The 56,931-nt window shown below is 61.4% G+C and carries 51 protein-coding genes (1 of these 51 only partly in view); 27 read left to right on the forward strand and 24 right to left on the reverse strand.

The window, feature by feature from the left end:
- Nucleotides 1-515 precede the first annotated feature (515 nt).
- Nucleotides 516-2,009: a CoA-acylating methylmalonate-semialdehyde dehydrogenase gene (locus tag JFT44_RS05385; RefSeq protein ID WP_057958254.1), complete on the reverse strand. Its 1,494-nt coding sequence runs from the start codon at nt 2,007-2,009 to the stop codon at nt 516-518.
- Between the two features lie 74 nt (nt 2,010-2,083).
- Nucleotides 2,084-3,433, reverse strand: a complete 1,350-nt coding sequence (locus JFT44_RS05390) for an aspartate aminotransferase family protein (RefSeq protein WP_057958253.1) — start codon at nt 3,431-3,433, stop codon at nt 2,084-2,086.
- Between the two features lie 125 nt (nt 3,434-3,558).
- Here JFT44_RS05390 and JFT44_RS05395 point away from each other — a divergent pair, with 125 nt between their 5' ends.
- The 6 genes from JFT44_RS05395 to JFT44_RS05420 all read left to right on the forward strand — a co-directional run bounded on the left by JFT44_RS05395 (nt 3,559) and on the right by JFT44_RS05420 (nt 9,534).
- A complete protein-coding gene (locus JFT44_RS05395) occupies nt 3,559-4,479 on the forward strand; it encodes a LysR family transcriptional regulator (RefSeq protein WP_057437664.1) in 921 nt (306 codons plus the stop codon).
- An 86-nt stretch (nt 4,480-4,565) separates the two neighbouring features.
- Nucleotides 4,566-5,960 carry a uracil-xanthine permease family protein gene (locus JFT44_RS05400; RefSeq protein WP_057958251.1) on the forward strand — a complete coding sequence of 465 codons (1,395 nt, stop codon included), beginning with the start codon at nt 4,566-4,568 and terminating at the stop codon, nt 5,958-5,960.
- A gap of 87 nt (nt 5,961-6,047) precedes the next feature.
- A complete protein-coding gene (locus tag JFT44_RS05405; RefSeq protein ID WP_057437660.1) occupies nt 6,048-6,707 on the forward strand; it encodes a TetR/AcrR family transcriptional regulator in 660 nt (219 codons plus the stop codon).
- A gap of 13 nt (nt 6,708-6,720) precedes the next feature.
- Nucleotides 6,721-7,302 carry a YigZ family protein gene (locus JFT44_RS05410; RefSeq protein ID WP_057437658.1) on the forward strand — a complete coding sequence of 194 codons (582 nt, stop codon included), beginning with the start codon at nt 6,721-6,723 and terminating at the stop codon, nt 7,300-7,302.
- A 46-nt stretch (nt 7,303-7,348) separates the two neighbouring features.
- Entirely contained in the window at nt 7,349-8,035 is a 687-nt protein-coding gene (locus tag JFT44_RS05415; RefSeq protein ID WP_128593779.1) for an SDR family oxidoreductase, read from the forward strand.
- 140 nt (nt 8,036-8,175) lie between these two features.
- Complete coding sequence (locus JFT44_RS05420; RefSeq protein ID WP_057958250.1) at nt 8,176-9,534, forward strand: 8-oxoguanine deaminase; 1,359 nt, start codon at nt 8,176-8,178, stop codon at nt 9,532-9,534.
- Nucleotides 9,535-9,619: 85 nt separating this feature from the next.
- Here the strand turns inward: JFT44_RS05420 and JFT44_RS05425 are convergent, their stop codons facing one another.
- Nucleotides 9,620-10,945, reverse strand: coding sequence for an MFS transporter (locus JFT44_RS05425; RefSeq protein WP_057958249.1), 1,326 nt, complete (start codon nt 10,943-10,945; stop codon nt 9,620-9,622).
- A gap of 59 nt (nt 10,946-11,004) precedes the next feature.
- The gene (locus JFT44_RS05430; RefSeq protein ID WP_057958248.1) at nt 11,005-11,967 is read right to left on the reverse strand and encodes an alpha/beta fold hydrolase; all 963 of its coding nucleotides are present in this window, start codon (nt 11,965-11,967) and stop codon (nt 11,005-11,007) included.
- A gap of 132 nt (nt 11,968-12,099) precedes the next feature.
- Between JFT44_RS05430 and JFT44_RS05435 the strand changes: the two genes are divergently transcribed.
- Nucleotides 12,100-13,035 carry a LysR family transcriptional regulator gene (locus JFT44_RS05435; RefSeq protein WP_128593777.1) on the forward strand — a complete coding sequence of 312 codons (936 nt, stop codon included), beginning with the start codon at nt 12,100-12,102 and terminating at the stop codon, nt 13,033-13,035.
- Nucleotides 13,036-13,041: 6 nt separating this feature from the next.
- Here JFT44_RS05435 and JFT44_RS05440 read toward each other — a convergent pair whose 3' ends face one another.
- Nucleotides 13,042-14,130, reverse strand: a complete 1,089-nt coding sequence (locus JFT44_RS05440; RefSeq protein WP_115127318.1) for a calcium:proton antiporter — start codon at nt 14,128-14,130, stop codon at nt 13,042-13,044.
- Nucleotides 14,131-14,324: 194 nt separating this feature from the next.
- Here JFT44_RS05440 and JFT44_RS05445 point away from each other — a divergent pair, with 194 nt between their 5' ends.
- Nucleotides 14,325-15,278 carry an adenosine deaminase gene (locus tag JFT44_RS05445; protein ID WP_032859755.1) on the forward strand — a complete coding sequence of 318 codons (954 nt, stop codon included), beginning with the start codon at nt 14,325-14,327 and terminating at the stop codon, nt 15,276-15,278.
- Between the two features lie 31 nt (nt 15,279-15,309).
- Here JFT44_RS05445 and JFT44_RS05450 read toward each other — a convergent pair whose 3' ends face one another.
- Together JFT44_RS05450 and JFT44_RS05455 are read right to left on the reverse strand one after the other, a co-directional pair.
- Nucleotides 15,310-16,008 (reverse strand): helix-turn-helix transcriptional regulator, encoded by a 699-nt coding sequence (locus tag JFT44_RS05450; protein WP_057958245.1) that lies wholly within the window; start codon nt 16,006-16,008, stop codon nt 15,310-15,312.
- 137 nt (nt 16,009-16,145) lie between these two features.
- Complete coding sequence (locus tag JFT44_RS05455; RefSeq protein ID WP_169959856.1) at nt 16,146-17,072, reverse strand: LysR family transcriptional regulator; 927 nt, start codon at nt 17,070-17,072, stop codon at nt 16,146-16,148.
- Nucleotides 17,073-17,194: 122 nt separating this feature from the next.
- Here JFT44_RS05455 and JFT44_RS05460 point away from each other — a divergent pair, with 122 nt between their 5' ends.
- Complete coding sequence (locus JFT44_RS05460) at nt 17,195-18,208, forward strand: zinc-binding alcohol dehydrogenase family protein (protein WP_198830415.1); 1,014 nt, start codon at nt 17,195-17,197, stop codon at nt 18,206-18,208.
- A 149-nt stretch (nt 18,209-18,357) separates the two neighbouring features.
- Entirely contained in the window at nt 18,358-18,537 is a 180-nt protein-coding gene (locus tag JFT44_RS05465) for a hypothetical protein (RefSeq protein WP_057437642.1), read from the forward strand.
- Between the two features lie 8 nt (nt 18,538-18,545).
- Here the strand turns inward: JFT44_RS05465 and JFT44_RS05470 are convergent, their stop codons facing one another.
- Together JFT44_RS05470 and JFT44_RS05475 are read right to left on the reverse strand one after the other, a co-directional pair.
- The gene (locus JFT44_RS05470; RefSeq protein WP_057958242.1) at nt 18,546-19,739 is read right to left on the reverse strand and encodes a multidrug effflux MFS transporter; all 1,194 of its coding nucleotides are present in this window, start codon (nt 19,737-19,739) and stop codon (nt 18,546-18,548) included.
- A gap of 86 nt (nt 19,740-19,825) precedes the next feature.
- Nucleotides 19,826-20,023: a heavy-metal-associated domain-containing protein gene (locus JFT44_RS05475; RefSeq protein ID WP_057958241.1), complete on the reverse strand. Its 198-nt coding sequence runs from the start codon at nt 20,021-20,023 to the stop codon at nt 19,826-19,828.
- 147 nt (nt 20,024-20,170) lie between these two features.
- On the opposite strand from JFT44_RS05475, the gene JFT44_RS05480 reads away from it, so the two are divergent.
- Entirely contained in the window at nt 20,171-20,551 is a 381-nt protein-coding gene (locus tag JFT44_RS05480) for a hypothetical protein (RefSeq protein WP_057437637.1), read from the forward strand.
- A gap of 259 nt (nt 20,552-20,810) precedes the next feature.
- Nucleotides 20,811-21,212 (forward strand): Cu(I)-responsive transcriptional regulator, encoded by a 402-nt coding sequence (gene cueR / locus JFT44_RS05485; protein WP_057437636.1) that lies wholly within the window; start codon nt 20,811-20,813, stop codon nt 21,210-21,212.
- Nucleotides 21,213-21,287: 75 nt separating this feature from the next.
- Here the strand turns inward: cueR and JFT44_RS05490 are convergent, their stop codons facing one another.
- A complete protein-coding gene (locus JFT44_RS05490; protein ID WP_029297573.1) occupies nt 21,288-22,184 on the reverse strand; it encodes a PA4780 family RIO1-like protein kinase in 897 nt (298 codons plus the stop codon).
- Between the two features lie 174 nt (nt 22,185-22,358).
- Nucleotides 22,359-23,636, reverse strand: a complete 1,278-nt coding sequence (locus JFT44_RS05495; protein WP_115127314.1) for an acetyl-CoA C-acetyltransferase — start codon at nt 23,634-23,636, stop codon at nt 22,359-22,361.
- Between the two features lie 105 nt (nt 23,637-23,741).
- On the opposite strand from JFT44_RS05495, the gene JFT44_RS05500 reads away from it, so the two are divergent.
- The 4 genes from JFT44_RS05500 (at nt 23,742) to JFT44_RS05515 (ending at nt 29,799) form a co-directional block, all read left to right on the forward strand.
- Entirely contained in the window at nt 23,742-25,094 is a 1,353-nt protein-coding gene (locus tag JFT44_RS05500) for a 3-oxoacyl-ACP reductase (protein WP_057437632.1), read from the forward strand.
- 2 nt (nt 25,095-25,096) lie between these two features.
- Nucleotides 25,097-25,945, forward strand: a complete 849-nt coding sequence (locus JFT44_RS05505; protein ID WP_120731480.1) for a MaoC family dehydratase — start codon at nt 25,097-25,099, stop codon at nt 25,943-25,945.
- Between the two features lie 312 nt (nt 25,946-26,257).
- The gene (locus tag JFT44_RS05510) at nt 26,258-27,949 is read left to right on the forward strand and encodes a collagen-like triple helix repeat-containing protein (protein ID WP_198791907.1); all 1,692 of its coding nucleotides are present in this window, start codon (nt 26,258-26,260) and stop codon (nt 27,947-27,949) included.
- 167 nt (nt 27,950-28,116) lie between these two features.
- Nucleotides 28,117-29,799, forward strand: a complete 1,683-nt coding sequence (locus JFT44_RS05515; RefSeq protein ID WP_057958237.1) for a ShlB/FhaC/HecB family hemolysin secretion/activation protein — start codon at nt 28,117-28,119, stop codon at nt 29,797-29,799.
- A 418-nt stretch (nt 29,800-30,217) separates the two neighbouring features.
- On the opposite strand, the gene JFT44_RS05520 is transcribed toward JFT44_RS05515, so the two are convergent.
- The 3 genes from JFT44_RS05520 to JFT44_RS05530 are packed head-to-tail and all read right to left on the reverse strand — an operon-like array spanning nt 30,218 to nt 31,087.
- A complete protein-coding gene (locus JFT44_RS05520) occupies nt 30,218-30,406 on the reverse strand; it encodes a Flp family type IVb pilin (RefSeq protein ID WP_198830416.1) in 189 nt (62 codons plus the stop codon).
- 44 nt (nt 30,407-30,450) lie between these two features.
- Complete coding sequence (locus JFT44_RS05525; protein WP_198830417.1) at nt 30,451-30,843, reverse strand: response regulator; 393 nt, start codon at nt 30,841-30,843, stop codon at nt 30,451-30,453.
- Between the two features lie 55 nt (nt 30,844-30,898).
- Nucleotides 30,899-31,087, reverse strand: coding sequence for a Flp family type IVb pilin (locus JFT44_RS05530; RefSeq protein WP_198830418.1), 189 nt, complete (start codon nt 31,085-31,087; stop codon nt 30,899-30,901).
- A 333-nt stretch (nt 31,088-31,420) separates the two neighbouring features.
- On the opposite strand from JFT44_RS05530, the gene cpaB reads away from it, so the two are divergent.
- The 8 genes from cpaB to JFT44_RS05570 are packed head-to-tail and all read left to right on the forward strand — an operon-like array spanning nt 31,421 to nt 38,848.
- Nucleotides 31,421-32,368 carry a Flp pilus assembly protein CpaB gene (gene cpaB, locus JFT44_RS05535; RefSeq protein ID WP_198830419.1) on the forward strand — a complete coding sequence of 316 codons (948 nt, stop codon included), beginning with the start codon at nt 31,421-31,423 and terminating at the stop codon, nt 32,366-32,368.
- A gap of 19 nt (nt 32,369-32,387) precedes the next feature.
- Nucleotides 32,388-33,590: a type II and III secretion system protein family protein gene (locus tag JFT44_RS05540; protein WP_198830420.1), complete on the forward strand. Its 1,203-nt coding sequence runs from the start codon at nt 32,388-32,390 to the stop codon at nt 33,588-33,590.
- Complete coding sequence (locus JFT44_RS05545) at nt 33,587-34,780, forward strand: pilus assembly protein (protein WP_198830421.1); 1,194 nt, start codon at nt 33,587-33,589, stop codon at nt 34,778-34,780. The genes JFT44_RS05540 and JFT44_RS05545 overlap by 4 nt, the downstream gene beginning before the upstream one ends.
- Nucleotides 34,777-36,048: a CpaF family protein gene (locus tag JFT44_RS05550; protein WP_198830422.1), complete on the forward strand. Its 1,272-nt coding sequence runs from the start codon at nt 34,777-34,779 to the stop codon at nt 36,046-36,048. Before JFT44_RS05545 ends, JFT44_RS05550 begins: the two co-directional genes overlap by 4 nt.
- A 10-nt stretch (nt 36,049-36,058) precedes the next feature.
- The gene (locus JFT44_RS05555) at nt 36,059-36,940 is read left to right on the forward strand and encodes a type II secretion system F family protein (protein ID WP_057958229.1); all 882 of its coding nucleotides are present in this window, start codon (nt 36,059-36,061) and stop codon (nt 36,938-36,940) included.
- Between the two features lies 1 nt (nt 36,941).
- Nucleotides 36,942-37,829, forward strand: coding sequence for a type II secretion system F family protein (locus tag JFT44_RS05560; protein ID WP_198830423.1), 888 nt, complete (start codon nt 36,942-36,944; stop codon nt 37,827-37,829).
- A 10-nt stretch (nt 37,830-37,839) separates the two neighbouring features.
- Entirely contained in the window at nt 37,840-38,556 is a 717-nt protein-coding gene (locus JFT44_RS05565; protein ID WP_057958227.1) for a tetratricopeptide repeat protein, read from the forward strand.
- Nucleotides 38,557-38,575: 19 nt separating this feature from the next.
- Nucleotides 38,576-38,848, forward strand: a complete 273-nt coding sequence (locus JFT44_RS05570) for a DUF3613 domain-containing protein (protein ID WP_198830424.1) — start codon at nt 38,576-38,578, stop codon at nt 38,846-38,848.
- Between the two features lie 125 nt (nt 38,849-38,973).
- On the opposite strand, the gene JFT44_RS05575 is transcribed toward JFT44_RS05570, so the two are convergent.
- Together JFT44_RS05575 and JFT44_RS05580 are read right to left on the reverse strand one after the other, a co-directional pair.
- Nucleotides 38,974-39,750 carry a response regulator transcription factor gene (locus JFT44_RS05575; protein ID WP_170044503.1) on the reverse strand — a complete coding sequence of 259 codons (777 nt, stop codon included), beginning with the start codon at nt 39,748-39,750 and terminating at the stop codon, nt 38,974-38,976.
- A gap of 126 nt (nt 39,751-39,876) precedes the next feature.
- Nucleotides 39,877-40,350, reverse strand: coding sequence for a prepilin peptidase (locus JFT44_RS05580; RefSeq protein WP_115127305.1), 474 nt, complete (start codon nt 40,348-40,350; stop codon nt 39,877-39,879).
- A 72-nt stretch (nt 40,351-40,422) separates the two neighbouring features.
- Here JFT44_RS05580 and JFT44_RS05585 point away from each other — a divergent pair, with 72 nt between their 5' ends.
- Nucleotides 40,423-40,860, forward strand: a complete 438-nt coding sequence (locus JFT44_RS05585; RefSeq protein WP_057437602.1) for a TadE/TadG family type IV pilus assembly protein — start codon at nt 40,423-40,425, stop codon at nt 40,858-40,860.
- Nucleotides 40,857-43,610, forward strand: coding sequence for an ATP-binding protein (locus JFT44_RS05590; protein ID WP_198830425.1), 2,754 nt, complete (start codon nt 40,857-40,859; stop codon nt 43,608-43,610). The genes JFT44_RS05585 and JFT44_RS05590 overlap by 4 nt, the downstream gene beginning before the upstream one ends.
- On the opposite strand, the gene JFT44_RS05595 is transcribed toward JFT44_RS05590, so the two are convergent.
- The 6 genes from JFT44_RS05595 to pbpC form a co-directional block, all read right to left on the reverse strand.
- Nucleotides 43,599-45,536 (reverse strand): pilus assembly protein TadG-related protein, encoded by a 1,938-nt coding sequence (locus JFT44_RS05595; RefSeq protein WP_198830426.1) that lies wholly within the window; start codon nt 45,534-45,536, stop codon nt 43,599-43,601. The genes JFT44_RS05590 and JFT44_RS05595 overlap by 12 nt on opposite strands.
- Nucleotides 45,537-45,929: 393 nt before the next feature.
- Nucleotides 45,930-46,487, reverse strand: coding sequence for a DUF4136 domain-containing protein (locus JFT44_RS05600; RefSeq protein WP_057437600.1), 558 nt, complete (start codon nt 46,485-46,487; stop codon nt 45,930-45,932).
- A 45-nt stretch (nt 46,488-46,532) separates the two neighbouring features.
- On the reverse strand, nt 46,533-47,135 hold the full coding sequence (locus JFT44_RS05605; RefSeq protein ID WP_057437597.1) for a DUF4136 domain-containing protein: 603 nt from the start codon (nt 47,133-47,135) through the stop codon (nt 46,533-46,535).
- A 24-nt stretch (nt 47,136-47,159) separates the two neighbouring features.
- Nucleotides 47,160-47,909 carry a methyltransferase gene (locus JFT44_RS05610; protein ID WP_057437591.1) on the reverse strand — a complete coding sequence of 250 codons (750 nt, stop codon included), beginning with the start codon at nt 47,907-47,909 and terminating at the stop codon, nt 47,160-47,162.
- Nucleotides 47,902-48,210: a MazG-like family protein gene (locus tag JFT44_RS05615; protein ID WP_057437589.1), complete on the reverse strand. Its 309-nt coding sequence runs from the start codon at nt 48,208-48,210 to the stop codon at nt 47,902-47,904. The genes JFT44_RS05610 and JFT44_RS05615 overlap by 8 nt, the downstream gene beginning before the upstream one ends.
- A gap of 157 nt (nt 48,211-48,367) precedes the next feature.
- Nucleotides 48,368-50,698, reverse strand: coding sequence for a peptidoglycan glycosyltransferase PbpC (gene pbpC / locus JFT44_RS05620; RefSeq protein WP_198830427.1), 2,331 nt, complete (start codon nt 50,696-50,698; stop codon nt 48,368-48,370).
- A 99-nt stretch (nt 50,699-50,797) separates the two neighbouring features.
- Here pbpC and JFT44_RS05625 point away from each other — a divergent pair, with 99 nt between their 5' ends.
- Nucleotides 50,798-51,091 carry a hypothetical protein gene (locus JFT44_RS05625; protein ID WP_057437585.1) on the forward strand — a complete coding sequence of 98 codons (294 nt, stop codon included), beginning with the start codon at nt 50,798-50,800 and terminating at the stop codon, nt 51,089-51,091.
- A gap of 128 nt (nt 51,092-51,219) precedes the next feature.
- On the opposite strand, the gene JFT44_RS05630 is transcribed toward JFT44_RS05625, so the two are convergent.
- Entirely contained in the window at nt 51,220-56,115 is a 4,896-nt protein-coding gene (locus JFT44_RS05630; RefSeq protein WP_198830428.1) for an alpha-2-macroglobulin, read from the reverse strand.
- A 130-nt stretch (nt 56,116-56,245) separates the two neighbouring features.
- On the reverse strand, nt 56,246-56,931 hold the 3' portion of the coding sequence (locus JFT44_RS05635) for a LysR substrate-binding domain-containing protein (protein ID WP_198830429.1). Its footprint extends 268 nt past the window's final position; 686 of the gene's 954 nt are visible here — the last part of the coding sequence; the start codon falls outside the window, past its right edge; its stop codon occupies nt 56,246-56,248.

Raw genomic sequence — 56,931 nt, forward strand, 5'->3', positions numbered from 1 at the left:
CTCCACAAGCACCCACACGAATTGCTTGATTCAGTTGTTAAAGAGCGGTTGGTTAAGATCTTTCGTCTCAACCGAGGCGCGCATTCTACAGCAGCCTCATTTGCTGTCAAGTGATTATTTTCAGAAGTTTTCGAGGTTTTCCTCAACAACTTCAACCACTTGCGCTTCCGATCTCTCGTTAGCGGGAGGCGAATTCTACAGCGTTACACGCTGCTGTCAACACCTCTTTTTCTCCGCTTTCGACCGAGAGGATCGAAACGTTAATAGAGCCAAACAACACTGCTCTACCAACTCCTTCTGGGCTTCGATGAACTGAAGCAACTCGCTGTCGAATTCTGCGTAACTCTTTGTTTACCAAGGAGTTTTCCGTTTCGACTGCGCCGGAAGTGGGGCGAATTATAGACTTCCAGAATCTGCCGTCAACCCCTATTTTCACAATTCTGTCATATCGGTCAAAAAAGCCCCGAAAACGCGAAAGCCGGCCCCCCAAGGGCCGGCTTTCTATTCATGCAACCTTACAAACTAGGGAACGCGAACTGCGACGCTTCATGGCTGGCACGCTGCGGCCAACGCTGAGTGATCGCCTTGCGACGGGTATAGAACCGCACCCCATCCGGCCCGTAGGCGTGCAAGTCGCCAAACAGCGAACGCTTCCAGCCACCAAAGCTGTGATACGCCACCGGCACCGGCAATGGAACGTTGACCCCCACCATGCCCACTTCAATCTCGTCACAGAACAACCGCGCCGCTTCACCGTCACGGGTAAAGATGCAGGTGCCGTTGCCATATTCATGGTCATTGATCAGTTGCATCGCCGCTTCCAGGCTATTCACCCGGACGATGCACAGCACTGGGCCAAAGATCTCTTCTTTATAGATGCGCATTTCAGGCGTCACGCGATCAAACAGGCAGCCACCGAGGAAGAAACCGTCCTCATGACCACTGACGCTCAGGCCACGCCCATCGACCACCAGCTCAGCACCCGACGACACACCGTCTTCTATATAGCCACTGACCTTGTCCCGCGCCTGCGCAGAAACCAGCGGCCCCATGTCCAGGCCACAGGAAGTACCCGCACCAATTTTCAGCGCCTTGACCTGCGGCACCAGCTTGGCGATCAGAGCATCCGCCACCTGGTCACCCACACACACTGCCACCGAGATCGCCATGCAACGCTCGCCGCAGGAACCGTAGGCTGCGCCCATCAAGGCACTGACCGCGTTATCCAGATCCGCATCCGGCATCAGCACCGCGTGGTTCTTCGCCCCGCCCAGCGCCTGTACACGCTTGCCGCGCTTAGTCGCTTCGGAATAGATGTACTCGGCAATCGGCGTCGAACCGACAAAACTCAAGGCCTTGACCTCAGGCGCCTCGATCAGCGCATCCACCGCACCCTTATCACCATGCACCACGCTCAGTACGCCTTTGGGCAAACCGGCTTCCTGCAGCAACTGGGCGATCAGCAGCGTCGAGCTTGGGTCGCGCTCTGATGGCTTGAGGATGAAGCAGTTACCGCAGACGATGGCCAGCGGATACATCCACAGCGGCACCATGGCCGGGAAGTTGAACGGCGTAATACCTGCCACCACGCCCAACGGCTGGAAATCGGACCAGGCATCAATGTTCGGGCCGACGTTGCGGCTGTATTCGCCCTTGAGGATTTCCGGTGCCGAGCACGCGTACTCGACGTTCTCAATCCCGCGCTTCAGCTCGCCGGCAGCGTCTTCCAGGGTCTTGCCATGCTCTTCGCTGATCAACTGGGAGATGCGTGCTTCGTTCTGCTCCAGCAATTGCTTGAAACGAAACATCACCTGGGCACGCTTGGCCGGTGGTGTGTTGCGCCAGGCCGGGAACGCCGCCTTGGCCGAGTCGATGGCTTGTTGAATGGTTTCACGGCTGGCCAATGGCACCTGGTGAATCACCTGGCCGGTGGACGGGTTGTACACATCGGCACTACGACCGCTGTCGTTGACCAATTCGCCGTTGATCAAATGCTGGATAAGGCTCATGCAAGGCTCCTGAAAAGTTGTCCACAGGCGCGACACGTGTCGCGCCCGACAGTTGTTCTATATAGAAGAAGAAATCAGTCGATCTTGTTCAGCACTTCGCCGACCGCATCGAACAAGCGATCCAGGTCCTGCGGCTTGCTGTTGAAGGTTGGGCCGAACTGCAGGGTGTCGCCGCCAAAGCGCACATAGAACCCAGCCTTCCACAACGCCATGCCCGCCTCGAATGGACGCACGATGGCATCCCCATCACGCGGTGCAATCTGGATCGCACCGGCCAGGCCGTAGTTACGGATGTCGATTACGTTCTTGCTGCCCTTGAGGCCATGCAGCGCATTCTCAAAGTGCGGCGCGACTTCGGCCACGCTCTGCACCAGGTTTTCCTTCTGCAACAGATCCAATGCCGCCAGCCCCGCCGCGCACGCTACCGGGTGCGCCGAGTAGGTATAGCCGTGTGGGAATTCCACCGCATACTCAGGCGTCGCCTGGTTCATGAAGGTCTGATAAATCTCGCTGCTGGCAATCACTGCCCCCATCGGGATCGCACCGTTGGTGACTTGCTTGGCGATGCACATCAGGTCTGGGGTCACGCCGAAGCTGTCTGCGCCGAACATCGAGCCGGTACGACCAAAGCCGGTAATCACTTCGTCGAACACCAGCAGGATATTGTGCTGATCACAAATTTCACGCAGGCGCTTGAGATAACCCTGCGGCGGCACGAGCACGCCAGCGGAGCCCGCCATCGGCTCAACGAACACCGCAGCGATATTCGACGCATCATGCAACTCGACCAGCTTGAGCAACTCGTCAGCCAAGGCAATACCGCCCTGCTCCGGCATACCGCGGGAGAAGGCATTACTCGCCAGCAGGGTGTGCGGCAGGTGATCGACATCCATCATCGCCTGGCCAAAAATCTTGCGGTTACCGTTGACGCCGCCCAGGCTGGTGCCGGCGATGTTTACCCCGTGATACCCACGGGCACGACCAATCATCTTGGTCTTGGTCGCCTGGCCCTTTAGGCGCCAGTACGCACGCACCATCTTCACCGCCGTATCGGCGCACTCGGAGCCGGAGTCGGTAAAGAACACGTGATTCAGGTTACCTGGGGTCAGGTCGGTAATCTTTTCTGCCAACTGGAAGGACAAAGGATGACCGTATTGGAAGCCCGGCGAGTAGTCCAGGGTGCCCAATTGCTTGGCGACCGCTTCCTGGATTTCCTTGCGCGTGTGCCCTGCGCCGCAGGTCCACAGGCCCGATAACGAATCATAGACCCGGCGCCCCTTGTCATCGATCAACCAACTGCCTTCGGCCCCCACGATCAGGCGCGGGTCGCGCTGGAAGTTACGGTTGGCGGTGTAAGGCATCCAGTGGGCATCCAGTTTCAATTGGCTGGCCAGGGTGGATGGGGCGTTTTCGGGCATGTTCATCAGCAAAACCTCGCAGGGCAAAAGGCAGCGTCGGGATTGAAAAGCGTTGTTGCAGCTAAATTGCCACGGAGATAAAGTCTAAGAAATGCAACTCTTCTAACCTTCAGTCAGGCCTTTACTAAACTATGAGCAGCCGCCGACCCGATCCACTGGCACAAGTCAGCGACTTCGATATCCGTTTGCTGCGCATCTTCCGCAGCGTGGTGGAGTGCGGCGGCTTCTCGGCGGCAGAAACCGTGCTGGGCATCGGCCGTTCCGCCATCAGCCAGCAAATGAGCGACCTGGAACAACGCCTGGGCCTGCGCCTGTGCCAACGCGGGCGCGCCGGCTTCTCCCTGACGGAAGAAGGCCGCGAGGTCTACCAATCGGCACTGCAACTATTAAGCGCGCTGGAAAGTTTCCGCACCGAGGTCAACGGCCTGCACCAACACCTGCGCGGCGAACTGACCATCGGCCTGACCGATAACCTGGTGACCCTGCCCCATATGCGCATCACCCATGCATTGGCGCAGTTGAAAGAGCGCGGTCCCGACGTGCAGATCCAGATCCGCATGATCGCCCCCAACGAAGTGGAACAAGGCGTGCTCGACGGGCGCCTGCATGTCGGCGTGGTGCCCCAGGCCAGCGCGCTGTCGGGCCTGGAATACCAACCGCTGTATAGCGAGCGCTCGCTGCTCTACTGCGCGGTGGGTCATCCGCTGTTCTACGCCGAAAACAAACAACTGGACGACCTGCGCATCAATAGCCAGGACGCCATCGCGCCGACCTTCCGCCTGCCCGCCGATATCCAGGCCCACTATCAAGCGCTCAACTGCACCGCCAGCGCTTCCGACCGCGAAGGCATGGCCTTCCTGATCCTCACCGGGCGCTTCATCGGCTACCTGCCCGACCACTACGCCAGCCTATGGGTGCAACAAGGCCGACTACGCGCGCTGAAACCGGCTACACGCTTTTACGATTTAAGCCTGGCTTCGGTCACGCGCAAAGGCCGTCGCCCTCATTTGGTGCTGGAAAGCTTCCTCGAAAGCCTGGCAGCGACCCGCTGATACGGGCCCCATACAAAACCTGAGCAAGTGGACAGCTTTTTGCAAGGCACAGGGACCATGAACCGTCAGCCCTGAGTCCACATGCCATGCCACCAGAATCCTCCAGCGCCAGCGACCTGATCTACGGCCTCAACGACCGCCCCAAACCATTGCCCGCCCTGCTTGCCGCCCTGCAACATGTACTCGCCAGCTTCGTCGGCATCATCACCCCGCCGCTGATCATCGGTTCGACCCTGGGCCTGGCCGCCCACTTGCCCTACTTGATCAGCATGGCGCTGATGGTTTCCGGTGTCGGTACCTTCATCCAGGCCCGTAGGCCATTTGGGATTGGCGCAGGGATGATCTGCCTGCAAGGCACCAGCTTTGCCTTTCTCGGCGCGGTGTTGTCGGCGGGCTTCCTGGTCAAGCAGCGTGGCGGCAGCCCGGAAGACATTCTGGCAATGATCTTCGGCGTGTGTTTTTTCGGCGCGTTGGTGCAGGTCGTGTTGAGCCGGTTTATCGGCCAGTTACGCCGGGTCATCACGCCGCTGGTAACCGGGATTGTCATTACCCTGATTGGCATCAGCCTGATCAAGGTAGGTATCACCGACCTGGGCGGCGGCTTCAATGCGCCGGACTTTGGCGCGCCGACCAACCTGGCCCTGGGCCTGTTCGTGGTGCTGACGATTATCCTGCTCAACCGCTCGAACACGCCGTGGGTACGCCTGAGCGCGATCATCATCGGCCTGCTGCTGGGCAGCGTCGCCGCCTGGTTCAGCGGCAAGCTGGTGCCCCAGCCCCTGCCCGACCTGCCCTTGATCAGCCTGCCGACGCCATTCCATTTTGGTTTCAGTTTCGATTGGAGTGCCTTCCTACCGGTAGCGCTGATTTATCTGATCAGCAGTATCGAAACCGTAGGCGACCTCACTGCCAACTGCATGATCGCCCGCCAGCCCATCAGCGGCCCTTCCTATATAAGCCGGCTCAAGGGCGGCGTGCTCGGAGATGGCGTCAGTTGCATGATCGCTGCCACCTTCAGTGCCTTCCCCAACACCACCTTTGCCCAGAACAACGGGGTGATCCAGTTGACCGGCGTTGCCAGCCGCTATGTGGGCCTGTACATCGGCGTGGTGCTGTTCTGTCTCGGGTTGTTTCCACTGATTGGCGCTGTCTTGCAGCAAATCCCCAAACCCGTGCTGGGCGGCGCGACCCTGGTAATGTTCGGCAGTGTTGCCGCCGCCGGCGTGCGCATCCTGGCCCAGGCCCCGCTGGATCGGCGCAGCATGCTGATCATCGCCACCTCGTTCGGGGTCGGCCTGGGCATCGCGGCGCAACCGAACCTGTTGCACCTGATGCCAACCCTGGTGCAGAACCTGTTCGATTCGGCCATCACCAGCGGCGGGCTGACGGCAATCGTGTTGTGCCTGCTCCTGCCGGAATCCAAGGCCGCAACACCTGCCGCAAATCCAGCCCTGGAAAGCGATACGCTGGAACCGCTTTGACGCTTTTATCGTATCGGGACTTGTCTGAGGCTTGAGGGTGGGTTATCTGTGCAGCAATCGCATTCATCGATCTGCACGGAAACCTCCATGAGCCTCGAAGTTCCTGCCCACAACAGCCACGCCGGAAAACCCGCCAGCCGCATTCGGCAAAAGAACGAACAAGCGATCATCCAGGCCGCCGAAGACGAATTCGCCCGGCATGGCTACAAAGGCACCAGCATGAACACCATCGCCGCGAGCGCCGGGCTGCCGAAGGCCAACCTGCATTACTACTTCACCAATAAGCTGGGGCTGTATATCGCGGTACTGAGCAATATCCTCGAGCTGTGGGACAGCACCTTCAACACCCTGACCGCCGAGGATGATCCCGCCGAAGCTCTGACCCGCTACATCCGCACCAAGATGGAATACTCGCGACGCCAGCCACAGGCCTCGCGGATCTTCGCCATGGAGATCATCAGCGGCGGCGAATGCCTTACCGAATATTTCAGCCAGGACTACCGCACCTGGTTCAGCGGCCGCGCCGCCGTGTTCCAGGCCTGGATAGATGCCGGCAAGATGGACCCTGTCGATCCGGTACACTTGATCTTCCTGCTGTGGGGCAGCACTCAGCATTACGCTGACTTTGCCACCCAGATCTGCCGCGTGACCGGCCGTACCAAGCTGACCAAGCAGGATATGGAAGACGCGGGTAACAACCTTATCCACATTATTCTCAAAGGCTGTGGCATCAAGCCGGCCCTCTGAACGAAGCGACTCAATGCCTTTCACCCTTACGGGCTTTTGCGAATTTCGCGAAGAAATCCGCAAAAGCCGCTTCATCACCTATGCCGCGCCGATTAGCAGCCCGCAAGACGCCCAGGGGTTTATCGAGCAGCACAGCGACCTCAACGCCACACATAACTGCTGGGCCTGGAAACTCGGTGGGCAATACCGCAGCAACGACGACGGCGAACCCGGCGGCACTGCTGGGCGACCGATCCTGGCTGCCATCGAGGCCCAGGGGTTCGATCAGGTCGTGGTGCTGGTGGTCCGCTGGTACGGCGGCATCCAACTGGGTACCGGCGGCCTGGCCCGGGCGTATGGCGGTGGCGCGAATAAATGCCTGCAAAACGCCGAGCGTATCGAGCTGATCAGCCGTGTGCCGTTGAGCTGCGCCTGCGGATTTGCTGAACTGCCCCTGGTCAAGCTGCGTGTCGCCGAACTGGGCGGCCTGGTGGTAGAAGAAACCTTCACCGCCAATGGCGTGGAGCTACAACTGGCCCTCGGCGAAGCCCATATCGACACCTTGCAAACCCAGTTGGCCGACCTGAGCCGCGGACGAATCCTGCTGCAACGCTGAACCTGATAAGGTTGCTCACTGAACCTCGATGCCATAGGAAGCCTTCATGTCTAAGCCAAAAACCGCATTGATCATCGGCGCCTCGCGCGGGCTGGGCCTTGGCCTGGTCAAGCAATTGCTGGCTGACGGCTGGCACGTCACCGCCACCGTGCGCAACCCACAAAAAGCCGACGCCCTCAAAGCCCTCGGCCCGGTACAGATCGAGCAACTGGACATGGACGACCAACAGGCCGTCATCGCCTTGAACCAGCGCCTGAAAGCCCAGACCTTCGACCTGCTGTTCGTCAACGCCGGCGTCAAGGGCCCGGCCAACCAGACCCCGGGCCATGCCACCCAGGCCGAAGTCGGCCAACTGTTTTTCACCAATGCTGTGGCACCGATCAACCTGGCCCAGCGCTTTGCCCCGCAGATTCGCCAGGGCAGCGGCGTGCTGGCGTTCATGAGTTCGGTACTGGGCAGTGTGACCATGCCCGACGCGCCGGACCTTGCGCTGTACAAGGCCAGCAAGGCCGCGCTGAACTCCATGACCAACAGCTTCGTGACGCAACTGGGCGAGCAGAAGCTGACCGTATTGTCGCTACATCCGGGCTGGGTCAAGACCGATATGGGCGGCGAAGGGGCCGACCTGGACGTGGAAACCAGCGTGCGCGGCCTGATCGCCCAAGTGAACGCCTACACCGGCAAGGGCGGCCATCACTTCGTCAACTACAAGGGCCAGACCATTCCCTGGTAAGCCAGCAGATAAGCGGTGGATAGACCCCACCGCTCACTCCACGTAAACTTCCCACCTCGCCCTTACCGGCGACCCTGGATCAGCAGACAGGGCAACACTGAGCTGGCAAACCTGAACCCATCATTCAGAGGAGCCGGCCAATGCCTGCGACCCGTATCTGGTTAAAAAACCCCCTCGCGATTTTCACTGCCAACACCCTGGACGCCCGTGGCGGCCTGGTGCTGCAAGACGGTGTGATCGTCGAAGTGCTCGCCCTCGGCCAGCAACCGAGCATCGCCTGCGAACAAACCTTCGACGCCCGCGAGCACGTGGTGCTTCCCGGCCTGATCAACACCCATCATCACTTCTACCAAACCCTGACCCGCGCCTGGGCGCCGGTGGTCAACCAGCCGTTGTTCCCCTGGCTGAAAACCCTGTACCCGGTGTGGGCGCGCCTGACCCCGGAAAAACTCGCGCTGGCCAGTAAAGTCGCCCTCGCCGAGCTGCTGCTCTCCGGCTGCACCACCGCGGCCGATCACCACTACCTGTTTCCCGATGGCCTGGAACAGGCGATCGACGTGCAAGTCGACAGCGTGCGCGAACTGGGCATGCGCGCCATGCTCACCCGCGGTTCCATGAGCCTGGGCGAAGCCGACGGCGGGCTGCCACCGCAGCAGACCGTGCAGCAGGGCGAAGTGATCCTTGAAGACAGCCAACGCCTGATCCAGCGCTACCACGAGCGCGGCGACGGTGCGCAGATCCAGATTGCCCTGGCGCCTTGCTCGCCATTTTCGGTCACCCCCGAAATCATGAGCGCCAGCGCCGAACTGGCCAACCAACTCGATGTGCGCCTGCACACCCACCTGGCCGAAACCCTCGACGAAGAAGACTTCTGCCTGCAGCGCTTCGGCCTGCGCACCGTGGACTACCTCGACAGCGTCGGCTGGCTCGGCCCCCGCACCTGGCTGGCCCATGGCATTCACTTCAACCCGGATGAAATCGCCCGCCTGGGCGCGGCCGGCACCGGTATCTGCCATTGCCCAAGCTCCAATATGCGCCTGGCCTCCGGCATCTGTCCGACCCTGGACCTGATCGCCGCCGGCGCGCCGATTGGCCTGGGCGTGGACGGTTCGGCCTCCAACGATGCGTCCAACATGATTCTCGAAGCGCGCCAGGCTTTGTACATCCAACGCCTGCGTTATGGCGCGGAAAAAATCACCCCTGAAGGCGTACTCGGCTGGGCCACCAAAGGCTCGGCCAAACTGCTGGGCCGCAGCGACATTGGCGAGCTGGCGGTGGGCAAACAGGCCGACCTGGCACTGTTCAAGCTCGATGAGCTGCGTTTCTCCGGCAGCCACGACCCACTGTCGGCCCTGCTGCTATGCGGCGCGGACCGGGCAGACCGGGTGATGGTGGGCGGCAAGTGGCGGGTGATCGACGGGCAAATCGAGGGCATGGACCTCAAGGCCTTGATCGCCGATCACAGCCAGGCGGCGCGGCAGTTGATCAACGCGTCCTAAGACGGGCCCGAGCTCGAATGCCAAAGCAGCGACCTGGGTCGCTGCTTTGGCACTTGCACAAAACGCAGGGAAAACAGCGCTCTGGTTACAGGTCTTTATGTTTAAGTTTGTCCGGCAACATAAACATCAGGATCAGGCACGCCAACAAGCTGGTGGCGCTGATCACATACAACGCGGGCGTCGCACTCCCCGTAAACTCGATGATCTGACTGACCATCAATGGGCTGACGATTCCACCGAACTGCCCCAACGTGTTGATCAATGCGATACCTCCCGCCGCGGCCGCTCCCGATAGAATCATCGGCGGCAATGCCCAGAATGCGGGGATGGAGGCAATCACGCCACCGCCCAATACGCCCAGGGCAATCACCAGCAACGTCGTATCGTCATCGAAAAAGCCCGCTAACAGAAATCCGATAGACGCCAGCAACAACAGGCCTGCCACGAATTTTCGGCGCTCGCCTGAACGGTCTGACAGGCGTCCAACGGTAATCATCGCAATTGCCCCACAGACGTAAGGCACCGCAGTCAAAAGCCCCAATGTGCCTGACGACTCCACCCCAGTGGAACGAATCAAATGCGGCGCCCAGAAATTAAGGCCATGGGACCCAAGCTGAATGAGAAAATAGAGAAACCCCAACAACAGAAGAATCGGCGATTTCAATGCGCTTCGAAAGGAGTGCTCTACAGAAGACGATTGGTTCTTTTCCGATATTTTTTGCGCCAACCATGATTTTTCGGCCCGCGTCAGCCATTTAGCGTCCTCCACACGATCACAGAGTACATTCAAGACAACGATCCCCAGCACAACGCAGGGAACACCTCCGAATAGAAACAGCCAATGCCACCCGGGAAGACCAAACACGTTATCCATATGTTCTAACAGGAGCCCCGCCAAGGGTGCGCCTATCAGTCCTGAAAATGCCGAAGCGAGGAACAAGTGCGACGTCGCTCGACCTCGAAATGCAGAAGGAAACCAAAGCGTCAGGTAAAATACGACCCCCGGCCCAAAACCCGCTTCCATTGCGCCGATCAGGAAGCGCAGCACATAAAACTGCCATTCGGTCTGGACAAAGACCATGGCACAAGTAGCAATCCCCCAGGACATCATGATCCTGGCAATCCACCTGCGCGCCCCCACCTTGTAGAGCATCAAGTTACTGGGCACTTCGAAAATCACATACCCGACAACAAATAAACTGGCCCCCAGCCCATACACCGAATTACCGAACCCTAACTCGCTTTCCAGCTGAAACTTTACAAAACTGATATTGATCCGATCAAAAAATGCAAAAAAAAAGCAAATTATAATTAATGGCATCAAGCGCCAGGTTATTTTTCTTATCAGTGCCTGGCCCTGAACATCATCCGAGACACTGTCTTGCGCCAACTCTGCCTTTGCAGCCTGCATACTTCCCCCCATTGAGAGATGTAAACCCTCTCAAATTATTATTTTTATTATTCAACGTTTCAAGCAAGACTAACCAGCCACTCATCAATCATTCCGGCCACTTGATTGCTGTTAGCATCCATCATCAACATATGACTGTTACCCGACACTCCGACCGTCGGCAACTCCAAGACCCGGGAATCTACCGATTTATTTTGCAGTTGCTCAAAGTACGCCTCACATCTGTGAAGGTAGCTCTCCCACATGACACTTTTATCGCGAATGAAATCCCCCCAAATGGCTAGATGCGGAGGAAGCGTCAGTACACTTTTGGATAGTTCGGGAACTGCCGATGGCTCGATAGCAACCACCCCTTTCACCGTTCCTGCAAACTCCTGCGCCAGTTGCAGGGCGTAGTAAGCGCCCTGGCTATGCCCGATCAATACACAAGGTCCAATTTTTTCCAGCAAGGCTCTATAGCCGGCAAGTGCCCGGTGATCGGTACCTGCCCAGCGAGGCACGAACTGTTGGCCAAAAACATCCAGGTGCTCCACCGGGAACTGCTGCCCGGGGTAAGCCTGCTCTTCACGGGCCTCAGCGCAGTAACTGGACGCCGGACCGAAGCGGAAATGATGCCATACCGCATCCAGCGTCCGGTGTTCAGGCTTGCCTGCGAGGATCTCGGGATAGGCAGGCCAGGATGCACGTCCACGCTCAAACGCATCGCACAAGCAGGCGTCGTATCGGGCCTTCAGAAAAAACGTCAACCACCCCGGCCGGCCATCCGGTGTGTTTTCCCAACAGGCGCCGGTCAGGCCGCCGCCATGCAGGAAAACCAGTGGATAGGGGGAGCGTGGGTTGCTTTGTGTATACCGTTGGCAATACATCTGGCCAACCATGTGATGCCCATTCATCGACACCCGGATAGGCGCGGCGCCGGGAACCTTGGTCATCAGTTGTTCCGGAAAGCCGTCCATATACACGCGCTCTCCGCCAACATGAAAACCCTCGATAGACTTCAATGCAATGTCCTGGATCGTCATTGTGATTACCTCTGCTTTTTTTAATACACAGCTTGTTTAATCACTTGAGATTGATCCTACTCAGGCTATATTGGAAATACCGTTTTTTGATTGACCCATATATAAGATATATACCCCATGACAGGCTAACCCATGAAAAATGCCCGAAAGCTCGATATAGGCAGGCTCATTGCATTTGTGACTGTATGCGAAGAAGGCAGTGTGACGGCCGCATCGCGCAAACTGGGCATTGCACAACCTGCTCTTACTGTAACGTTGACCAAACTCGAACAAGCTATTGGTGTGCAATTGTTAACGAGAGATGCCAGAGGGGCTTCGCCGACTGCATTGGGCCAACGTTTTTTAAGCAGCGCTTATGAACTACTGGGCATGGCCGAAATGGCCTACAAAAAAATACATGAAGATTCTGATTTTCCCGAAGGAGAAGTCGTCATAGGCGTGCCCTACTCTTGCGCCAATGTATTGGTCGTCCCACTCCTGACCCGACTGGCAGCCGCCTACCCGGGAATCCGCTTGCGCGTCGTAGAGTCCCCGTCCGCTTATCTTTGGGATTGGCTGAGCGACGGGAAACTGGACATCGCACTGCTGTTCGACCGCAAATCCTCCACCGAGGTGGTCTGCGAAGACTTCGCCCAGGAGGATCTCTACTTGGTGGGCAGTCACAGCCTGCTCAATCTGCAGGAGATCAACGTCAAAAGACTCTCGGAGTTTCCGCTGGTCATGGCCTCGCGCCTCAACCGTATTCGCACCCTGTTGGACAATCATTTGGCGGGCCACGACCTCACCCTCAATGTGAGCATTGAAATAGATTCCGGCGAATTCCAGGTGCGCTTGATAGAAACCGGCAACTGGTTCGGTATCCAGGCCGCCAGTTCCGTTGCGGAAAAACTACGCACCCGGCAATTGCAGGCTGCGCTGATAGTCCCTCGGGTTACTCGCACCATCTGCATCGCCCGCCACCGGGGAAAGTTGACGGACCCTTGCGTCGCACGTGTGATTACCGAGTTGAAACAGGAAAGCGAGAGGATGTTTGAAAACGGGCTCTGGCCCGCGCGCAAAATCACCTAGCCAGGCCTATACCCCCAGCAGCGACAGCATGATAAAGGTCGCAAACAATACAAAATGGGTCATCCCTTCGATGGCGTTGGTTTCGCCATCGTTGAGGTTGATCGCACTGACAATCAGCGTGATAAACACCATCACCGTTTGCACCGGGGTCATCGCCATCTGAAACGGCTGGCCGGTGTACAGCGCCATGGCTTCCATCACCGGCACCGTCAGAATCACCGTCGACAACGAAGCCCCCAGCGCGATGTTGACCACCGACTGCATGCGGTTGGCCAAGGCTGCGCGCAAGGCGGTCAGAATCTCCGGGGCGGCGGAAATCGCGGCCACCAGGATCGCCGTGATCACCGGCGGCGCCCCCGTGCCCTCCAGGCCAAGGTCCAGGGTCTTGGACATCACCTCGGCCAATGCGCCAATCACCACCACACCAAACACCAGGGTCGCGATGGAGAACGTCAGGTTGACCGGCGAGGCGTGCTCTTGCGGCGATGGCTTGCGACGTTTTTCCGGATAGCTGTAGCTGAAGAAGTAACTGTGTGGCCCCACCTGCATACGCAGGAACAAGGCATACAACACCACCATCGCACCGATGGTGAAGGCCGAGTAGATTTTCCAGTCGGCCTCGGGGATAAATTCCGGCACCACCATGGACACGCCCATGGCAGTCAAGATCATCACGCTGTAGGTCCGCGCCGAATCATCGTTGTAGGACTGCTCCCCATGCTTGATGCCGCCCATCAACGCAGCCAGGCCAAGGATGCCGTTGATATCCAGCATTACGGCTGAGTAGATCGTGTCACGCACCAGGGTCGGCGATGCCTCGTTGCTCATCATGATCGCCAGGATCACCACTTCCACCAGCACCGCCGCCAGGGTCAGGATCATGGTGCCGTAGGGGTCGCCGACCTTTTCGGCGAGCAGCTCGGCATGGTGGGCCACGCGCATCGAGGCCATGACAATAAAACCGATCAGCACCAGGCCGCCGAACAGGGCCGTCATCTGTCCGCTGTGCAACAGCCAGTGCTCCAGAGGGTAGGCTGCGAGGGCGGCGATCAGCGCCAGCCACATGTACTTTTCTTGCTTGAGGGATGTGAGCATTACGGGCCTTTTCGAGCGGCAAATCAGTCATTGATGGGGTACAGACTGCGGCGTATCGCTAACGTTTCGTTACACCTTAGTTCATTCGCCCATTGCCGCAGGCACGAACAATGCTTACCGCTCGGTCAGGTTTTACCGATTATTTGCGCCCTGGCCTGTAGAATGCCGCCATTGCACCTGATGAGAACGCCCCCATGTACGACTGGCTCAATGCCCTGCCCAAGGCCGAACTGCACCTGCACCTGGAGGGCTCGCTGGAGCCCGAGTTGCTGTTCGCCCTGGCCGAACGCAACAAAATCGCGCTGCCGTGGAACGACGTCGAAACCCTGCGCAAGGCCTACGCCTTCAATAACCTGCAGGAGTTTCTCGACCTCTACTACAAGGGCGCCGATGTATTGCGCACCTCCCAGGATTTCTACGACCTGACCTGGGCCTACCTGCTGCGTTGCAAGGCGCAGAACGTGATCCATACCGAACCGTTCTTCGACCCGCAGACCCACACCGACCGGGGGATCCCGTTTGAAGTGGTGCTCAACGGCATCGCCAGCGCGCTCAAAGATGGCGAGCAGCAACTGGGCATCACCAGCGGCCTGATCCTCAGCTTCCTGCGCCACCTGAGCGAAGAGCAAGCGCAAAAAACCCTCGACCAGGCGCTGCCGTTCCGGGACGCGTTTGTCGCCGTAGGCCTGGACAGCTCGGAAATGGGCCACCCGCCAAGCAAGTTCCAGCGCGTATTCGATCGCGCCCGTGGCGAAGGTTTCCTGACCGTCGCCCATGCCGGTGAGGAAGGCCCGCCGGAGTACATCTGGGAAGCCCTCGACCTGCTGAAGATCCAGCGTATCGACCATGGTGTGCGCGCCATTGAAGACGAGCGCCTGATGCAGCGGATCATCGATGAGCAGATCCCGCTGACCGTGTGCCCGCTGTCCAACACCAAGCTGTGCGTGTTCGACGACATGGCCCAGCACAACATCCTCGACATGCTCGAGCGTGGGGTGAAGGTCACGGTGAACTCGGATGACCCGGCGTACTTCGGCGGTTATGTCACCGAGAACTTCCACGCGCTGCACACCTCGCTGGGCATGACCCAGGACCAGGCCCGCCGCCTGGCGCAAAACAGCCTGGATGCACGCCTGGTCAAGCCCTGACCAAACCCTGTAGGGGCCGGTTTTCCGGCTCCTACAAGGCCGCCATCCGGGCAATTTCCAGGCGCCCGGTCTCGGTGACCTGCAGTACGCTCGACTCATTGATCACCGTCAGCCAGCGTGACTGCATGAACAACTGCAACAATCCCGCCCCCAATGCCCCGCCCAGGTGCGGTTGCTGCTCGCTCCAGTCAAAACAATCACAAGCCATCGTCGAGTAACTGTGCTGCGCCAGGGCCTGGGTGTAAATGCCACGCTCGGCCAATTGGCGTGCGCCCAACGGCGTCACGTGAAGCCGCTGTTCGAAGCGTTCAACCCACTTCGCCAACACCATGCGTTGATAGAGTGCTGCCGCCATTTCACCCCCCAGATGGTCATGACAAAGCCGCGCCTGACGCAACGACGACGGTGCCAGCAAGGCCGCCACCGGCAGGCCGACTGCACTGCGCGCCACACTGGCCATGGTGGTACTGGCCAGCGCATCGACTGCCGCGCTCACATCGGCCGCCGCCATGCGAAAGAAGCGTTTGCGCCCCCGGGCTTCAATGCGCAGCAATCCACCCGCCGCCAATCGCGCCAGATGCGCATTGGCCGATGACGCGGATAACCCCGCCAGCATCGCCAGTTCTTCGGACGGCTTGGCCGAGCCGTCCATCAACGCCCAGATCATCGCGGCGCGTTTGGGGTCGGCCAGCAAGGTGGCGATCTGGCTGATGCAAGGTGCCTGTTCCATGTATTCACTCCCTGTAGATTCGTTGGTCTGCTCCATTTCGCGGAAAAGTATAAGTGTGTAAGCAGCAGATTCCGTGGCGTCTTACAGCCAAATCAGCGACAGCATTTGCCTGAAGTTTCCTGAATTCCCTGGGGTTATTACGTAGTCCCTTGCTGTTCAGGCAACTGCGCACTCAACTTCCCACAACGTGCCACGAGCATTTCACGCAGGAGGTTGATCGGCTTACTCAACTGCGCGCGATGGGCGCACAGCAGATTGAGCGGTGTGCGCTCACCCTGCAGCTCCGGCAAGAGCAACCGCAGGCGGCCTGCCAGTACGTCGGCACTGACATCCAGCCAGGACTTGTAGGCAATCCCCACCCCGGCCACGGCCCAGCGCCGCACCACGTCGGCATCGTCACTGAAGCGGTCACCGGTAACCGTCAGACTGATTTCCCGTTTGCCATCCTGAAAGCGCCAATGGTCATGCACTCGGCTACCGAGCATGTACAGCAGGCAGTTGTGCTGGGCCAGCTCCTCCAGGTGGCGCGGCTCGCCATGCCGGGCCAGGTAGCTGGGCGCGGCGCAGAGCACCCGGCGATTGTCCGGCGCGACCGGCAAGGCCACCAGGCTCGAATCCTCGGGTTCGCCATAGCGCAAGGCGATATCCACCGGCTGGCGGAACAGGTCGGCAATCCGGTCGCCCAGTAGCAGGCGCACACTTAATTGCGGGTGCTCGCGCTGAAATTCGTCCAGCCACGGCAACAGCAGGTTGCGGCCGAAGTCCGAAGGCGCCGACAGTTGCAAAACACCACTGACATGGTCCTGGCTGCTGGCCAGTAAGCGCCGGCCTTCATCCAGTTGGCTCAAGGCACCGCGGGCGTATTGCAAGAAACCCTCGCCCTCGGCAGTCAGGCGCAGGCTGCGAGTGGAACGTGCCAGCAAGCGCGCGCCCAATTGTTGCTCAATGCGTTTCAACGCTGCGCTGGCCACCGCCGCCGACATATCCATGACCCGTGCGGCGGCCGACAAACTCCCCAAATCCGCCGCACGTACGAACAACTGCAAATCATCAAAACGCAGCATGACCACCGCCCCGAGGGATTATCAAAAAAACATTGAAAGAGACTGCTCTTTTAGCGGGTTTTATCTGCAAGAGAAATAGCTAATGATCTAACCATCCCATTCCGCCCTTCCTGGAACTTGCCATGAAAGCCATCGCCTACTACGCCGCATTGCCAATCAACGACCCAAAGTCCCTGCAGGATATCCAGTTGCCTGAGCCGGTGGCCGGTCCGCGCGACCTGCTGGTAGAAGTCAAAGCCATCTCGGTCAACCCGGTGGATACCAAGATCCGCCAGAACGTCACCCCCGAAAACGGCGCGGCCAAAGTGCTGGGCTGGGACGTGGCCGGTGTGGTCAAGGCGGTGGGCAGTGAAGTGACGCTGTTCAAGGCCGGCGACAAAGTGTTTTATGCGGGCTCCCTGACCCGCCCGGGTGGCAACAGCGAACTGCACACCGTCGATGAGCGCATCGTCGGCCATATGCCCAAGAGCCTGGGGTTCGCCGAAGCTGCCGCCCTGCCGCTGACTGCCATCACCGCCTGGGAACTGCTGTTCGAGCGCTTGCAAGTGCCTGAAGGCAAGACCGATCAAGGCCAGAGCCTGCTGATTGTCGGCGCTGCCGGTGGCGTAGGTTCGATCCTCACCCAATTGGCGGCGCAACTCACCGCACTCAAGGTGATCGGCAGCGCCTCGCGCCCGCAAACCCAGGCCTGGGCCAAGGACCTGGGCGCTGACCTGGTAGTCGACCACAGCCAGCCACTGAGCGAAGAGCTCAAGCGCGTAGGCCACCCACAGGTGACCCACGTCGCCAGCCTGACCCAGACCGACCAGCACCTGGACCAGTTGGTCGAAGCGCTCGCGCCCCAAGGCAAACTGGCACTGATTGATGACCCCAAGTCGCTGGATGTGCTCAAGCTCAAGCGCAAGAGCCTGTCGCTGCACTGGGAATTCATGTACACCCGCTCGATGTTCGAGACTGCCGACATGATCGAGCAACACAACCTGCTCAATCGAGTGGCCGAGCTGATCGAAGCCGGCACCCTGAAAACCACGGTGGGCGAGCACTTCGGCGTGATCAACGCAGAGAACCTGCGCCGCGCCCATGCTTTGCTGGAAAGCGGCAAGGCCAAGGGCAAGATTGTGCTGGAAGGCTTCTAAGACGCGGGCTCTGTCAGTGTCGTCCGTTCCACCTGTGGGCAACGGACGGCACCGCTAGTCAGACACTTGATCCTTGTCATATTTTTGAGCGTCTTCGGGTTTATATTGGCCGCCTTTGCCACGCAATCTTTTACGTGAGGAAGTCAGCAATGAAGATCCTGATAAAAGCGTTAGCAAAATCCCAAGGCAACAAATGGCAGGTCCGCCTGGACCAGGACGCCTTTACCTTCCGCAGTGAAGCCGAGGCCCGCGCCTTCGCCAACACCCTGCAAAACCGGATCCAGGCGCCCCACCGGTTTCCCGAAAACCAGCAGCGCGCTACGGGCTGAAAAGACTGTCAGACCTGCGCTTGCAAGGCTCGCTGCCGCTGCAGGCGCTGGGTCCACATGGCCACCACTACCGCCAACACCCCGCACAGGCTGATGACGATCGACATCGGCATGGCCGTGCCGTCGTGCAATGCGCCGACCAACGATGCCGCACCCGCTGCCACACCAAACTGGATGCAGCCCAGCAGTGCCGAGGCGCTGCCGGCCCGCGCGCCCTGGCCGTTCATGGCGCACGCCGAGGTATTGGGCATGATGCAGCCCAGGCTGGCGATACACAGGAACAGCGGCACCAGCAGCGGCCACAGTGCTTCGGTATGCAAGGCACTGACGGCCAACAACGCCAGCGCTGCCGCGAGGTAAACCCATACCGTACGGGTCAGGAGAAAGGCCGGCCCGCGCTTGGACAGCAGCCGCGCATTGACCTGCGCCACCAGGATAAAGCCCGCGGCATTGGTGCCGAACAGCCAGCCATAATGCTCAGCCGGCACGCCGTACAGCTTGATAAAGACGAAAGGCGAACCGGCAATGTAGGCAAACATCCCGCCAATCGCGATGCCGCCGGTCACGGCATACCCCAGGTATACGCGGTCGGCCAGCAGGCGCCCGTACTGGCGCAACGCTCCGGACAGCGGCTGCCGAGGTTGATGGGCCGGAAAACTCTCCGGCAGACCGACAGCCACTGCCACACCCGCACCGACGCTGAACAGGGTCAACGCCAGGAAAATCGACTGCCAGCCCCACAGGCTGACCATCACCCCACCGAGCATCGGCGCCAGGATCGGCGCCAGCCCGACCACCAGCATCAACTGCGAAAAGACCTTGGCCGAACCCACCGCGTCGCACTTGTCGCTGACCACCGCCCGGGAAATCACCATGCCCGCACACCCGCCCAGAGCCTGGACGAAGCGCGCACCGATCAGCCACTCCAGGGACGGCGCATAGGCGCACGCCAGGGAGGCCAGGGTGAACAGGGTGACACCACTCAATAGCGGGATGCGCCGGCCAAAACGATCCGCCAGCGGCCCATAGATCAATTGACCGACCGCAAGCCCGGTGAAGTACACCGCCAGGGTCAACTGGATATGTTTTTCGTCGGTGCCGAACGCCACCGCCATGGCCGGGAAGCCCGGCAGATAAAAGTCGATGGCCAGCGGCGCAAATGCGCTCAAGGCCCCCAAAATGAGGAGTATGCGAAGGTTCATCAGGCACCCAAAAGAGTCGGCAGCCCGACAGTCTAGCCGCGCTTGGGTGCCTTGAACATTACGATAGCTCGCTAACTATTAAATAATCAGGCGAGCTTGGCGCTGTAGCCTTCTTCGGTAATCACGTGGATCACTTCTTCCGGCAACAAACGACTTTCCACCCCGACTTCCTTGGCCCCCAGATCGACCTTCACACTGGCTGCCGGGTCCAGGGCCTGAACGGCTTGGGTGACGGCACGAACGCAGTGGCCGCAGGTCATTCCTTCAACGCTGAATATTTGCATGACATGACTCCTTAAGTGAGGTTGCACCCAGTTTCATCCTTGCCACGATGGCAAGGTCAAGCGCCGAAAACAACAGCCGGGCTGGTATTCCCTGGCGGCGTCGGCCAAGCTGCAACCATCCACGATTTGAAACCCGGAGAATTCACCATGCGCTGGTCGCTTTTTGGCCTTGTGAGCCTGTTGAGCCTGTTCGCCGCCGCCCCCCAGGCCAGCGCGGCCGAGGATTATGCGGTGCTGATCATTTCCAGGGAGCGCCTGGAAGTCCCCACCAATTGCGAGATTGGCCTGTACGTCAATGACCAGTTGGCCGGGCGGCTGTTCCAGGAGCAATCCACCTCGTTCAACTTCCCCGCAGGCCCGGTCTCGCTGCGCCTCAAGCTACTGCCAGGCCAAGCCCCAGGCTGTCTGCCGGGATTGCTGGCGCCCAAGGCACAGCACATCGAGTTGAAGGCTGGCGATGTGCGCAAACTGCGCATTGCCCAGGGTGCGGACGGCATGTACCTCAAGGCGGCAAAGCTGGGCTATTAATCCACAGCAGGCAAACAATGGAGCTTGACCTTCCCCTAAGGTCAAGGTTGATCCTACCGCTAACATTTCCCGGAAGACTGCCGCAAAGCGCAACCGCCGGCCGCGAGATTTGCGCAAAATTGGGCAGCATCCATTCGGGCTGTTGTGTCCAACTGGTTCGGCCTGCTCGACCCGCTACGGACCCTGTCCAGCGCGGACATGGTGAGCAATGCACTGCTGTTGAAACCTGGAAACCCAAGGATCTGGAGGATCACCGCCCATGAACATCGGTCTGGCAGCCCGGCAAAGCGGCTTGAGCGCCAAGATGATTCGCTATTACGAATCCATCAACCTGCTTAAACCGGCCAATCGCAGCGACAGCGGCTATCGCCTATATGGCCACGACGACCTGCACACCCTGGCATTCATCAAGCGTTCGAGGGATCTGGGGTTTTCCCTGGAGGAGGTCGGCAAGTTGCTGGAACTGTGGCAGGACCGGCAACGGGCCAGTGCCGACGTCAAGGCGTTGGCTCGCCAGCATATCGAAGAGTTGAACCACAAGATCCGCGAGTTGGGGCAGCTGCGCGATACATTGCAGGACCTGATGGAGCACTGCCAGGGCGATCACCGGCCGGACTGCCCGATTCTCAAGGAGTTGGCAGCGGGCGGTTGTTGCAAGTGACGGGGTATCACTGACCGCCCACAAAACCCAATGTGGGAGCCAGCTCCCACATTTACATTGCCAGTGACCTGAAGATCACTGCATCCAAGGCGGTGGCGGTTCTTCCGCCGGTTTGCCCGGTGGCGCATCATCCGCCGCACGGATCGCCTGGCGCCGCTCTTCGTCGAGCCGTGCCGCTTCGATCTCGCGCATCACGCCGCCCACATCCGCCAACTCTTCCGGCTCGTCGAACTCGCCGGTCAGCACGCTGGCCGGGTGCAAGGTGCCGGCTTCGTACAGCGCCCACATTTCCTTGGCGTACTTGGTGGTCTTCAATTCCGGGGCAAAGCGCCCGAAATACGAAGCCATGTTGCCCACGTCCCGCTCCAGCATGGTGAATGCGTGGTTGTTACCCGCCGCATCCACCGCTTGCGGCAGGTCGATAATGACGGGGCCGGTCGGCGTCAACAGCACGTTGAACTCCGAAAGGTCACCGTGCACCAGGCCGGTACACAGCATCAGCACGATCTGCGAGATCAGGAAGGCGTGATATTCACGGGCCTGATCCGGTTCCAGGACCACGTCGTTCAGACGTGGCGCCGCGTCACCGTATTCATCGGCCACCAGCTCCATCAGCAACACGCCTTCGAGGAAGTCGTAGGGCTGGGGCACACGAACGCCCGCACCGGCCAGGCGAAACAGCGCCGCTACTTCGGCGTTCTGCCACGCGTCTTCGGTTTCTTTCTTGCCGAACTTGGAGCCCTTGGCCATGGCCCGGGCCTGTCGGCTGTTGCGGACCTTGCGGCCTTCCTGGTATTCGGCCGCCTGACGAAAACTTCGTTTATTCGCCTCCTTGTAAACCTTGGCGCAACGTAACTCGTTGCCGCAGCGCACCACATAAACAGCTGCTTCTTTACCACTCATAAGTGGGCGCAGCACTTCGTCGACCAGACCGTCCTCGATCAGGGGTTCAATGCGTTTAGGAGTCTTCATCAGCTTTTATTGTGGGTCCTTTATTACCAAACACGCGTATGGCACTCGTTATACGGCAATCCTCGCACAGCGGGGAGAGGGTAACGAGCTTTGATCTGCTAAAGAATGCATCCAATATGCCAGATTAATCCGACAAAGCCGTTATTGCCCAAGGCGTTCGGATGATAGCCGAGATCAGCGCTCAATGATCGCTGTCACACCCTGCCCGCCCGCCGCGCAGATCGAGATCAGCCCGCGCCCCTTGCCCGCCGCATCCAGCAGCTTGGCCAGGTTCGCGACGATACGCCCACCGGTGGCGGCAAACGGGTGCCCGGCCGCCAGGGAGCTGCCCTTGACGTTAAGGCGGCTGCGGTCGATGGCGCCCAACGGCGCGTCCAGGCCCAGGCGGGTCTTGCAGTAATCGGCATCTTCCCAGGCCTTGAGCGTGCACAACACCTGCGCAGCGAAGGCCTCGTGAATTTCGTAGTAATCAAAATCCTGCAGTGTCAGGCCATTTCTCGCCAGCAGGCGTGGCACGGCATACACCGGCGCCATCAACAGCCCTTCGGCGCCGTTGACGAAATCCACCGCCGCCGCCTCGCCATCGCGCAGGTAGGCGAGGATCGGCAGGCCACGCTCCTTGGCCCAGGCTTCGCTGCCCAACAACACCAGGGACGCGCCATCGGTCAGGGGGGTGGAGTTGCCGGCGGTGAGGGTACCCTTTTCGCTGCGTTCAAAAGCCGGTTTGAGGCTGGCGAGTTTTTCCAGGGTCAGGTCCGGGCGCAGGTTATTGTCGCGGGTCAGGCCGAGAAACGGCGTGAGCAAATCGTTGTGCCAGCCCTCGGCGTAGGACGCGGCCATCTTCTGGTGGCTTTCCAGGGCCAGTTGGTCCTGTTCGGCGCGGGGAATCTGCCAGGTCTGCGCCATCAGCTCGCAGTGCTGGCCCATGGACAGGCCGGTACGCGGCTCGCCATTGCGCGGCAGTTCCGGCTTGAGGTGTTGCGGACGAAGTTGTAACAGGACTTTTAATTTATCCGCCATGGATTTGCTGCGATTGGCTTGCAGCAGGATTTTGCGCAACCCCTCATTGACGCCAATGGGCGCGTCGGAGGTGGTGTCGACGCCGCCGGCAATCCCGCATTCGATCTGCCCCAGGGCAATCTTGTTGGCCACCAGCAGCGCCGCTTCCAGCCCGGTGCCACAGGCCTGTTGAATGTCATAGGCCGGGGTTTGTGGCGACAGGCGCGAGCCCAGCACGCATTCGCGGGTCAGGTTGAAATCCCGCGAGTGCTTGAGCACTGCACCTGCGGCTACCTCGCCCATGCGCAGACCGTGCAGGTTGTAGCGCTCGATCAAACCTTCCAGGGCGGCGGTCAACATGGCCTGGTTACTCGCTGTGGCGTAGGGGCCATTGGAACGAGCGAAGGGGATACGATTACCGCCAATGATCGCGACGCGGCGCAACTGAGTCATGTAAAGCTCCCTGAAGGTGGTAGGTGCAATCCTGAGCCTAGACTAGGAACGACTGTCACCGATTGATGGTCCACCCTTTGAACCCCAGCAGCCGGAGAGCGTTCCATGTCTGACCGTTATATCGACTTCGCCAACTCAAGCCTCGGCCACCGCCTGGTCTCGGCCATTGGCCTGCCGTCCCCGGTACGCCTGGAGCGCTGGCAAGCCGGGCGCCTGCGTCCGGTGGACGGCGCCCTGCTGTTGGGCGGCGGCCCGCTCGCGGCCCAGGTGCAGGGGTTTGCCAATAAACTCACCGAGGCCATCTACAGCTACGGCCCCGAACCGCTGCAGGCCACGCCGTGGATTCCCGGGCATGGTCCCAAGCTCAAGGCGGTGCTGTTCGACGCCAGCCACTTGCAGCACACCGACCAACTCAAGCAACTGCGCGAATTCTTTCAGCCGCTGCTGAAAAATCTCGACCACAGCGCACACCTGGTGATTCTCGGCCGCGCCCCGGAAAGCCTTGACGAGCCGTTTGCCGCCAGCGCCCAGCGCGCCCTCGAAGGCTTCAGCCGGTCCCTGGCCAAGGAGCTGCGCAACGGCGGCACCCTGCAACTGCTGTATGTCGCAGAAGGCGCCGAGGATCAGTTGGAAGGTGCGCTGCGGTTTTTCCTCTCGCCGAAAAGTGCCTATATCAGCGGCCAAGTGCTGCGCCTGAGCGCCTGCCCGACCCAGGTGCACGACTGGACGCGCCCGCTGGCCGGGCGCAAGGCCCTGGTGACCGGAGCTGCCCGTGGCATCGGCGCGTCGATTGCCGAAACCCTGGCGCGCGACGGTGCCGAAATTGTGTTGCTGGATGTGCCGCAAGCCAAGGCCGATCTCGACGCCCTCGCCGCACGTTTGGGCGGGCGTGGCATTGCCCTGGATATCTGCGCCGATGACGCGGCCACGCAATTGATCGAGCAATTGCCGGACGGCATCGACATTGTGGTGCACAACGCTGGCATCACCCGCGACAAGACCCTGGCCAATATGACCCCGGAATACTGGGACGCGGTGCTGGCGGTCAATCTCAACGCCCCGCAAGTGTTGACCAAGGCCCTGCTCGACAGCGGCACCCTGCACGACAATGGCCGCGTGGTATTGCTCGCGTCCATCAGCGGCATCGCTGGCAATCGCGGGCAAACCAACTACGCCGCGAGCAAGGCCGGGCTGATCGGCCTGGCCCAAGCCTGGGCGCCGTTGCTGGCGCAACGCGGCATCAGCATCAACGCGGTGGCACCGGGCTTTATCGAGACCCAGATGACTGCGCATATTCCCTTCGCCTTGCGTGAAGCCGGGCGGCGCATGAGCTCCCTGGGCCAGGGCGGCCTGCCGCAGGACGTTGCAGAAGCAGTGGCTTGGCTAGGCCAGCCAGGCTCGGGGGCGGTCAGTGGTCAGGCGTTGCGGGTGTGCGGGCAAAGCCTGCTGGGAGCATAACGATGCTGTGGCACACATTACCCAGCAGCCCGGCGCTGCCACCGTTGTACTGGCGCGCCGCACTCAAGCGCAAAATTACCGGCACCACCCTGCCCGACTTTGGGCTGCACTGCCGGGTGCAGGTCAATCCCGAGGCAGTGGCGGCCTATCGCAAGGTCTGCGGGTTTGCCGACAGCCCAATGCTGCCGGCGACCTATCCGCACATCCTGGCGTTCGGCCTGCAGTTACAGTTGCTGACAGCCCGGGAATTTCCTTTCCCACTGTTGGGCCTGGTGCATCTGAGCAACCGTATCCGCGTATTCCGCCCCATGGGCGGGGTCAGCGAGGTGCGGGTCAGTGTGCATACGCGCAACCTGCAACCCCATGCCAAGGGTGCGACCTTTGACTTGATCACCACCGTCGAGGATTCCCTGGGCTTGCTGTGGGAAGGCGAAAGTCGAATGCTCTGTCGTGGGGTGAAACTCGAGGGGGAGACGCCGGAGCAATCCCTGCCAACAACTAATACCGTCAGCGAACTGACCCGCTGGCAGGCGCCGTCCGACATCGGTCGGCGGTACGCCCGAGTATCCGGCGACTACAACCCGATCCACTTGAGCGCCCTCACTGCCAAGCTGTTCGGCTTCCCCCAGGCGATCGCCCATGGGCTGTGGAACAAGGCGCGCACCGTCGCGGCCCTGCATGAACATCTGCCGGCGGCGAATATCGAGATCTACGTTGAGTTCAAGAAACCTGTGCGGCTGCCTGGACAGGTCATCTTGTTAAGCAGTGCCCCCGGCTCCGGCGGCGAGTTGCAACTCAAGGGCGATGGCGACATCGAACATATGCTCGGGAATTGGCAGCCGATTGCCTGAAACCGGGGTAATTTGCTGATTAATTGTATATATACACCCTAAGTTATAGCGGGTCATTGGTAGCCCGCAAGCTTATTTAAGCCATTGATTTAAAACACATCACCCCAAACAAAAAGCCGTCTTATATACCTTTGGTATTAGTCACCAAGACGAATAAACCTGCCTGTATATAAATCGTTAATACCAAGTTGAGCGTTGCGACAAAGAGTACCGAGGACTGTTATAGCCACAACGGACGCATGTATTGCTCGCTGAAGAACGGGCGGACTAGCGAAACCAACAAAGGCTGTACCAGGTGCTAAGGAACTCATCATGAAAACTCAAGTCGTGTTGTGGAAGGCAAGTACTGCATTGGCCCTTATTCTGGCGATGAGCCTGGGAGGCTGCAGCAGTGGTGGTGGCGGTCATAAGAGCAGCGTCGCATCCTCCTCCCCGGATGCCGGTGCCGGTACCGGCGGTGGTGATGGTGGTGGCACTGGCGGCGGCACTGGCGGCGGCACTGGTGGCGGTACCGGCGGCGGTACCGGCGGTGGCACTGGCGGCGGCACTGGTGGCGGTACCGGTGGTGGCACTGGCGGCGGCACTGGTGGCGGTACCGGCGGTGGCACTGGCGGCGGCACAGGTGGCGGTACCGGCGGTGGCACTGGCGGCGGCACTGGTGGCGGTACCGGCGGCGGCACTGGCGGCGGCACTGGCTCGACCACCAGCCCCTTGGTCACTGGGCAGATTGCAGCCAACCTGGGCGACACGCTCGGCAATGTCGGAACAGCCATTGGTGGCATCGGCACAACCGTTGGCGGTGTTCCAGTAGTCGGCACTACGGCAGGTGGCCTGGTGACCAGCGTGGGCACCGCGGTCGGCAGCATCGGCACTGGCGTCGGCGATGGCCTGGGTTCCCTGGGCACTAACAGCAACTCCCTGGGCGTTACCGTGGCCGGCGTGGCCAACGGCGTCGCCGACCTGGGCACCGGGGTTTCGAACACCGGTAAAACCCTGTCGACCACCTTGGGCGGTATCCCAGTAGTCGGCGGCCTTACTGGCGGCGTCGGTGGGGCCGCCGGTGGCCTGGTGGATAAAGTCGGCCAGGCGGTCACCATGCTCGGCGATACCTTGAGCACTGCCAGCACCACCGGTCCCCTGGGATCGGTCACCAACACCCTGGGCGGCAAAGTGCTGGTGCCTGTGGTCTCGCTGGTGGAAAACACCACGGGCAATCTGGGCAAAGCCACTGGCCTGGGCAACCCGGTCAACGGCCTGCTGGATAAAGTCGGCTCTACCGCCACCGGCCTCGGCACCCAGGTGGCAGGCGCAGGTGGCACAGGCAACCCGGTGACCGGTGCCCTGGGCACGGTACTCGGCGGTGTCGGTGCGGTAGCAGGCACTGCAGGTGGTTATGTCGCACCGTCTGCCGGAACCGGCAGTGGCAGCGCCCCAGCCTCCGGTCTGCCTGAACTGGTGGGCGGCCTGGTGGCCAACGTCGGTAACGGCCTGAATGCGGGCAACACCAACGGTACCGTCAGTGCGGGCGGTGTGGCAGGTGGCGCATTGGGCAACACGGTGGCTTCGCTCGGCACAGTGATCGGTGGCAACGGCGTCGCCAACACGGCGGCAACCGCACCGGTCGCAGGTCTTGCGAACAATGTGGGCGCGGCGCTGAACCCTGTGACTTCGGGGGTCAGCAGCCTGACCCAAAACATCGGCACCTCTACCGGCATCGGTGCACCGGTTAATGGCCTGGTGACTCAAGTAGGCGGCGCAGTCAGCGGCCTCGGTGGCAACATCACCGCAGCCAATGCCAACCCGATCACCAACACCGTGGGCCAGACCGTCAACGCAGTCGGTGGAGCGGTCTCCTCAGTGGGTGGTCTGGTCACCGGCGGCACCAGCGGCAGTGGCGGTGGCCTGCTCGGCGGCCTGAACATCAACGCCAACGCCACGGCGTCTGGATCGGCCACTGCAAACACCGGCGTAGGCGGCCTGCTCAAGGGCCTGACCGGTCAATAGAAAAATTGCACCTGGCCCATTAGACGGCCTCCCCTACAGCGCCTACGCTTGGTTGAGACGAGAGATTCCAATGGGTCTCTCGTCTTTTTTATTGGACTCCCAACCGCGTCCAAGAGCCCGGTGGGAACCTGCGAAATGCCGCTGCAGTTTTGACCATGGAGTGTCCTATGCGCGCCTTGACCCCGTTGTTATTGCTCACCCTCAGCGCCTACGTCCACGCCGAGACCCTACCCAGCTTCCTCAACAGCAACGACACCATTCGCAATCTCCCGGTCCCCAACCTGCCGGCCGACGCCTACCGCCCGGTGACGCCGCAGACCCAGCTACCCGAGACCCCGGCCGCACAAGCGCAACCGCTGCTGATGGACACCAAAGTCACCATCCGCAAGCTGCAGATCGAAGGCGGCACGGTGTACCCGCTCAAGGACGTTGCACAGGTGTTCGAGCCGTTGATTGGCCGTGAAACCAACCTCGCGCAACTGATCGAAGCGACCCGCAGCATCACTCGCCGCTACCAGCAGGATGGCTACTTGTTGTCCTACGCCTTCCTGCCCGACCAGCGTTTCGAACAGGGCCTGGTGCGCGTGGTGCTGGTCGAGGGCTATATCAAGGACTACCAGGTACAAGGCGACATTGGTTCGGTCTCGGCCTACGTCGACAAACTGGCGCAAAAACTCCAGGCCGAACGCCCGCTGACCCGCAAGACCTTTGAGCGCTATACCACCTTGATGGGGCGCATTCCGGGCGTCACGCTGCAAGCGCAAGTACCGCCACCGGGCACCACCGATGGTGCCGCGCACATGAACATCCAGGCCAGCCGCAAACCCTTTACCAGCAGCATGAACATGACCGACGACAGCCGTGGCGGCCTACAAGCCTTGATCGCCGGCACCAGCAATTCCCACACGGCAATGGGCGAACAAGTGAGCCTCAGCGGCCTGTTCCCGCCGGGTGAAGACAAAGAGCATTACTACCGGCTCGACTACAGCCAATTCATCAACGCCGAAGGCACACAACTGAGCTTGTATGGCGCGCGCTATCGCAGCGATCCGAGCACCCATATCCGCCTGAACGGCGGCTTCTCGCTCAAGCCACACCGCGAGAACGACCGCTTCTCCATCGGCCTGAGCCACCCATTGATCGCCTCGCCCAGCGAGTCCCTGACCCTCGGCACCCGCTTCTACGGGGTGAACGACAGGACTCGCTATCAACTGGTGGGTTACCCGCAACGCTTTGACGTAGAAACCGACTTGCGTGCGCTGGCCTTTGAAGGGGATTGGCGCAAGGCCGACAATCGCCAACTGCGCATCCTAAGCGCCGGCCTGTACCAGGGCATCGACGGACTGGGAGCCCACACGCGCAGTGACCTTGAGGGGATAAAGTCGGACCTGGACTTCTTCCGCCTGCGCCTGTCCGGGGTGCAGAGCGACAAGTTCTTCGACAACTGGCAAGGCGTGCTCTCGGCAGCGCTGTACTGGAGCGACGACACCTTGCCCGACAGCGAACGTGCGGTGTTCGGTGGGCAAAATTTCGGCCGAGGCTACCCGGATGACCAGGGCTCGGGCGACAAGGGTTGGGGGGTGGCCTACGAGGTGAACTACAGCTACAACCGCGCCGGCGACTGGGTAAGAATCGTGCAGCCCTACGTCGTGCTCGACCGCGCCAAGGCCTGGTTCAACAACCTGCCGGTCAAGGACAGCGACATGTCATCCGCCGCCGTTGGCGTGCGCTTTGGCGATGCCAAGTACTACAACATCGCGCTGGAGGCGGCCAAGCCGATGTCCGATATGGCAATGGATAGCTTTAACCGGCGGCCGCGCTATACATTGAGTTTTAGCTATCAGCTATAGGAACCGGCTTGCCGGCGATGCGGCGACCCGACAAGCCAGCTTCCACAGGGAACGCAGCTTCGCGCTCTGACTCTGCGGTTGCCGTAGCTCTGCTTTTGATCTGGCTTTTGATCTTGATCTCAGGCGCCCCGTTAAACCACGCTGGCCGCAGGCAGGTATTGCGCAGTGGGCACCCCGGCATGGATGCCGGGGTAGCCGCGACACGGCCATGGATGGCCGATCGCGGCGGGCCCACGGAGCAATGCCTGACTGCGGGCATGCCGAGCCTAGGCGAGGCACCGAGTGGTGGGGCAAAAGCGCTTTGGTTACTTTCGCGCTCTTCGAAAGTGACCCGCCGTAAGGGCGGAACCAACAGCCGCCGTGACCGCAGCAACGGATATGTACACAACCCCAGTGTAGATACCTATGGCCATCGCACTCAGGTCAACGCATCCCCCACCTTGCCAAAAAACGCCTCAATCTGCGGCCCCAACAACCTCCCAGCCGCCAACACCACCAACGCAATCACCACAATCAAAATCACATACGCGATAGCCGTCGCACCGTCCCGCCGGCGCCAGAACAGCATCGACCACGCATACATCCTCAGCAGCAGGGCAGGCAACATAGGGCATCTCCTCAGCAGGGCGCTACGGACAGGCCAACTGTTCCCTACGCCCGGGGAAACAGATTGTTCAGAGTGTCGATCAACCGAACCAGATAGATGGGTTTGCGAAACAGGTCCAGGACCTGCAACCGCAACATGTCACTGACATCATCCATTTCGGCATGACCGGACATGACAATCACGGGCAAGTGCTGGCGTGAGGTGTGCTCACGCAAGCGCTTGATCAGGGAAATGCCGCTTTCTTCAGGCATGCGCAGGTCGGTAATGACCAGCGCAATATCAGGATGCAGTGTCAGTTCCTGCAATGCGTCCGTAACGGAGTTGGCGCAGAAACAAGCGAAGCCCTCGTCTCCCAGCGATTCCGCCAGTTCAACGAGGGCCTCTTCTTCGTCATCCACCAACAGGATCTGCTGGCGGCTCGCAACAACAGCGTTCATGAGCAATACCTTCCAAGACAATCACTGATGGGCTTGCTCAAGGCTCTATTGCCAATCAGCTCAAGGCATCCCCGATTCTTTCGAACATGTCCTCGATCTGAGGCCCAAGCAGTTGCCCGGCCGCCAGCACGACCAGCGCAATAACCGCGACAAGAATCACGTACTCAATCGCCGTCGCCCCCTCTTTGCGATGAAAGAACAGTTGGAGTTGAACGTAGAGTTTCATCATGAAGGTAAGGAACATATGACTTCTCCTTTGCGCTTGCTTGCGCTGATATCGCAGTGCTGCACGGTGATTGCCGCGTGCCACTAGAGCATTGTCAACAAAACCCACCTCAACAACTGTAAGAACGGATTAATCACAAAGTATTAGCCGCCACTTTGGCGCCATAAACCTGTGCGTCTAAGGCAATGCGCGAGGGTTCCAAAATAAATCGTGGTGGCTAATGGCATTTTGTCTTAGCTCGGCTACCGTCAAATAGCGAAATCGTTAGATGTTCATAGCTGCCTGGTTGCGAAATCAACTCGTTAGGAAAAACGGGCCCGTAGTGCAAGCAACAGGATAGGGAGAGCCTTCATGAACAGTCGTGTCAGCATGATCCTGGCCGGGTTGTTATTAATCGGTGCGTTGTTTGCAGGCTATTGGGGGCTGGTGCTAAGTCGTCCGCCTGAGCCGGCTGCAGAGCCTGCGCCCTCTGGCGTTTCTGTAGAAAAAACCGTCGCCGCCGTCGAAGACCAGACCCGCCAATCGGTAGTGGTGCTGGCCCATGATGTGCCACCGTATGTTGCCCTCACCGCCACCGACCTGACCCTGGAAAAGCTGCGCACCGCACCCGCTGGCAGCTTGACCAGCCTCGACCAGGCCATCGGCCGCACGCCCTTGAGAGCCCTGAGCGCTGGCACTTGGCTGGACGATTCCAGCTTCAATGCCGGTGGCCCACTGGCCCGCATGATCCGCACTGACGAACGCGCCCTGGCAGTGGCCGTCGATGAAGTCATCGGTGCCGCAGGCCAGTTGAGCCCTGGGGATTATGTGGATGTGCTGCTGTTCCTGCGCCCGGAAGGCACTAATCCGGAGCCCACCTCGCAGATCATCGTGCCAGCCCTGCGCCTGCTCAGTGTGGGCGATAACTTGGGCCCCACCAACGATGGCAAGCCCGCCGTTGCGCCGCCCACTACCGATGAAGAAAAAGCCCGCCAGGCACAACGTCAGGCAGGCCCGCCGCGGACGGTAGTGCTGGCGGTGCCGCAACAGTTGATGAGCCGCTTGATGCTGGCCACCAGCGTCGGCGCCTTGCGCCTGGCAGTGCGCAGTGCCGATGAACAATTGCTGAGCCAGTACTGGGCCGGGGACAACGAGGCCTTCGCCAAACTGCAAAGCGCCAATCGCGAGCTGTACCAGTTCACTCAACTGGCCATGCTCGGCGCGCCGAAAAGACTCGCCCAGGCCGGGGGTGCCAGCGAATTCCGGCGCTCCGGCATTGAGGTCATACGCGGTAACCAAGCGACCCAACACAATCCCTGATTGAACAAGGATGCCTTGCATGCGCCAACATCTCGCACCTGCGCTCACACAAATGGCCTGGGCCCTGATGCTGTCCAGCCTGCCTGTGGGCCTGGCGTTCGCCGCCGCTGACAGCTGCAGCAACCTGGGCGCCTTGCCGGCCGTGGTCGAGGTCGGTGAAGGCCTGCAACAAACCCTGCAATCGCCAGTGCCTATTACCCGCCTGGCCATCGGCGACCCGAAAATCGCCGACGTGCACCTCAACGGGAATCGTGCGTTCCTGCTCACCGGCGTTGCCTCTGGCGCCACCAGCCTGATGGTCTGGACCCACTGCTCCAGCGCGCCGCGCCAGAGCATGGTGTTCGTCAAGGGCAAGGCCACCTCGACCCTGACCAGCCTGGCCCTGTCGCCCTCCGACGACCCGTCCCTGCCGAGCCAGGTGCAGACCGATATCCGCTTTGTCGAAGTCAGCCGCACCAAGCTCAAGGAGGCTAGTACGTCGATCTTTGGCGGCACCCGCAACTTCCTGTTCGGCAGCCCGCGCACAGCCGGGGGGGCCCTGCCGCTGGACAACGAAAGCTTTAACATCGGCATCGGCGGCGGGCGCTTTTCGGCGATGATCAACGCCCTGGAGCGCAGCGGTTTTGCCTATACCCTGGCGCGTCCGAGCCTGGTTGCCATGAGCGGGCACAGCGCGACCTTTCTTGCCGGCGGCGAAGTGCCGATCCCGGTGCCGAGTGCCGGCAGCGACACGATCTCCATCGAGTACAAAGAGTTCGGTATCCGCCTGACCCTGACCCCCACCGTGATCGACCGCACGCGGATTTCCCTCAAGGTCGCACCGGAAGTCAGCGAGCTGGATTACGCCAACGCCTTGGAGTTAGAAGGCATCCAGGTGCCGGCCCTGACCGTGCGCCGCACCGACACCACGGTTTCCCTGGCCGATGGCGAAAGTTTTGTGATCAGCGGCCTGATCAGCAATAACAACCGCTCCACCATCAGCAAGTTTCCTGGCCTGGGCGATATCCCGATCCTTGGCGCGTTTTTCCGTGACAGCAACGTCAGCCGCGAGGAAAAAGAGCTGCTGATGATCGTCACCCCGCACCTGGTCCAACCCCTGGCTGCCAACGCCCGTTTGCCGTCCCTGCCCGGTGAAAAACTGCGCAACTACGACCCCAACTGGTATCGCTTGTACTTCCTGGAAAACGGCAACTTCGACCGACACACAGGACTTTCCCAATGAGCGATAGCCTGAGCCAGACGTTCCTGGCAATTACCCGCAACACCACCGACCTGGAATGGCTGCAGGGGGCCCTGGCGCCCCTGGGCCAAGTGGTCAGTGCCGGTGGCGGCAGCCTCGACGAACTGTTGGCCCTGGTGGACGTAACCTTCGCCAACCTGGTGTTCGTCGGCCTGGACCGCGAGCATGTGGTCGCCCAGAGCGCCTTGATCGAGGGCGCGCTGGAAGCCAAGCCGATGCTGGCCATCGTCGCCCTCGGCGACGGCATGGACAATCAACTGGTGCTCAACGCGATGCGCGCCGGGGCGCGGGATTTTGTCGCCTACGGTTCACGCTCCAGTGAGGTCGCCGGCCTGGTGCGGCGCTTGAATAAACGCTTGCCGCCAGTCGCCCACAATGCGCACCTGGGTGGCCTGACGGTGCTGTATGGCACCCAGGGCAATGCCGACGGCGCGCTGCTGGCCAGCCACCTGGCGATGGTGGTGCAGAAGAGCGGGCAAGAGACCCTGCTGCTGGACCTGGGCCTGCCCCGTGGCGACAGCCTGGCGCTGCTGGGCCTGGAAAGTTCGTTCAACTTTGGCGATGCCCTGCGCCATTTGCGCCGCCTGGACACCACCTTGATCAACAGCGCCTTCACCGCCACCGAAGGCGGTCTGCGCATCCTCGCCTACACCGAAAACGACGAACCGCTGGAAATGACCAGCGCCGCCGAGCTGTACATGCTGCTCAGTGCCTTGCGCCAACACTTCCAGCACATCGTGGTGAACCTCACCGGCCAGCGCGACAGCGAAGCCCTGCGCACCTTTGTCAGCCACTGCGACAAGCTTTTGTGGTGTACCGACCAGAACGTCCTCGACTGCCGGCGTAACCTGGCGGTGCTGAATCAGTGGCGGGAAAAAGGCATGAAACTGGAGCATGCACGGCTGCTGATCGACCGCTATCTCAAGGGCGCCGCCCCCGACACCGAAACCCTGGAAAAGAGCTTCGGCCTGGACGTCATTGCCGTGCTGCCATTGAGCCCCGAGGTGCGCCTGAACGCCAAGAACCAGGGGCAGACCCTGTTCAGCCTGGCCCCCCGGGAGCCCCTGACGCAGAACCTGAAAGCGCTTGGCGAACGCCTGGCCAAACGCACCGAGGGCATGGAGAAACCCTCCACCCGTTGGTTTGAACGGCTGCTGGGGACAACCAAATGAGCAGCGAAAATCTCTTCGGCACCCCCGCTCGCGGGCTTAACAGCGCGGTGGATCACGACGGCCTGAAACTGGTGCTGCATCGCTACATCATCGACGCCATCGAAGAGTCGGGGAAAAACCTGCTGGAAGGTTCGCGCCAATCCCTGGCGCAATTTGTCATCGACAAGGTGTCCGAATACATCACCCGCATGCACCTGGCGATTTCCCGTTATGAGATGGAGCGCCTGGCCGAAGAAATCGTCGATGAGCTGACCGGTTTCGGCCCGCTGGAAGTGCTGTTGCGTGACCCGTCGGTGACCGAGATTCTGGTCAACGGCCCGCACCGGGTGTTTATCGAGCGGGACGGCCTGCTGCACCAGAGCGACTTGCGTTTTATCGACGCCCACCATGTGGAGCGGGTCATGCAACGCATCCTCGCCCCCCTGGGCCGGCGCCTGGATGAGTCATCGCCGATGGTCGATGCCCGGCTGCCCGACGGCAGCCGGGTCAACGCGATCATCCCGCCGATTGCCCTGGACGGGCCGTGCCTGTCGATTCGAAAGTTTCGCAAAGACATGCTCAAGAGCAGCGACCTGGTGGCGATGCAGACCATCGACCAGTCGATCTTCGAGTTTTTCCAGGAGGCGGTGGGCAAGCGCTGCAATATCCTGATCAGCGGCGGTACCGGCACCGGCAAGACCACCTTGCTCAATATTCTCAGCCAGTTGATCAACCCCCACGAACGCCTGGTGACCATCGAAGACGTCGCCGAACTGCAACTGGGCCACCCCCACGTGGTGCGCCTGGAAACCCGCCCGCCGAATGCCGAAGGGCACGGCGAGGTGAAGGCCAGCGACCTGATCCGCAACGCCCTGCGGATGCGCCCGGACCGCATCATCCTCGGCGAGATCCGTGGCGTGGAGGTGCTGGATGTGATGACCGCAATGAACACCGGCCACGACGGCTCCATGAGCACCGTGCACGCCAACAATGCCCAGGACGCCCTGTTGCGCCTGGAAACCCTGGTGGGCCTGACCGGTCGCGTGGTTGCCGAAAAAACCCTGCGCCAGATGATCTGCGCGGCCCTGGATGTGGTGATCCAACTGACCCGCCTGCCCGATGGCCGGCGTTGCGTCAGCGAAGTGGTGGAAGTGGTGGGTGTGCGCGATGACGTGTATGTCACCAACACCCTGTTCCGCCATGACCGGCGCACCGGCTTTGGCTTCCTGCGCGAGGCCCTCAACCCGTCGGGTGACAAGCTGCGCCGCGAATCCGCCCTGCCGCTATAGGAGCGTCACCATGACCGGCGCCATCCTGATGTTCAGTTGCGTGATTCTGATTGGCGTGTCGCTGCACCTGTTCCTCAGTGGCCTGCGCCAGGCGGAAACCGACCGCGTGCTGGAGCGGCTCGCCGCAGGCCAGCCACTGCTGGCCGAAGAGCGCGGGCGCTGGGTCGGCCTGGAGCGCATGTTCCAGCGTGCGGGCCTGGGCAAACCCACCGACAGCCTGGGCCTGTGGCTGACCTGCTGGGTGCTGGGCGCAGTCCTCGGGTTTCTGGTATGGAGCTGGGTCGGCCTGCTCGCCATGCTTCTGTTGCCGCCGCTGATACTGCGGCTGTACATCGCCTGGCGCTATCGGCGGCGGGTCAAGCGGATGATCGAACAACTGCCCCAGGTGCTCGACCATACCGTGCGCAGCCTGAAGTCCGGGCGCACCCTGGCCGATGCCTTGCTGGGAGCCATAGACAGTACCGAAGAACCCTTGAAGCCCGCCATGGGGCGCATTCAGCGCAACGTGCAACTGGGGGTCAGCCTGCCCGAGGCCGCCAGTGATTTCGCCGAATTCTACGAACAGGACGAGTTCCGCATGCTCGCCCTGGGACTCAAGGTCAACCATCGCTATGGCGGCAACGCCAGCGACTTGCTGGAGAACCTGATCAAGGTCATTCGCGAGCGGGAACAAGGCGCCCGGCAATTGCGCGCCATGACCGGCGAAACACGCGTCACCGCGTTCGTGCTGGCCGGCATGCCGATAGCGATGGTGGGCTATTTCATGCTGATCAACCCCGGCTACCTGATGACCATGTGGAATGACGACAGCGGCCGCTACATGCTGCTGGCCGCGCTGAGCATGCAGGTGCTGGGCTGCCTGACGATGTGGCGCATGTTGCGGAGTATTTGAGATGGTCCTGCTGATCAGTGCCTTATTATTTCTGGCTGCGCTCGTGCTGATCGCCGGCCAGTTGCTGAACCAGCGCCGCCGCGAGCGCCTGGTCAACCAACGCCTGCAAGGCCAACTGGTGCGCGGTGACCGTCTCGGCACCCTGCTCAGCCAGTTTGGCAGCAGCCAGTTGGCCCAACGCTCAGTGAGCATGGATAACGAAACCCAGCTCCTGCTCAACCGCGTGGGCTGGCGCAAAGCCAATCAGCGCTCGATCTTCGCTGCCTGCCAGATTGGCGTGCCGCTGGTGCTGGCCGGGGTGATGCTGGTGGCACAAAGCCTGATCTTTCCCAATGCCGACTCCCCGTGGATCGCCCCCCTGCTCGGCCTGGGCGTGGGCTACCTGATCCCCAAGCGCATCCTCGCCAGTGCCGCCAAGGCCCGGCAGCAGCAAATCTCCCGCGAGGTGTCGACCTTTATCCCGCTGCTGCGCATTCTGTTCGAGTCGGGCATGGCGGTTGAGCAGTCGCTGCGTGTGTTGAGCGTTGAAGCGCAGCGCCTGCTGCCCGCCCTGACCCAGGAATTGCGCTTGATCCTGGCACGGGTCGACTCGGGCCTGGAACTGGGCGAGGAACTGGGCAAGACCGCCAGGCTCTTGGCCGTGGATGAGTTCACCGACACCTGCATCATTCTGCAGCAACTGATCCAGCAGGGTGGCGGTGCCATGAAGTCGCTGCTGGCCCTCAAGCAACTGCTCGATGACCGCCGCTTGACCCGTTTGCAGGAATTCATCTCGAAGATGTCGGCCAAGATGTCAGTGGTGATGATGGTCTTCCTGTTTCCCGCTTTATTGATTGTGCTGGGGGGGCCGGCGTTTATTGCGATCTCCCGGGCCCTGAGCAGCTTTTGAGGAGCACTCGATGAAAGCACTGATTGCAGGCCTGAGCCTGCTGATGCTCGGCGGTTGTGCCAGTAACGGCCAGACGCCGTGGTCGGCGTTGATGACCCCGGGCAGTTGCACCACGCCCAGCGCCGAACAGGAGCTGTCGCTGAACCTGGCTGACGACATGGCCAACGAAGGGAAGATGCACGCCAGCCTGGCCAACCTGCAAAGCCTGCCGGAGTCGTTGCCGCAAGTGCGCCAGCGCAAGGCCAAGGTTTATCGCCTGCTCGGGCGCAGCGAAGCGCAACCGCTGTACCGCAGCCTGCTGGGCACCTGCATGGCCGCCGAAGGGGAACACGGCCTGGGGCAATTGGCGGCGACCCAGGGCGACAACGCCCAAGCCCTGGCCCATATGCAGCGGGCGGCGCAACTGGCGCCCACCAACGAGAAAATCCGCAATGACCTGGGCGTGGTCTACCTCAATCAACGGCGCCTGGAAGAGGCGCGTTTTGAGTTCATGACGGCCATGGAGCTCAAGCAAAGCGACCAATTGGCGGCGGTCAACCTGGTGACGCTGTTGATCTACCAGGACCACTGGGGGCAGGCCGCGCAACTGGCCAGCCAGGTGGGCTTGAGCCCCGAGCAGGTCAGCGAGGCCCAGGCCCGCGCCGAGAAACTCAAGGCTGCCGGCACACCTGCGGCCAAGGACCAGGTCGCGGCGGCCAGCGATGCACCGCCTGTACTAATCAAGTAAGCGCTTGAAGGAGCCGATGATGAAATTCCATTACCTCGCCAGCCTGACGCTGCTGGCCCTGCCCCTGACGGCAATGGCCATCGAACCGGGGCCCTCGTCCAAGGCCCAGCAAGAAACGGAAAACTGGCTGGGGCTGCAAGTCAACGGGCAAGCCGCCTCGCCCACGGTGCAGAGAGCAACGCCCGCCGAACGCGAGCTGGCGATGCAGCGTTTGCTGGAAAGCAAAAGATACGCGATCCCCGAAAATTTCGGCGAAGGCAGCGAAGGCGGGAGCTCGGGTGGCAGCAAATAAACCACAGCCACTGGAGAAATGTGGGAGCGGGCTTGCCCGCGATGGCGGGTGTCAGCCGATAAATGCCCTGGCTGATCCGACGCTATCGCGGGCAAACCCGCTCCTACATGGCTGTACGCAAAGCGTCAGTGCGCCGTCACCCGCTGGCGCAATGCCGAGTTGCTCGGCGACAGTGCCAATGCCAGTTGGGTGCGGTTGTGCATATGGGTCAAGCGCAACACCTGGGACACGTACAGCTTGACCGTGTTCTCGGTAATACCCAGCTCGCAGGCAATCTGGTAGTTGGTCTGGCCCTTGCCCACCAGCCGGGCAACATCCAGTTGCCGGGGTGACAGCTGATTGAAGATCGCCGGCACTTCCAGGACCTCCTCGCTTACCGCCTCACCCTCGGATTGCGGCGCCGGGCCGCGACGGACCTTGTCCAGGTCCTGGTACAAATCGTCGATGGACTCGGAAAGATACTGCAGCTTCTGGTTCAGCTTCCCCAAATGCAGATTCTTGTGGCGTTCTTCCAGCGCGGCTTCCTGGCGCTGCAACCCCTCCAGCAACTCATTGAGGTTGATGGGCTTCTGGTAGTAATCGGAGATGCCCACGCGCAAGGCCTTGATCACATCCTGCTTGTCGGCCCGACCGGTCAACATAATGGCTTCGAAGGCACGCTGCTTGCCGGCGATTTTCTGCAGGGCCTGCACCAGCTCGATACCGTCCATGTCCGGCATATGCAGATCACACAGCACCAGGCCGATCTGCGGATCGTCACTGAAGCGTTGCACGGCCTGCTGGCTGGACTCACAAGGGACACAGCGATAACCGCTGCTTTCAAGAAATTCGCAAAGCTCCTCCACAATCAGCGGCTGATCGTCGACCACGAGCACTTTTACTGCAGATGTAACTTTGTCCACGCGCTACTCCATGCCTGGCAAGCCAAAGATTGACCTATCGGTTGCGAAGAACCTTCCTACTAGCTTGTATAAATAAACGTAGACGTACTTTCCAACTATGTACATAGCGATACAGAGCGCCCACGACTAATGGAGCCACGCCCAGGCCAGGCTAAAACCCACTAAAAGAAACGGTGCGAAAGGCAGCTTTTTTGACGGGTCCACCACTAGGTAACCCAGGCGCGCTCTAACACCTTGACTGGCAAGGGGCAGCAGCCGCGGCCCATAGACCAGCCAGGCGACATTGGCTACGCCAGCGCCGATCAGCGACCACAACAGGTAGGTCGAATTCGACGCCAGCGCCAACGCCGCCAGCATCTTCACATCGCCCGCGCCCAGGCGCCCGAGGGCGTAGCCGGGCAAGGTCAACAGCAGGGCCAGGCAGAACGCCCACAGCCCTTGCGCCCTGGAAGTGCCCAGCCACGTGCTGCCGCTCCACAGCAGATAGACCAGTGCCAGCAGCAGCGCGCCCAGGGTCAGGCGATTGGCAATCTGCCGCTGGCGAATATCCTGCTGCGCACACACCACCAACCAGACAAACACCACGAGGCCTTGGATCACGTAAAAACCGTCCCTTTTTGCTGATTGATTCTATGCTGATAGCAGGTAGTAGCAGTCAGGGTAGTCGCAGTGATGAAAACCAGCCTCCCTAGAAAGCAAAAAGGCGCCGTCGCTATCGAATTTGCCGCGGTGTTCGTGATTTTTTTTGCCGTGTTCTATGCCATGGTCAGCTACAGCCTGCCACTGTTGCTGCTGCAGTCGTTCAACCAGGCCACCGCCGAGGCCGTGCGCCGCAGCGTGGCACTGGACCCCAGCACCCCCAACTACAATGCAGCGCTCATCCTGCGGGCGACCCAGACCGTGCAAAGCCAATTGCAGTGGATTCCAGCGACCTTCCAGTTCCAGACGGCCCATATCAATCCGACCTACACCGCAGGCGTGCTGACCGTCGAGATCAACTACCCCTCGGCCAACCTGAAGAACGTCCTGCCGTTTATTGTGTTGCCGGGCATTGGTACGGTGCCCCGGCTGCCGACCACGTTGCACGCCCAGTCGAGCCTGCAATTTTGAACTCCGGTGACAAAATCTTCGGCAGGCTGCTCGGCCGCAACAGCGCCCAGGCCCTGGAGACGCCCGCCAGCCCACCCGCACAAGGCTTGCACCTGCGCCTGGATCAGCATGGTCATGTGCTGGATATCAGCCGCGCGTTGCACCCACAGTTAGCCCGTCACCTCAGTGCCCAGGCCCACCCGCTGTTGCGCGACCTGCTGTGCCTGCCTGGCGCCCTGAGCATCGAAGGCACCCCTGCCGACTGGCAGCGGCACAGCCTGGACCTGGATTTCCAGGGCGCCGCCGAGACCATCCTGCATACCCGCGGCTGGATCGAACCGGATGGCGACGGCTGGATCCTGCGCCTGCTGGATATCAGCGACCTGCTGAGGGGCCGGCAATTGGCCCAGCAGCGCGAGCAGAACCATCTGCTCGCCAGCCAGATGAGCGAACAACTGCGCGTGTGCAGCCTGTCGCGCCTGCCGCAAGTGTTCAGCGAACACCTGCGCAGCCTGACCCAGCGCTGGCGTATCCCTTGCGCGGCGATGGTGCTGCTCGACCAACAGGATCAGGACTGGCTGGTCTACAGCAGCTACAGCGCCCATGACGCGCCGCAACTGTGGACGCCTGGGCAGCGCCTGGGCACCTGCCTGGACAGCCTCAACGGCAACACCCCGCTAAGCCTGAAAACCCTTCAGGGCCGCAGCGAGCACCCGCGCCTGCACAGCGTGTTTGGCAATGCCGAGGGCCTGCTGGTGCCGTACCGCGATAGCCAGGGGGTCGCCGCGTGGTTGCTGTGCGGCTTCTACAGCGGCCACGCCGACGTCAGCGAGCGTGACTGGCTGAACCTCACCGCCGCCCTCGCCGCGCCCTTGCTCAGCCGCCTGCGCGAGCAGCGCCATCACCAACAACTGGAGCGGGTGGAAGCCCTGCAAGGCCTGCTCGGCACCGGCTGGTGGGAACTGCTGGCCAGCGGTGAAGAGATCCTGCTGGCCCCCCAACTGATGCGCAGCCTGAGCCCGGAAGATGCACCGACCAAACAGGTGCTGGCCAACTGGCTGGAACTGATCCACCCCGCCGACCGCCAGGAACTCAACAGCCGCCTGCAAGACCTGCAAAGCCTGGGCAAACCTTTGCTCGCCAGCGTGCGCCTGCTGCGCAGCGACGCCAAACAGAACCCCATCTGGTACCGCGTCCAGGGCCAGGTGCTGGGCGCCGGCGAGCAGCGGCGCTGGATCGGCTTCATGCTCGATATCAGCGACATCAAGAACCAGCAACTGCAGGCCGCCGCCGCCCATGCCCGCCTGGACAACCTGATCGCCAGCTCACCGGCGGTGATCTACGTGCAGCGCTACGTCAACGGCGCGCTGCACCCGGCATTTTTCAGCGACAGCCTGCTGCCGCTGCTGGGCTGGACCCTGGCCGAATGCACCCACGACACCTCCGTGGAATGGGTGCACCCCGAAGACCGCGACCTGTACTTCGAACGCACCCGGCAATTGCTACGCGAAGGCAATGTGCGCAGCCGCTACCGCGTACGCGATCGCCAGGGCAACTACCACTGGCTGCTGGACGAAGCCAAGCTGCTGCGCGACGACCTGGGCTTGCCGGTGGAAGCCGTCGGCCTGTGGCTGGACGTCACCGAAGCCACCCTGGCGGCGCAACAGATCAAGGACAGCGAAGAGCGCTACCGCCTCCTCGTCGAAGACTCGCCGGCGATGATCTGCCGCTACCGCCCGGACCTTACGCTGACCTTCGGCAACACGCCCCTGGCCAACTACCTGGAATGCACGCCCGCCCAATTGCCGGGGATCAACCTGGGCCACTGGTTATCGGACGAACAGCGCAACGCCTTTGTAAAACGCATCGACCAACTGAGCCCGGAATTCCCGGTCAGCACCGCGGAAATCAGCCTGCAACTGCCGGGACGCGAACATGCGTGGTGGGTCTGGTCCGACCGTGGTGTGTTCGACGAGCACGGCCAGTTACAGGAAATCCAGGCCGTGGGCCGCGACAACACCGAAGTGCGCCGCTCCCAGCAACAACTGACCCAAAGCGCGAAAATGGCCACCCTAGGCGAGATGGCCACCGGCCTGGCCCATGAGATCAACCAGCCGCTGAACGTCATGCGTATGGCCATCGCCAACGTGCTCAAGCGCCTGGGCAACGGCGACGTGCAACTCGACTACCTGACGGAAAAACTCCAGCGCATCGATGCACAGGTCCAGCGTGCGGCCAGGGTGGTGGACCACATGCGCGTGTTCGGCCGCCGCTCGGAGGTCGAGCAACAGCCCTTCGACCCGGCACAGGCGGTGGAAGGTACGCAATCACTGCTGGGCGAAGGCCTGCGCGGTAAAGGCGTGGACCTGCGCATCACACCCATGGACTTCAAGGTGCAGGTCAACGGCCATGTCGACCAACTGGAGCAAGTACTGATCAACCTGATGGTCAACGCCCGCGATGCGCTGATGGCGCGACACGAAAAAAACCACGATTTTCGCCCATGGATCGCCCTGTATAGCGAACACGACAGCCGCCATGTGCGCATCTGGGTCGAAGACAATGGCGGCGGCATTGATGCACGGCTGCTGGAGCGGATTTTCGAGCCCTTTTTCACCACCAAACCGATTGGCGTCGGCACCGGGCTGGGGTTATCGGTGAGCTACGGCATTGTGGAAAACATGGGCGGACGCCTGAGCGTCGCCAACAGTGAACATGGGGCGCGGTTTTGCGTGGAGTTGCCGGTGGTGGGTGGGGGGTTAGATGACTAGGTAGGCGCGGCCCATATGACATGTGAGGTTGGCGCCGACTTCTGCGTTGCCCAGGTTGATGCCCAAGCCGCTGAGCAAGCCATTGACGAGGGGATCGAGTAGCGGCGAAAGCAGGCCTTGAATTGCAGTAACCAGAAGACTCACAACCAAGGCTAAGCTATCTGCAACGCCTGCAAGCAGGCCACTTGAGGCACTCCCGCTAGGTGGTTTGTAGGTTACCTGAAGACCATTCAACGTGGCGCCCAGACTGTTGATGATGTCGACACTACTGATGCTTTGATAGGTAGTCTTCGCATTCATTTCCGCGACTGGCATATAGAGCAAGCTTTGGGTTCGCTCACCGACGGTGGATTGAGCCTTCAAAAGAAAGCCACCACCGACATTACTTTTGCGTATAGCGCTGCAACCACCTAACAACGAACAATATCGTGTGCCTATATCAATCAGCCGTATGGGTTGAACGTCTACAGGCACTGAAGAAGAGAAAGCTTTAGCAGGGTCTATATCGCCGACAGCTAGGTTGGCAATTGAACTGTGCGCCAGCACCGTCAAAGACTTGGTAGCAGGTGTCGCGCAATTGAAGTCTGTCACATGACTTTCTGCGCTGGCCGCCTCGACATAAATATCCAACCTAGTCGCGATTGCGATATCAGTTCGGTCGCATGCGAGAACACATAGAACGCCGCCTAATATCGCAGGCAAGTCCAGATTCAATACCCCTTTAACCACCTTGAGGGCAGGCGTCGTCAGTCCCGTCACCCCCGACACAATAGAACTCACGTCCTTAAGCACCGAAGCGTCTATAGATACCAGCGTTCTGACTTGTGCCGTACGCACAAAAATTTGATCGGTATTAGTGGCTATCCCCTGCTTGGCCTTCAGTGGGTTCCCGATGGATGAGAGTTGCGGTGGCTCAATAACTTTCGTAGTTATCGATACAGAGCCAACCAGCGGAATAGTAACTTGCCCCTCGACACTCAGACCGCTTTGCTTATTTGAAAGCTGAGCCACGCCCTGGATCAACTGAAGTAACTGCACATTGGTATTCAGTGCTGAGGTGGGCGTTCCACTGGCAATGTCCAACAGGTCACCTAACTTCAGAACTTTGGTATTTTTGGCTATCAGTTGGATAGCACTCGTCGCCCCCAGCACAACCGACGCCGCAGCTCCGTTTTGTTGAAGCACAGTAACCGCCGCGTTGAGCAACTGAGTTGGTGAAACCAAGGTGTCGAGCAGCGTTGTGTAATCCCCAGCCGTTACCTGTGCCTGAATGGCCAACTGATCCAAATAACTGAGCAAGTTGATGTCCGTCGCGGCCAAGCCTTCCCATCCAGCAGCAGTGAGCGAGAGGCTGCCACCGAGCATGCCCCCCACGACCAAATTCAGAAGATCGGAATCTGCGGTGCTTACAGAGGCAAGCGAACTTCGAATCGTCAACTGCGCTACGGGAGGAGCCAGCGCCGCAACTGCCGTCGCGGTCAATGTCGTATTAGCGTTATACGTACCGCTGAACAACCTCCAGACCCCGTTGGCGATACCGGTGGTCACAGTGCGGGTAGCAACGACGCGGATGGCTTCATTCTTGGTGGCATCTGCAGTAAAGACACGGACATTGGCCGCATTGGTCAGCAACGTCCCACACGTCACCGCCAATGCGCGGCTGCTGTCGTTGGCGACAACGGTGAAGCCATTACGGGTGGCATTCTGCTTGGCGTAATCGACGGCGGTGGTGCTGCCTGAACACTGCCCGCCACGATTGGCGGCTTCCAGGGCGGCGGTGTCGGCGACGGCCTGCAGCTTGCGTTTTTCCAGGTACAGGCGGCCGCTATCGACCACCAGCAACAGAAACACCAGGGCCAAGGCCAGGGTGCCGGCGAACACCAGACCGATTGCGCCACGCTGGCCAGAACGAAGTCGGGGAGACATCGAGCACTCCTTTGCCGGCGAACTGCCGAGCGCTTACTCTCCTGTAGTCAACAGCAGTGTAGACAAGGCTTGGCAGGTGCGCTGGCAAGTCGCCACTTTGGCGACTGACGGAAATAAACAGCGCTCGACGCGGGCTTGTCGGGCCGCCGCATTGCAGCGATGCGGGCACCTCAGTGGATCGGGTGTAAGGAGGCGATCCCATCGCAGCCTCGCCGGGGCTCGACAGCTCCCACAGGGGAGCCGCGGCACCTGCAAATCTATCTTGGAAACACAGATCGAATGTGGGAGCTGTCGAGCCCCGGCGAGGCTGCGAAGGGATCGCCTCGGTGTACCTGTTAAACCGCAGCGCCCGCATCGCAGTGATGCAGCAGCCCTACACAGACCGAGTACAACTTAGCGTGGCGGGTAGTTGGACAGCACCTTGGTCACTGTCGCCCGGATCGCTGCGCTGCGGTCCTGGGGGCTGGGCGAGTTGCTCATCATCTGTTCGTCGCTGCCGCGCCACACCAGCTTGCCGTCCTTGCCGTCGAGCAAGTCGATCTGGAGGGTCGCGACCTTGTAGGTGACGTTGCGGGTTTCGTTGTACATCGGTGCGCCCCAGTAGCCATTCCACGGGCCGCCCCAGGCGCCGCCGTAGTTGGTGGTGACTTGCTGCTGGCGGTCTTCGACGATCAGGTAGGCCTGCACGTTCAGGTCTGCCTTGGCCCCGGGGGCTGCCGGGCGCAAGCCGCGCTGATCGAGCTGATCGGCCACCGCCTGGCGGATGCGCTGCTCGGTCAGGTCGCTCTTGATCCGCGGATCGTCCGGGCGGTACTGCAACGCCGGGTCTTTCCAGGCCCAACTGCGGTAGGCGGCAAAGTCGCGGCTGGCGTCAAAATCGTGATTGACCTGATGAGTCTGGCAACCGCCCAGCAGCACGGCAAAAGCGAGCAAAGCGATACGACGCAACATGGTAGTTCTCCAAAGGGCAAACCGAGCCTGAAATGAGAATAGCTGTTAACTGGGAGGATACGCCGTCATGGCCTTCTGCACAGCCTGGCGCAAGGCATCGCCGCGCTCACTCAGGCTGCCCTGGCTGCCCGTCTCGGCGCTGGCGCTCCATACCGCCTGGCCCGTGCGGGCGTCGAACAGGTTGACGCGCACCACCACGACTTGCACTTCATAGGTGCGCACGATCGGCACCGAGTTGTACATGCCGTAGCCGTTGCCATAGCGGTTGTAGCCACCGTAGCCGTAGCCATAATCGTCCTGCACCTGGCGCAGGCGTTTTTCCAGATGCACATCGGCGCTGACCAGCAAGTCCGGCGCGCGCTGGTCATGCACCGGTCGCAGGCCACGCTGGTCAAGGGCACCGCTGACGGCTTCGGCGATCTGCGCAGGATCTGCCCAGGCCGAGCCGGCCGGCAACTGGCCGTTGCGCCAGGCCCAATTGCGATAGGCACCGTAGTCACGCACCGGCGCCGGGTAGGCGCTGGCATCAAAGGTGTTGGCCGCCTGGGCAGGCGCCGGCGGCATGGGCTTGGAGGCCGCCACATACGGGTTGTTGCTGGAGCAGGCCCCCAGCCCCAGGCACAGCAGGATCAATGCACAGCGCTTCATTTCGATCTCCGCAGACTGGGCCGCTTAAACCGGACGGCAGATCCAGTGCAAATAACGCCCAAGTCCGGCAAAGCTTGGGTGACGACGGTGAGCGAGCTCCATCTCCAACAAGTCCTGCAAATCGGCGCGGGCCTGGAATTCCACCGGCATATAGTCGTGGAAGACCCGCACCCCGCTCTGGCTTTCGACCTGCCACAGGCCTTCAAGTTGCGCCGCCAGTTCCCGTGGGTCCAGGGGCTGTTGCGGGGTCAGGCTCTGTTTTTCGCCGGCCATGTCATTTTTGCGCATCTTGCGAAAGTGGCCCTTGAGCAAGTTGCGGTAAATCAGCGCATCACGGTTATAGAACGCCAGGGACAACCAGCCACCCGGCGCCGTCAACTGGTGCAGCACCGGCAGGATCGCATGGGGTTCGGCCAGCCATTCCAGTACGGCGTGGCACAGCACCAGGTCGTAGGGCTCGGTGAGCTGACCCAACAGGTCCTGCCAGGGCGCCTGGATGAACGTTGCACTCTGCCCCGCTGCGGCGAACCGCTGGCGGGCGCCTTCGAGCATCGGCTCGGCGGGCTCGGCCAAGGTCACATGATGCCCGCGCTCGGCCAGCCACAACGACATATGGCCCAGGCCGGCGCCGATATCCAGCACGCGCAACGGCCGCTCCGGCAGGGCCTCGGTCAAGTCGGCCTGCAACACCGCCAGGCGAATCGCGCCCTTGGCACCGCCGTAGATCTTCTCGGCAAAGCGCGTAGCCAACTGGTCGAAATGGCGATCACTCATGGGTAAACCGCCGCTCGTTGTCGGCCAGCTTGGCGCTGACCACTTGATCCATATCCAGGCCCAGCTCACCGCAGAGCAGCAGCAGATAGAGCACGATGTCCCCCACTTCCTGGCCGGCATGGGCGAGTTTGTCGGCGGGCAACTGGCGCGACTGGTCTTCGCTCAGCCACTGGAAAATCTCCACCAACTCGGCCATCTCTACGCTGGCGGCCATGGCCAGGTTTTTCGGGCTGTGGAATTGTTTCCAGTCGTTGTTATCGCGGATGCGATGCATGCGTTCGGTAAGGTGTTCGAGATTCATGGGGCGCTCCTGAAGGGGTATAGCTTCAGGCTCAAAGGCGGGGATGGCAAATAAATTTGCGGTGCTTGTCAGGGCGCTATCGCAGGCAAGCCAGCGCCCACATTGGACGGTGTTAACAAATCAAACTGTGGGAGCCGGCTTGCCTGCGATGGCGATTTTAATCAACCACGCTGAACTCAACCCTGGCCGTCTGCCCCGCCTCATCGAGCACACTCAGTTGATAGCGCCCCAACTGCTCCAGGCTGGCATTGATGCTGTCCTGGTTGGCACTGTCGCCCAGCGGCGCACCATTGAGGAACCACCAGCGCCGCCCACTGCCGCCCAGGGCCGAGAGCTTCAGGCGCAGTTGCTGCTGGCTGCCCGCCGGCAAGCGCAGTTGATCGCCCTCACGCACACCCACCACCGACAACGGCGACGACGCCGCCAGCGCCGGTGGCGGGCAATCCGGGTCTGGCGCGGGGATGCGTGCGTCACGCCGCTCGATCCTCGGCAACCACGGTTCCAGCGGTGCCGGCCACAGGGCAATGTCCCGCGATACCGCGCCTGGGCAACTGGCCGCCACGCGCAGGCCCTTGGCATTGACCCACACGGTTTCCATCAAGCCGACACCCAAAGGTTGGTCCAGGGCCTGCAAGGTCGGCGGCGTGGTGTTGTCCAGCGTCCAGGCAAACCGCTGGCGCCGGCAATTGGCGTCGCTGCGGCTCATGGGCTGGCCCAGGGGCCAACAGATCGCCGCCACGCCGACATTCATCGGCACGGGTTTAACGGGTGCGGTAATGCCGCGCTGGCTGTCACGGTTGGTCAACACATCGTGCACTTGCAGCATCAACGGCGCCGCCGAGGCCAGGCCAAATTGGCCGGGCACCGGGGTGCCGTCCGGGCGGCCGATCCACACACCAATCAAATAGCGCGGCCCGACGCCAATGGCCCAGGCATCGCGAAAGCCGTAGCTGGTGCCCGTCTTCCAGGCCAACACCGGGCGCTGCACCAGCTCGGCCCGGGGATCACGGTCCGGCCGCGCCTGGCCACTGAGGATGCGCCGCACAATCCACGCCGAACCCGGCGATAACAACGGCCGCTCCTTGAGCACATCATCGGGCTGCAAACGGATGGCCGCGCTCTTGCCGTCGCGGGCCAACGCGCTGTAGCCACCGACCAGGTCTTCCAGGCGACTGCCGGCGCCGCCCAGGATCAACGCCAGGTTCGGCTCGGCCAGCGCCGGCAGCGCCAGGGGCATGCCGCCGATGCGCATTTCGCCAGCAAAGCGCTTGGGCCCATAGGCTTCCAATAGTTGCACCGCCGGCAGGTTCAGCGAGCTGGACAGCGCCGTACTGGCCGGCACCGCGCCGGTAAAGCCCATGGAGAAGTTGCCCGGCCGGTAATCGCCATAGCGCCGAGGCACATCCTGCAACAGCGATTCGGAGTGAATCAGCCCCGCGTCCAAAGCCATGCCATACAGGAAGGGTTTGAGGGTCGAGCCCGGCGAGCGCAGGGCGCTGATCATATCCACATGGCCAAAGCGCCGCGCATCGTTGATATCCACCGAGCCCAGGTAGGCGCGCACGGCCATGCTTTCTTCTTCGACCACCAGGATCGCGGCCGAGGTGTGCTCCGGCAGCCGCGCGCGCCAACCCAGTAGCAGGTCTTCGAGACGGCGTTGCAGGGTCGCGTCGAGAGTGGTGCGAATCAGCGGCGGGCTGTCGGGACGGTTCAAGCGGCGCGCCAGCAGCGGCGCCAGGCTGGGTTCCAGGCGCGGCGCCAGCAACAGGGGTTCTTCCAGGGCTTCGTCGACCGCCGATTGCGGCCACACCTGGAACTCGGCCAGGCGCCGCAGCACTTTGTCCCGGGCCTCCTGGGCGCGCTGCGGGTGGCGGTCCGGGCGCAGACGGCTCGGCGCCTGGGGCAGTACCGCGAGCAACGCTGCTTCGGCGTGGGTCAGCTGTTGCGGCGACTTGCCCAGATACGCCCAACTGGCTGCCGCCACGCCCTGCAAGGTGCCGCCAAAGGGCGCGCGATTGAGGTACAGGTTGAGTATCTGGTCTTTGGACAGGTGCCACTCCAGTTGCGCGGTGCGCCACAGCTGGCGCAACTTGCCCGGCAGGTTGCGCGAATGGGGATCGAGCAGGCGCGCCACCTGCATCGACAAGGTGCTGCCGCCAGACACTACCCGCGCGCCGGTCAGGTTCTGCCAGGTCGCCCGCACGAGGGCCAGCGGGTTGACGCCGGGGTGCTGGTAGAACCAACGGTCTTCGTAGGTCAGCAGCGCATCGAGGTAATACGGCGAGACTTCATCGGTCGCCACCGGGTAACGCCATACGCCGTTGGCATCGGCAAAGCGCCACAACGGCGTGCCGTCCTCCGCCAGTACCACACGGGCCAGATCGTCCTTGGGCAACGGCAGGGGCCAGAGGCGGTCGGCCAGCCACAGCAGGGCTATCACCACCAGCAGGCTACCCAGGGTAGCGCGTGCAACTATTCGCAAATTCAAACGGGCAAACCTCTATGCTTCTAGGGAACTCGCCCAAGGGATTGGCGACCAAAGGCTCAGGTCCGGCAGATACGCCCACCCTTTCATCAGGAAACTCATATGCAGGTAGAAAGCTTTTTCGAATGGCTGGGCCAGGCGCTCGGTTCGGTCATCCGCTTTATCGTCGACGGGCTCAGCGGCTTGTTCGGCGCCCTGACCAATGCCGGCGGCAACTTTATCGACGGCCTGTCGCGCACCCTGGGCATGGACACCTCGATCATCAGCATCATCACCCTGATCATTGGCCTGATGCTGCTGTACTCGGCAGTCCGGGCGTTTATGCGGGCCTCGATCATCATGGGGATTATCTGGTTGATGCTGGGGTTGTGGCTGCTCAGTTGGGTTGTGCATTAAATACAGACCCTGTGGGAGCGAGCTTGCTCGCGATAGCGGTGTGTCAGTCGCCGAATACATCGGCTGAAAAACCGCTATCGCGGGCAAGCTGCCACATTAAAGGCAGCACCAGTTCCTACAGGAGGCGCTTAACGCCCCTTGATCACCATATCCACTGGGGTATCCCCCACTGCCTGCCAGTTCGGCCGGTACATCGACTCCACTTGCGGCGGCGGTACGCGATAAGTCCCAGGCGTGACAGCGCGGGCCAGGTACAGCAGGTGCGTGGTGCCGTAGCCGTCCAGGTTCAGCGCGGCCACATAGCGATCATCGCGGTATTCCTGATGCTTGATCGACGCATTCTGCATCGACTCGCGCCATTCCTTGACCTGACTGCTGGCGTTTTCCAGGCTGGCGGCGCTTTGGCCCAGGTTCTGGTTCTCCAGCTCCAGGCCAGCTGGTAGCAGGTCGACCACCAGTGCATCCGGCACCCGTTGCTTGTTGGCGCTGACCGCAATGTGCACCAGCACCAGGTCGCCGCTGCGCAGGTTTTGCAGGTTCAGCGGCTGGCCATTCATCCCCAGGTACTCACGACGAATACTCAGGTTTTCGCCACCCGCTACCGGCGCGTGCTGTGGATAACCGGAGATGCTCAGTTGCTGGTAAATCGGCTCGCTGCCCGGGTTGCGCAGGGTCAGCGGTGAAGCCAGCAACGGGCCTTCCAGCTTCAGGCCGGACTGGCCGTTGTTCAGCTCGCGGGTTTCGCCGCCGCTGCTCAACTGCGCCGTCCAGTTGGTTTCCGGTTTGCCCAGCAGGCCACGGCCGGCGAGGAACAGCGAGTTGCGCTCCTGGGTCGACAGCCATGGGCTGGCCGCCATCTGGTCCGACAGCTCGAACAGGCGTTCTTCACGCTTGCCTTTGGCCAGGTCGTTTTCTTCCAGCAAGGCCAGGATCATCGCCTGATCACGCAGGGGGCTGCCGTAGTCGGCCAGCCATTCATTGGCTTTGCGCTTGACCGCCAAACCGGCGAGCAATGCCTGGTCGGCGCGCGGCTGGTCGCCCATCTTCTGCAAGGCAATCGCCAACTGCACCAGGGGCAGGCCGGAACGCGCATCGCTGCGGCGCTCGAACAAGCTGCGCAATGCGCCCAGCGGCGCCTGCTGACTGCGCGCCAGCACCAGCCCGGCGTAGGCCTGCACGGCGAAGCGCGTGTGGTCGGCGTTGTCGCTGTAGTCGACTTCAATCAGGTTGCGTTCCTGCACATAACGCAGCAGGCGTTCGCTGGCCTTCTTCAGCGCTTCAGGCGGTACGGCAAAACCCTGGTCGCGGGCGCGCAGCAGGAAGTCGGTGACGTACGCCGTCAGCCAGTATTCTTCCTCGCCATCGGCACCCCACAAACCGAAGCTGCCGTTGTAGCGCTGCATGCCCAGCAGGCGCTCGATGCCCAGTTCGATCTTGCGTTTGCGCTCGGCATCCGGCTCGCCGGTCAACCCCAGGCGTGTCAGCACGGCGGCGTCGGCGTACAGCGACGGGTACAGGCCGCTGGCGGTTTGCTCCAGGCAGCCATACGGGTAGGCCTTGAGCGCACGAATCTGCTCGCCCAGGTTCAACGGCGGGCGGCTCGACAGGCTCAACAGCGCCTCACGCCCGGCCGGTTCAAACAGGGCCAGTTCGCTGTCCGGCAGGCTCCAGGCTTCGTCCTTGAGCACTGCGCGGTATTGCTTGAGCAGCGCCGGATAAGCCGGACGCACGCCCAATGTCCATTCGCGGGTAAACGCCGGCAGGTTCTCGCCCGGCAGGTCCAGGCCGTTGACCGTAACCTTGATCTTGCCCTGGCCAAAACCGCCCAGCGCACGCACTGGAATCTGCAAGGTGGTGCGCTGGCCCTGGGTCAGTTGCACGCTTTGCGATGGCTCGCCCAGCAGGGTCAGTTGACCTTCGGCGGTCAGTTGCACATCGAGCTTCTGCGCCTTGCCCGACAGGTTGGACAGGTCCAGCGCCAGGCGCGTCTGGTCGCCGCCAGCGAGGAAGCGTGGGGCCGACAGCTCGGCAATCAAGGGCGCGGCGATCACGGTCTTGGCTTCGGCCATGCCGTAGCGGTCATCGCTCCAGGCCTGGGCCATCAGGCGCAACTCGCCGTTGAAGTCGGGGATATTGACGCTGACTTCGCCCTCGCCTTTCTCATTCAGGGTCACCGGCGCGCTTTGCAGGGCGACGATGGTGACGCTGGTGTCCGGGCGCTTGCCGCCCTTGGCCAGCGCCGCGTCACCACCAAAGGCCAGGCTGGCCAGGCGGCCCTGGCCGGCTTCGATCAACTGCCCATAGATATCGAACTGATCCACGCCATACGCCTTGCGGCCGAACAGGCTGGAGTATGGATCCGGGGTCGGGTACTCGGTGATATTGAGGATGCCCACGTCCACCGCCGCCACCAGCACATGCACCTGTTTCGGCACGCTGCCATCGGCATTTTTTGCCGCAACCTTGACCGTCAGTGGCTGCTTGGGGCGCATTTTTTCCGGTGCAGTCAGGGTCAGGCCCAGTTTGCGCTGGGTACGATCCAACGGCAGGTGCAGCAAACCCACGGCGCGTTTGGGGGTGATGTTGGCTTTGCGCTCGCCGGGACGGATCACCAGCGCGCTGACATACAGATCATGACGCGACCATTTCGGATCGAGCTTCACTGCAAAGCTCTTGCCTTCGGCCGGCACCTCGATTTCCTGCCACCACAACGGGCCTTCACTGGATTCGACCAACAGGTAGCCCTTGCCGGCTGCCGGCGGGGTGACAGTGACGTTGGCCGTATCGCCATCGCCATATGCCGGTTTGTCCAGCGCCAGCTTGACCTGGTCCGGGCGCACGGCGCCGCCTTCGGTGTTGTCCTGGGCCTGGTAGCCAGCCCAGAAGCGCTTGCTGCTGATCAACCCGGTCTGTGGGTCTTCGACTTCGACGCGGTACGGGCCCCACTCCACCTGGAAGCTGACCTTGGCCGTATCGCCGGCCTTGATGTTGACGGTCTGCTCATCGAGGTTGAGGAATTTCTCGTTGTAGTGATAGCTCCAGCCGTCGTTGTCCGAGTAGTTCCAGTAGTAGTCGCGGCGCTCGCGGATCAGGCGGACCTTGAGGTTGTCGGCCGCCAGCTTGTCACCTTGCTGGTTGGCCAGCAGTACTTCGAATTCCGCCGGGCCATCGCCATCGGTCTCCTTGCCATCGAACAAGCCGCGCAGGCCGGGCAGTTGCTCGGCCGGCCATACCGGCTGTACCAGGCGGCGGGTGATCGGGCGCCCGCCGGATTCTTGCAGGCTGGCCTGCACGATCAGTTGCAGCGGCGACTTGGCCTCGCTCCATTTGCTTTCCAGGGTCAGCTTTTCCTGGCCCTGGGCATCGAGCACGCTTTCGTCCAGTTCAAAATCCTGGCTCAGCTCTTCTTCCGTTACCGAGCCAAACTCGTAGCCCGGCAGGGCTTTGACCGCCTCGCGCAGCGGGCGCACATACACTTGCCCGCTCAGGCGATTGCCCGCCGCCGGGGCGCCATAGAGGTAGCGGCCGTTGACCTGGATAACGGCGGTGTCCGCCGGGTTCAAGGGCGTGTCGCTGCCCTTGAGTTCCAGGGCCAGGCGCTCGGGCAGGAAGTCCTCGACGAGGAATTCATACAACTGCGGCTTACCGTCACCCAGGTCGAACACCAGTTGCCAGCGCCCGGTCGGCGCTTCGCCGGCCAACTGCAACTGATATTGATAGAGGCCAGAGGCATCGGCGTCCCATACGAATTTGCGGCTGACCTGCTCATCCGGGCGGCGCACTTCGACACTCACGGGCTGCGGCTTGACGGCATTGCCGTCCTTGTCGCGCAGCAGGGCGTTGAGCAGCACGGTTTCGCCAGGGCGGTACAGATCCCGCGGGCCGAACACAAAGAATTGCAGCGGGTGCGCGGGCTGGCCGCCGATATCGAACTCGGCCAGGTCCAGCGCTGCGCTGTCGAGGCGCAACAGGCTGGTTTGCTCGCCCTGCTTGGCCAGCAGTACCTGGGCCTTTTTCGGCAATGGCAGTTCGGCGTGGCCGCCCTTCTCGGTCTTGCCCTGGCCCAACACGCGGCCTTCGGCATCGAGGATTTCCAGCTCGACGCCATCGAGTGCCTTGCCGCCTTCCAGCGCCTGGGTAAACACATGCAGGCGGTTGGCGTAACGGTGCACCGACAGGCCGATATCACTGAGGGTGAACAGCGTGGCCGGTTGCGAATAGTTGTAAGTGCCCGAGGCGCGCATCACCGCCAGGTACACGCCCGGCTGTTGCAGTTGCTTGAGGCCGGCGATGGGCAGCAGCAGGGTTTCACGGGTGTTGCGCGCAGGATTGAGGTCGAAACGGCCGCCGTACACCAAGTCGGCCATGGGCAGCAGTTCGCGCGATTCATAGCTTTGCAGGCTGGTATTGCGGCCCCACTGGGCGAGAAACGCCGGCAGCGATTCGGGCTTGATGCGGAAGAATTCGACGTCGATCTTGTCGACATTCAGCGCGATCACCGGCAAACCTTCGGCCAGACGGGTGGGCAACAGGGTGCCACGGCTGGCGAAGCCGACGGTGGCTTGCAGGTCGCGGGTTTCCAGACGGCTGACGTACTCGGCGGCGAGCTTGGCGTCATTCACCCCGCGCAGGCCGGCGTCCACGGTCAGCACCAGTTTGCGCTGGGGCTCCAGGTGGCGCAGGCGCAGTTCCATCAGGTTCTCGGAAAGCTCCCAGGCACCGTCGACCTTGCCGGATTTGCTGTCCACCAGGTGCAGCTTGTCGGCGAACTTCTGGTCCGGGTCCAGCGGGATCGAAAAACTCACCGACAAGGTGCTGGCGCCATCCAGTTGCACCTCAGACACGTCCACCACGCTTAACTCACGGCCGGCATAACGCTGCTTGAGCGTCGCCACGTCTACCGCGGCCTTGGCCGGCGCCGTCACCGCTGCCGCAGGGGCCGCTGGCGCTGCTGGTTTGTCGGAAGAATCGCAGGCGCTCAGCAGGGCCAGCGCACAGGCCAGGAACAATCCTTTGTTAAGCATGGGGCACTCGTTGTGAGGGTGTCTGAGGGGTGAACTATATATCAGCGCCAGTGAAGCGGGTTATGGTGGCGATCACATTGACCGACGGAGGGCGATTTGGTTCTGCGTGCAGGCCAAGTCAGGTCAAACCCTACCTCTGAAATGCTCCAGCACCCGCTATTTGCGGATGCCTCGCCCCAACCTCCCGCAAAAACTCACCCGCGCTGAGCTTGAGCCACTCAATCAACCGGGCGATGGCCGGCTCGGACTGTCGACCCTTGCGGCAAATAATGTAGTACGCCGCCGGCGACATCATCACCGGGCTGCTCAAGGCAACCAATCCCCCCTCTTCCAACTGGTCATATACCAACGCCGTCCTGCCCAATGCGATCCCAGCCCCCTTGAGCGCAAGGCTTATAGCCAGGCTCGAATCCGGAAACCGAGGCCCAGGGTGATACGGGGGCGCCGCCACCCCCTGGAACGCAAACCAACTCTCCCACCCCGGACAGATCTGATCATCCGCCCGGTGAATCAACGGGTACCGGGCGATATCCGTCGGCGCAATGTCGCCATGCTCGCGATAAAACGCCGGCGAGCAGACGGGAAACACCGCATCGCGCATCAGCAACTCGACATGATGCTCCGGATAGTCCCCGCCCCCTATGACTACTGCGACATCAAATTGATGAGCACCCAGGCTGGCAGGGCTCATATCTGCGCTGGTCAGCACCACGTCAAGATTGAACGAGGCGTCAGTATGCGAGCCATGCACTCTGGGAATCAGCCAGGTCGAACAGAGTGAAGAGGTGCACGAGAGGTACAACGGTTGGGCTTTGC

The sequence above is a fragment of the Pseudomonas sp. MF5691 genome (genome assembly GCF_016405645.1).
Lineage (GTDB): Bacteria > Pseudomonadota > Gammaproteobacteria > Pseudomonadales > Pseudomonadaceae > Aquipseudomonas > Aquipseudomonas shahriarae.

Bases quoted from the DNA above. Each gene is read 5' to 3' on its own strand.
- JFT44_RS05555 (WP_057958229.1), top strand. From the start codon at position 36,059: ATGACCGGCGCCATCCTGATGTTCAGTTGCGTGATTCTGATTGGCGTG.
- cueR (WP_057437636.1), top strand. From the start codon at position 20,811: ATGAACATCGGTCTGGCAGCCCGGCAAAGCGGCTTGAGCGCCAAGATG.
- JFT44_RS05400 (WP_057958251.1), top strand. From the start codon at position 4,566: ATGCCACCAGAATCCTCCAGCGCCAGCGACCTGATCTACGGCCTCAAC.
- JFT44_RS05395 (WP_057437664.1), top strand. From the start codon at position 3,559: ATGAGCAGCCGCCGACCCGATCCACTGGCACAAGTCAGCGACTTCGAT.
- cpaB (WP_198830419.1), top strand. From the start codon at position 31,421: ATGAACAGTCGTGTCAGCATGATCCTGGCCGGGTTGTTATTAATCGGT.
- JFT44_RS05425 (WP_057958249.1), bottom strand. From the start codon at position 10,945: ATGCAGGCTGCAAAGGCAGAGTTGGCGCAAGACAGTGTCTCGGATGAT.
- JFT44_RS05630 (WP_198830428.1), bottom strand. From the start codon at position 56,115: ATGCTTAACAAAGGATTGTTCCTGGCCTGTGCGCTGGCCCTGCTGAGC.
- JFT44_RS05625 (WP_057437585.1), top strand. From the start codon at position 50,798: ATGCAGGTAGAAAGCTTTTTCGAATGGCTGGGCCAGGCGCTCGGTTCG.
- JFT44_RS05505 (WP_120731480.1), top strand. From the start codon at position 25,097: ATGCTGTGGCACACATTACCCAGCAGCCCGGCGCTGCCACCGTTGTAC.
- JFT44_RS05385 (WP_057958254.1), bottom strand. From the start codon at position 2,009: ATGAGCCTTATCCAGCATTTGATCAACGGCGAATTGGTCAACGACAGC.
- JFT44_RS05465 (WP_057437642.1), top strand. From the start codon at position 18,358: ATGAAGATCCTGATAAAAGCGTTAGCAAAATCCCAAGGCAACAAATGG.
- JFT44_RS05570 (WP_198830424.1), top strand. From the start codon at position 38,576: ATGAAATTCCATTACCTCGCCAGCCTGACGCTGCTGGCCCTGCCCCTG.
- JFT44_RS05480 (WP_057437637.1), top strand. From the start codon at position 20,171: ATGCGCTGGTCGCTTTTTGGCCTTGTGAGCCTGTTGAGCCTGTTCGCC.
- JFT44_RS05460 (WP_198830415.1), top strand. From the start codon at position 17,195: ATGAAAGCCATCGCCTACTACGCCGCATTGCCAATCAACGACCCAAAG.
- JFT44_RS05500 (WP_057437632.1), top strand. From the start codon at position 23,742: ATGTCTGACCGTTATATCGACTTCGCCAACTCAAGCCTCGGCCACCGC.
- JFT44_RS05450 (WP_057958245.1), bottom strand. From the start codon at position 16,008: ATGGAACAGGCACCTTGCATCAGCCAGATCGCCACCTTGCTGGCCGAC.
- JFT44_RS05455 (WP_169959856.1), bottom strand. From the start codon at position 17,072: ATGCTGCGTTTTGATGATTTGCAGTTGTTCGTACGTGCGGCGGATTTG.
- JFT44_RS05565 (WP_057958227.1), top strand. From the start codon at position 37,840: ATGAAAGCACTGATTGCAGGCCTGAGCCTGCTGATGCTCGGCGGTTGT.
- JFT44_RS05470 (WP_057958242.1), bottom strand. From the start codon at position 19,739: ATGAACCTTCGCATACTCCTCATTTTGGGGGCCTTGAGCGCATTTGCG.
- JFT44_RS05495 (WP_115127314.1), bottom strand. From the start codon at position 23,636: ATGACTCAGTTGCGCCGCGTCGCGATCATTGGCGGTAATCGTATCCCC.
- JFT44_RS05605 (WP_057437597.1), bottom strand. From the start codon at position 47,135: ATGAAGCGCTGTGCATTGATCCTGCTGTGCCTGGGGCTGGGGGCCTGC.
- JFT44_RS05390 (WP_057958253.1), bottom strand. From the start codon at position 3,433: ATGAACATGCCCGAAAACGCCCCATCCACCCTGGCCAGCCAATTGAAA.
- JFT44_RS05520 (WP_198830416.1), bottom strand. From the start codon at position 30,406: ATGTTGCCTGCCCTGCTGCTGAGGATGTATGCGTGGTCGATGCTGTTC.
- JFT44_RS05490 (WP_029297573.1), bottom strand. From the start codon at position 22,184: ATGAAGACTCCTAAACGCATTGAACCCCTGATCGAGGACGGTCTGGTC.
- JFT44_RS05415 (WP_128593779.1), top strand. From the start codon at position 7,349: ATGTCTAAGCCAAAAACCGCATTGATCATCGGCGCCTCGCGCGGGCTG.
- JFT44_RS05420 (WP_057958250.1), top strand. From the start codon at position 8,176: ATGCCTGCGACCCGTATCTGGTTAAAAAACCCCCTCGCGATTTTCACT.
- JFT44_RS05600 (WP_057437600.1), bottom strand. From the start codon at position 46,487: ATGTTGCGTCGTATCGCTTTGCTCGCTTTTGCCGTGCTGCTGGGCGGT.
- JFT44_RS05510 (WP_198791907.1), top strand. From the start codon at position 26,258: ATGAAAACTCAAGTCGTGTTGTGGAAGGCAAGTACTGCATTGGCCCTT.
- JFT44_RS05585 (WP_057437602.1), top strand. From the start codon at position 40,423: ATGAAAACCAGCCTCCCTAGAAAGCAAAAAGGCGCCGTCGCTATCGAA.
- JFT44_RS05615 (WP_057437589.1), bottom strand. From the start codon at position 48,210: ATGAATCTCGAACACCTTACCGAACGCATGCATCGCATCCGCGATAAC.
- JFT44_RS05435 (WP_128593777.1), top strand. From the start codon at position 12,100: ATGAAAAATGCCCGAAAGCTCGATATAGGCAGGCTCATTGCATTTGTG.
- JFT44_RS05540 (WP_198830420.1), top strand. From the start codon at position 32,388: ATGCGCCAACATCTCGCACCTGCGCTCACACAAATGGCCTGGGCCCTG.
- JFT44_RS05560 (WP_198830423.1), top strand. From the start codon at position 36,942: ATGGTCCTGCTGATCAGTGCCTTATTATTTCTGGCTGCGCTCGTGCTG.
- JFT44_RS05595 (WP_198830426.1), bottom strand. From the start codon at position 45,536: ATGTCTCCCCGACTTCGTTCTGGCCAGCGTGGCGCAATCGGTCTGGTG.
- JFT44_RS05550 (WP_198830422.1), top strand. From the start codon at position 34,777: ATGAGCAGCGAAAATCTCTTCGGCACCCCCGCTCGCGGGCTTAACAGC.
- JFT44_RS05445 (WP_032859755.1), top strand. From the start codon at position 14,325: ATGTACGACTGGCTCAATGCCCTGCCCAAGGCCGAACTGCACCTGCAC.
- JFT44_RS05405 (WP_057437660.1), top strand. From the start codon at position 6,048: ATGAGCCTCGAAGTTCCTGCCCACAACAGCCACGCCGGAAAACCCGCC.
- JFT44_RS05610 (WP_057437591.1), bottom strand. From the start codon at position 47,909: ATGAGTGATCGCCATTTCGACCAGTTGGCTACGCGCTTTGCCGAGAAG.
- JFT44_RS05440 (WP_115127318.1), bottom strand. From the start codon at position 14,130: ATGCTCACATCCCTCAAGCAAGAAAAGTACATGTGGCTGGCGCTGATC.
- JFT44_RS05475 (WP_057958241.1), bottom strand. From the start codon at position 20,023: ATGCAAATATTCAGCGTTGAAGGAATGACCTGCGGCCACTGCGTTCGT.
- JFT44_RS05410 (WP_057437658.1), top strand. From the start codon at position 6,721: ATGCCTTTCACCCTTACGGGCTTTTGCGAATTTCGCGAAGAAATCCGC.
- JFT44_RS05430 (WP_057958248.1), bottom strand. From the start codon at position 11,967: ATGACGATCCAGGACATTGCATTGAAGTCTATCGAGGGTTTTCATGTT.
- JFT44_RS05515 (WP_057958237.1), top strand. From the start codon at position 28,117: ATGCGCGCCTTGACCCCGTTGTTATTGCTCACCCTCAGCGCCTACGTC.
- JFT44_RS05525 (WP_198830417.1), bottom strand. From the start codon at position 30,843: ATGAACGCTGTTGTTGCGAGCCGCCAGCAGATCCTGTTGGTGGATGAC.
- JFT44_RS05545 (WP_198830421.1), top strand. From the start codon at position 33,587: ATGAGCGATAGCCTGAGCCAGACGTTCCTGGCAATTACCCGCAACACC.
- JFT44_RS05530 (WP_198830418.1), bottom strand. From the start codon at position 31,087: ATGTTCCTTACCTTCATGATGAAACTCTACGTTCAACTCCAACTGTTC.